The sequence below is a fragment of the Roseateles sp. P1_C6 genome (genome assembly GCF_056406315.1).
Genome location: NZ_JBFUAK010000015.1, coordinates 109,203 through 155,220, shown reverse-complemented (window position 1 = coordinate 155,220; position 46,018 = coordinate 109,203). Strand labels below are relative to the sequence as shown.

51 protein-coding genes (1 of these 51 running past the window's edge) are annotated in these 46,018 nt (G+C 68.1%); 23 read left to right on the top strand and 28 right to left on the bottom strand.

Annotation, left to right across the window (positions count from 1 at the left end):
* The 3 genes from AC1D29_RS28225 to AC1D29_RS28215 all read right to left on the bottom strand — a co-directional run.
* Positions 1–486: Hpt domain-containing protein (locus AC1D29_RS28225; RefSeq protein WP_477903847.1), on the bottom strand; the 486-nt coding region annotated here is incomplete at its 3' end.
* Between the two features lie 25 nt (positions 487–511).
* A complete protein-coding gene (locus AC1D29_RS28220) occupies positions 512–874 on the bottom strand; it encodes a response regulator (RefSeq protein ID WP_394410235.1) in 363 nt (120 codons plus the stop codon).
* 43 nt (positions 875–917) lie between these two features.
* Positions 918–1,385, bottom strand: a complete 468-nt coding sequence (locus AC1D29_RS28215) for a hypothetical protein (RefSeq protein ID WP_477903845.1) — start codon at positions 1,383–1,385, stop codon at positions 918–920.
* Between the two features lie 198 nt (positions 1,386–1,583).
* On the opposite strand from AC1D29_RS28215, the gene AC1D29_RS28210 reads away from it, so the two are divergent.
* The 7 genes from AC1D29_RS28210 to AC1D29_RS28180 all read left to right on the top strand — a co-directional run bounded on the left by AC1D29_RS28210 (position 1,584) and on the right by AC1D29_RS28180 (position 9,071).
* The gene (locus AC1D29_RS28210; protein WP_477903843.1) at positions 1,584–2,741 is read left to right on the top strand and encodes a sensor histidine kinase; all 1,158 of its coding nucleotides are present in this window, start codon (positions 1,584–1,586) and stop codon (positions 2,739–2,741) included.
* Positions 2,738–3,385, top strand: a complete 648-nt coding sequence (locus tag AC1D29_RS28205) for a response regulator (protein ID WP_477903841.1) — start codon at positions 2,738–2,740, stop codon at positions 3,383–3,385. Before AC1D29_RS28210 ends, AC1D29_RS28205 begins: the two co-directional genes overlap by 4 nt.
* A gap of 292 nt (positions 3,386–3,677) precedes the next feature.
* On the top strand, positions 3,678–4,895 hold the full coding sequence (locus tag AC1D29_RS28200) for an efflux RND transporter periplasmic adaptor subunit (RefSeq protein ID WP_477903839.1): 1,218 nt from the start codon (positions 3,678–3,680) through the stop codon (positions 4,893–4,895).
* Positions 4,892–5,590, top strand: coding sequence for an ABC transporter ATP-binding protein (locus AC1D29_RS28195; protein ID WP_477903837.1), 699 nt, complete (start codon positions 4,892–4,894; stop codon positions 5,588–5,590). Before AC1D29_RS28200 ends, AC1D29_RS28195 begins: the two co-directional genes overlap by 4 nt.
* A gap of 16 nt (positions 5,591–5,606) precedes the next feature.
* Positions 5,607–6,776, top strand: coding sequence for an ABC transporter permease (locus tag AC1D29_RS28190; RefSeq protein ID WP_477903835.1), 1,170 nt, complete (start codon positions 5,607–5,609; stop codon positions 6,774–6,776).
* Between the two features lie 2 nt (positions 6,777–6,778).
* Positions 6,779–8,095, top strand: coding sequence for an ABC transporter permease (locus AC1D29_RS28185; protein WP_477903833.1), 1,317 nt, complete (start codon positions 6,779–6,781; stop codon positions 8,093–8,095).
* Between the two features lie 103 nt (positions 8,096–8,198).
* Positions 8,199–9,071, top strand: a complete 873-nt coding sequence (locus AC1D29_RS28180; RefSeq protein ID WP_477903830.1) for a DUF4394 domain-containing protein — start codon at positions 8,199–8,201, stop codon at positions 9,069–9,071.
* Here AC1D29_RS28180 and fliR read toward each other — a convergent pair.
* From fliR to fliF, 13 genes are all read right to left on the bottom strand, one after another.
* Positions 9,068–9,832, bottom strand: a complete 765-nt coding sequence (gene fliR, locus AC1D29_RS28175; protein WP_477903828.1) for a flagellar biosynthetic protein FliR — start codon at positions 9,830–9,832, stop codon at positions 9,068–9,070. The genes AC1D29_RS28180 and fliR overlap by 4 nt on opposite strands.
* A gap of 21 nt (positions 9,833–9,853) precedes the next feature.
* Entirely contained in the window at positions 9,854–10,123 is a 270-nt protein-coding gene (gene fliQ, locus AC1D29_RS28170) for a flagellar biosynthesis protein FliQ (protein WP_477903826.1), read from the bottom strand.
* Positions 10,124–10,185: 62 nt separating this feature from the next.
* On the bottom strand, positions 10,186–10,932 hold the full coding sequence (fliP, locus tag AC1D29_RS28165) for a flagellar type III secretion system pore protein FliP (RefSeq protein ID WP_477903824.1): 747 nt from the start codon (positions 10,930–10,932) through the stop codon (positions 10,186–10,188).
* Entirely contained in the window at positions 10,922–11,245 is a 324-nt protein-coding gene (locus AC1D29_RS28160; RefSeq protein WP_477903823.1) for a FliO/MopB family protein, read from the bottom strand. Before AC1D29_RS28160 ends, fliP begins: the two co-directional genes overlap by 11 nt.
* Positions 11,246–11,341: 96 nt before the next feature.
* On the bottom strand, positions 11,342–11,794 hold the full coding sequence (gene fliN / locus AC1D29_RS28155; RefSeq protein ID WP_477903822.1) for a flagellar motor switch protein FliN: 453 nt from the start codon (positions 11,792–11,794) through the stop codon (positions 11,342–11,344).
* Positions 11,784–12,788 carry a flagellar motor switch protein FliM gene (fliM, locus tag AC1D29_RS28150; RefSeq protein ID WP_477903821.1) on the bottom strand — a complete coding sequence of 335 codons (1,005 nt, stop codon included), beginning with the start codon at positions 12,786–12,788 and terminating at the stop codon, positions 11,784–11,786. Before fliM ends, fliN begins: the two co-directional genes overlap by 11 nt.
* A 10-nt stretch (positions 12,789–12,798) precedes the next feature.
* Positions 12,799–13,392, bottom strand: a complete 594-nt coding sequence (locus AC1D29_RS28145) for a flagellar basal body-associated FliL family protein (RefSeq protein ID WP_477903819.1) — start codon at positions 13,390–13,392, stop codon at positions 12,799–12,801.
* Positions 13,393–13,515: 123 nt separating this feature from the next.
* A complete protein-coding gene (locus tag AC1D29_RS28140; RefSeq protein ID WP_477903817.1) occupies positions 13,516–14,766 on the bottom strand; it encodes a flagellar hook-length control protein FliK in 1,251 nt (416 codons plus the stop codon).
* 7 nt (positions 14,767–14,773) lie between these two features.
* Entirely contained in the window at positions 14,774–15,229 is a 456-nt protein-coding gene (gene fliJ / locus AC1D29_RS28135) for a flagellar export protein FliJ (RefSeq protein ID WP_477903815.1), read from the bottom strand.
* A gap of 71 nt (positions 15,230–15,300) precedes the next feature.
* The gene (gene fliI, locus AC1D29_RS28130; RefSeq protein ID WP_477903813.1) at positions 15,301–16,740 is read right to left on the bottom strand and encodes a flagellar protein export ATPase FliI; all 1,440 of its coding nucleotides are present in this window, start codon (positions 16,738–16,740) and stop codon (positions 15,301–15,303) included.
* A complete protein-coding gene (locus AC1D29_RS28125) occupies positions 16,727–17,509 on the bottom strand; it encodes a FliH/SctL family protein (protein WP_477903811.1) in 783 nt (260 codons plus the stop codon). Before AC1D29_RS28125 ends, fliI begins: the two co-directional genes overlap by 14 nt.
* A gap of 2 nt (positions 17,510–17,511) precedes the next feature.
* Positions 17,512–18,507: a flagellar motor switch protein FliG gene (gene fliG, locus AC1D29_RS28120; RefSeq protein ID WP_477903809.1), complete on the bottom strand. Its 996-nt coding sequence runs from the start codon at positions 18,505–18,507 to the stop codon at positions 17,512–17,514.
* 18 nt (positions 18,508–18,525) lie between these two features.
* The gene (gene fliF / locus AC1D29_RS28115) at positions 18,526–20,217 is read right to left on the bottom strand and encodes a flagellar basal-body MS-ring/collar protein FliF (RefSeq protein WP_477903807.1); all 1,692 of its coding nucleotides are present in this window, start codon (positions 20,215–20,217) and stop codon (positions 18,526–18,528) included.
* A gap of 147 nt (positions 20,218–20,364) precedes the next feature.
* On the opposite strand from fliF, the gene fliE reads away from it, so the two are divergent.
* Positions 20,365–20,691: a flagellar hook-basal body complex protein FliE gene (gene fliE / locus AC1D29_RS28110; RefSeq protein WP_477903805.1), complete on the top strand. Its 327-nt coding sequence runs from the start codon at positions 20,365–20,367 to the stop codon at positions 20,689–20,691.
* A 19-nt stretch (positions 20,692–20,710) separates the two neighbouring features.
* Here fliE and AC1D29_RS28105 read toward each other — a convergent pair whose 3' ends face one another.
* From AC1D29_RS28105 to AC1D29_RS28070, 8 genes are all read right to left on the bottom strand, one after another.
* Positions 20,711–21,205, bottom strand: coding sequence for a pilus assembly FimT family protein (locus AC1D29_RS28105; RefSeq protein ID WP_477903803.1), 495 nt, complete (start codon positions 21,203–21,205; stop codon positions 20,711–20,713).
* Positions 21,202–21,954 (bottom strand): flagellar brake protein, encoded by a 753-nt coding sequence (locus AC1D29_RS28100; RefSeq protein ID WP_477903801.1) that lies wholly within the window; start codon positions 21,952–21,954, stop codon positions 21,202–21,204. The genes AC1D29_RS28105 and AC1D29_RS28100 overlap by 4 nt, the downstream gene beginning before the upstream one ends.
* 33 nt (positions 21,955–21,987) lie before the next feature.
* Positions 21,988–22,287 carry a flagellar protein FliT gene (locus AC1D29_RS28095; protein WP_477903799.1) on the bottom strand — a complete coding sequence of 100 codons (300 nt, stop codon included), beginning with the start codon at positions 22,285–22,287 and terminating at the stop codon, positions 21,988–21,990.
* Between the two features lie 35 nt (positions 22,288–22,322).
* Positions 22,323–22,757, bottom strand: coding sequence for a flagellar export chaperone FliS (gene fliS, locus AC1D29_RS28090; RefSeq protein WP_477903797.1), 435 nt, complete (start codon positions 22,755–22,757; stop codon positions 22,323–22,325).
* 181 nt (positions 22,758–22,938) lie between these two features.
* The gene (gene fliD, locus AC1D29_RS28085; RefSeq protein WP_477903795.1) at positions 22,939–24,360 is read right to left on the bottom strand and encodes a flagellar filament capping protein FliD; all 1,422 of its coding nucleotides are present in this window, start codon (positions 24,358–24,360) and stop codon (positions 22,939–22,941) included.
* 106 nt (positions 24,361–24,466) lie between these two features.
* Complete coding sequence (locus tag AC1D29_RS28080) at positions 24,467–25,333, bottom strand: flagellin N-terminal helical domain-containing protein (protein WP_477903793.1); 867 nt, start codon at positions 25,331–25,333, stop codon at positions 24,467–24,469.
* 167 nt (positions 25,334–25,500) lie between these two features.
* Positions 25,501–26,367 carry a flagellin N-terminal helical domain-containing protein gene (locus tag AC1D29_RS28075; RefSeq protein WP_477903791.1) on the bottom strand — a complete coding sequence of 289 codons (867 nt, stop codon included), beginning with the start codon at positions 26,365–26,367 and terminating at the stop codon, positions 25,501–25,503.
* Positions 26,368–26,600: 233 nt separating this feature from the next.
* Positions 26,601–27,464: a flagellin N-terminal helical domain-containing protein gene (locus tag AC1D29_RS28070; RefSeq protein ID WP_477903789.1), complete on the bottom strand. Its 864-nt coding sequence runs from the start codon at positions 27,462–27,464 to the stop codon at positions 26,601–26,603.
* Positions 27,465–27,900: 436 nt separating this feature from the next.
* On the opposite strand from AC1D29_RS28070, the gene AC1D29_RS28065 reads away from it, so the two are divergent.
* From AC1D29_RS28065 to AC1D29_RS28025, 9 genes are all read left to right on the top strand, one after another.
* Complete coding sequence (locus AC1D29_RS28065; RefSeq protein ID WP_477903787.1) at positions 27,901–28,383, top strand: hypothetical protein; 483 nt, start codon at positions 27,901–27,903, stop codon at positions 28,381–28,383.
* A 217-nt stretch (positions 28,384–28,600) separates the two neighbouring features.
* A complete protein-coding gene (flhD, locus tag AC1D29_RS28060; RefSeq protein ID WP_477903785.1) occupies positions 28,601–28,921 on the top strand; it encodes a flagellar transcriptional regulator FlhD in 321 nt (106 codons plus the stop codon).
* Between the two features lie 46 nt (positions 28,922–28,967).
* Positions 28,968–29,504: a flagellar transcriptional regulator FlhC gene (gene flhC / locus AC1D29_RS28055; protein WP_477903783.1), complete on the top strand. Its 537-nt coding sequence runs from the start codon at positions 28,968–28,970 to the stop codon at positions 29,502–29,504.
* Positions 29,505–29,541: 37 nt separating this feature from the next.
* Entirely contained in the window at positions 29,542–30,603 is a 1,062-nt protein-coding gene (locus tag AC1D29_RS28050) for a glycosyltransferase family 2 protein (protein ID WP_477903781.1), read from the top strand.
* The gene (locus AC1D29_RS28045) at positions 30,597–31,352 is read left to right on the top strand and encodes a class I SAM-dependent methyltransferase (RefSeq protein WP_477903778.1); all 756 of its coding nucleotides are present in this window, start codon (positions 30,597–30,599) and stop codon (positions 31,350–31,352) included. Before AC1D29_RS28050 ends, AC1D29_RS28045 begins: the two co-directional genes overlap by 7 nt.
* A gap of 89 nt (positions 31,353–31,441) precedes the next feature.
* Positions 31,442–32,299, top strand: a complete 858-nt coding sequence (gene motA / locus AC1D29_RS28040) for a flagellar motor stator protein MotA (RefSeq protein ID WP_477903776.1) — start codon at positions 31,442–31,444, stop codon at positions 32,297–32,299.
* A gap of 3 nt (positions 32,300–32,302) precedes the next feature.
* Entirely contained in the window at positions 32,303–33,304 is a 1,002-nt protein-coding gene (motB, locus tag AC1D29_RS28035; protein WP_477903774.1) for a flagellar motor protein MotB, read from the top strand.
* Positions 33,305–33,343: 39 nt separating this feature from the next.
* On the top strand, positions 33,344–33,736 hold the full coding sequence (gene cheY, locus AC1D29_RS28030) for a chemotaxis response regulator CheY (RefSeq protein WP_119043331.1): 393 nt from the start codon (positions 33,344–33,346) through the stop codon (positions 33,734–33,736).
* Positions 33,737–33,752: 16 nt separating this feature from the next.
* Positions 33,753–34,391, top strand: a complete 639-nt coding sequence (locus AC1D29_RS28025; protein ID WP_477903772.1) for a protein phosphatase CheZ — start codon at positions 33,753–33,755, stop codon at positions 34,389–34,391.
* Positions 34,392–34,479: 88 nt separating this feature from the next.
* Here the strand turns inward: AC1D29_RS28025 and AC1D29_RS28020 are convergent, their stop codons facing one another.
* Positions 34,480–35,226: a substrate-binding periplasmic protein gene (locus AC1D29_RS28020; RefSeq protein WP_477903770.1), complete on the bottom strand. Its 747-nt coding sequence runs from the start codon at positions 35,224–35,226 to the stop codon at positions 34,480–34,482.
* Between the two features lie 182 nt (positions 35,227–35,408).
* Here AC1D29_RS28020 and flhB point away from each other — a divergent pair, with 182 nt between their 5' ends.
* The 6 genes from flhB to AC1D29_RS27990 all read left to right on the top strand — a co-directional run bounded on the left by flhB (position 35,409) and on the right by AC1D29_RS27990 (position 43,322).
* Complete coding sequence (flhB, locus tag AC1D29_RS28015; RefSeq protein WP_477903768.1) at positions 35,409–36,584, top strand: flagellar biosynthesis protein FlhB; 1,176 nt, start codon at positions 35,409–35,411, stop codon at positions 36,582–36,584.
* Positions 36,581–38,671, top strand: coding sequence for a flagellar biosynthesis protein FlhA (flhA, locus tag AC1D29_RS28010; RefSeq protein WP_477903766.1), 2,091 nt, complete (start codon positions 36,581–36,583; stop codon positions 38,669–38,671). The genes flhB and flhA overlap by 4 nt, the downstream gene beginning before the upstream one ends.
* Positions 38,668–40,341, top strand: a complete 1,674-nt coding sequence (flhF, locus tag AC1D29_RS28005; protein ID WP_477903764.1) for a flagellar biosynthesis protein FlhF — start codon at positions 38,668–38,670, stop codon at positions 40,339–40,341. Before flhA ends, flhF begins: the two co-directional genes overlap by 4 nt.
* A gap of 8 nt (positions 40,342–40,349) precedes the next feature.
* Positions 40,350–41,126: a MinD/ParA family ATP-binding protein gene (locus AC1D29_RS28000; protein ID WP_477903762.1), complete on the top strand. Its 777-nt coding sequence runs from the start codon at positions 40,350–40,352 to the stop codon at positions 41,124–41,126.
* Between the two features lie 94 nt (positions 41,127–41,220).
* A complete protein-coding gene (locus AC1D29_RS27995) occupies positions 41,221–41,934 on the top strand; it encodes an RNA polymerase sigma factor FliA (RefSeq protein ID WP_477903760.1) in 714 nt (237 codons plus the stop codon).
* Positions 41,935–41,975: 41 nt separating this feature from the next.
* On the top strand, positions 41,976–43,322 hold the full coding sequence (locus AC1D29_RS27990; RefSeq protein ID WP_477903758.1) for a methyl-accepting chemotaxis protein: 1,347 nt from the start codon (positions 41,976–41,978) through the stop codon (positions 43,320–43,322).
* Positions 43,323–43,325: 3 nt separating this feature from the next.
* Here AC1D29_RS27990 and AC1D29_RS27985 read toward each other — a convergent pair whose 3' ends face one another.
* The 3 genes in view from AC1D29_RS27985 to AC1D29_RS27975 are tightly spaced (at most 3 nt apart) and all read right to left on the bottom strand, a layout consistent with a single transcriptional unit that may run on beyond the window.
* A complete protein-coding gene (locus AC1D29_RS27985) occupies positions 43,326–43,997 on the bottom strand; it encodes a substrate-binding periplasmic protein (protein WP_477903756.1) in 672 nt (223 codons plus the stop codon).
* On the bottom strand, positions 43,994–45,862 hold the full coding sequence (locus AC1D29_RS27980; RefSeq protein WP_477903754.1) for a GGDEF domain-containing protein: 1,869 nt from the start codon (positions 45,860–45,862) through the stop codon (positions 43,994–43,996). The genes AC1D29_RS27985 and AC1D29_RS27980 overlap by 4 nt, the downstream gene beginning before the upstream one ends.
* Before the next feature lie 3 nt (positions 45,863–45,865).
* A protein-coding gene (locus AC1D29_RS27975; protein ID WP_477903752.1) for a putative bifunctional diguanylate cyclase/phosphodiesterase crosses the window boundary here: on the bottom strand, positions 45,866–46,018 show its final stretch. Its footprint extends 2,067 nt past the window's final position; the window shows 153 of its 2,220 coding nt (coding positions 2,068–2,220); its start codon lies off the right edge, out of view; the stop codon is at positions 45,866–45,868.

Sequence of the window (46,018 nt, the reverse complement as noted above, 5' to 3'; positions counted from 1 at the left end):
GGCCGGAGCTGCGGCGGTTGCGGCCGCAGCGGCGGGCGCGGCGGCGGCCGGCGCGGGTGCACCGCCCCCTTCGACGAAGCTCTTGATGCTGACCAGCAGGTCGCTGGTGTCAAAGGGGTCGGCTCCGGAGCCCTGGTGGCGGCCCAGCTGGGCGCGCAGCGCGTCGCCCGACTGCAGCAGCACGTCAACCATCGCGGCATTGGGCTGCAGCTCGTGGCGGCGCAGCTTGTCCAGCAGCGTCTCCATCTGGTGGGTCAGCTCGGCGACGTCGCTGAAGCCGAAAGTCGCCGCGCCACCCTTGATGGAGTGGGCGCAGCGGAAGATGGCGTTCAGCTCTTCATCGTCCGCAGCATCGACGTTCACATTGAGCAGCAGCTGCTCCATGTTGTCGAGGTTCTCGCCGGCTTCTTCGAAGAAGACCTGGTAGAACTGGCTGAGGTCGATGCCGGCGCTGATGCTGGCGCCTTCGGAGGTCATGTCACCCATGCTGGTGCTCCTGTCGGATCCGACTTCAGCGGATGACCTTGCCGATCACTTCGATCAGCTTGGCCGGGTCGAAAGGCTTGACCAGCCAGCCGGTGGCGCCCGCGGCGCGGCCGGCCTGCTTCATCGTGTCGCTGGACTCGGTGGTCAGGATCAGGATGGGCGTGGTCTTGAACTTCGGGTTCTCGCGCAGCTTCTTGGTCAGGCTGATGCCGTCCATGCGCGGCATGTTCTGGTCGGTCAGCACCAGATCGAAGTCACGCGTGCCGGACTTTTCCCAGGCATCCTGGCCGTCCACTGCTTCCACCACGTTGAAGCCGGCGTTCTTGAGCGTGAAGGCCACCATCTGGCGCATCGAGGCCGAGTCGTCGACAGCGAGGATTGAGTGCATTTGAGTTTTCTCCGAGAAGACGTTTGCCTGGGGGGCTGGGAAATCAGAAAAGTTCGATGGAGCCGGCGTCCATCTCGTCCTGCGTGACCGGGTTGGGTCGCAGCGGCGCGATCTCGACGACGGCCGCGCCGTCCTCGTCGTCCATGCCGAAGGTGTCGCGGGCCAGCTGGTCGGCGCAGTTGCGCAGGCGCTGGCTGGTGTGGGCGATCAACTGCGTCGCCATGTCCTGGAATTGCAGCGCGGTGATGGCGCCGGCGATGTCCTGCATGATCTGCTTCAGCCCTTCGGAGGCGGGGCTGCCGTCGCTGCTGCTGAGCAAGGACATCGCCTCGTTGGAGGCGCTGTAGAAGTGCGTGGAAAGGGCTTCGCCCGCGTCGTCGAGCAGGCGCTGCAGGCGCTCAAGGTCGTTGGTCACCGTCATCAGGTGATCCTGCAGCTCCGCAGCCGCCAGCAGCGGCATGGCTGCCCCGGCTCCATCGAGATCGGCTGCGGTGGATGGTTCTGTCTGCATCGTGGCTCCGCGAGGGGATGCTGCTTCTTGTCCCAATGCCCTGTGGATTCCCTCAGGGCAAATGCATCATGGCATGTTCACCCGTTTTTCGGCAGCTGTCGACGGTGAGATGTCGCGAGAACGAGCCGTATTACCGGTTAGAACTGGGTTGGATGTGGCGCCGTGGGGCAGGGCGTCGGCGCGGCATACTGCGTTCCCATGACGATTTCTGGTGTGGAGCAGGCGTCTCGGACCCTGCATGTGCTGCATGTCGAGGACTCCGAACTCGACCACCAACTCATCTTTGCCCAGCTCATCCGCGCGGGGCTCAAGGTCGAGATGGAAAGACTGGACGCGTTGCCGGCCGTGCTGGCGGCGCTGGACCGTCCGTGGGACGCCATCATCTCGGACTACAACCTGCCTGGCTACTCCGGCCTGCAGGTGCTGGAGGCGTTGAAGGAACGCCACGTGCTGACGCCCTTCATCCTGGTGTCCGGCGAGATTGGCGAGGACACGGCTGTCGCCGCGATGCGCAACGGCGCATCCGACTACCTGCTGAAGAACAACCTGAACCGCCTCGCGCCGGCGCTGCTGCATGCGATAGATGCGGCCGAGAACGAGCGGGCGCGGGTGACCGCGGACCACGAGCTGATCAAGTCCAAGCAGCGCCTGCACCAACTGGCCGGCCATCTGCAGACCAGCGTCGAGCTGGAGCGGGCGGCCATCGCACGTGAGATCCACGACGACGTGGGCGGCTCGCTGACCGCGCTGAAGTTCGACCTGGCCTGGATAGACCGCCACGCCCAGGAGCCCGAGGTGCGCCTGCGTGTCGCGGCGGCGCTGGAGACGGTCAGCTCCGCCATCGACGCGAGCCAGCGCATCATGCACAACCTGCGCCCGGCCATCCTGGAGCAGGGGCTGGTGGCGGCGCTGCAGTGGATGACGGCGCGTTTCGAGCGGCGCACCGGCATCGAGGCCGGCCTGCGCCTCGGCGACGAACGCCTGGCGCTGCCGCCCGGCGTGCCGCTGGTGGCTTACCGCACGGCGCAGGAGGCGCTTACCAATGTTTCCAAGCATGCACAGGCAACGCGGGTCGACATCGAGCTCAGCCTGGACTCCGGCGTGCTGACGCTGGAGATCCATGACAACGGCCGCGGCATCGCGGCCGGCGACCTGGCCAAGGAGCGCTCCTTCGGCATCCGCGGCCTGCACGAGCGCGCCGCCACGGTGGGGGGCTGGGTGGACCTCAGCAGCACGCCGGGCGACGGCACCAGCCTGATCCTGACCGTGCCGCTGGCGGCCGATGCGATCGACGCGCTGGATGACTCGACCGATTTCGGCAAGGACACCGGCGCGTCCATCTGGGGCCGCGTGTGATCAAGGTCATCCTCTGCGACGACCACGGCCTGATCCGCCGCGGCATCCGCGACACGCTGGCCGACAGCGGCGACATCGAGGTCATCGGCGAGGCCGGCGACTACACCGAGCTGCGCGGCCTGCTGCACAAGCTCGGCAAGGACAACCCCTGCGATGTGCTGGTGCTGGACATCAACATGCCCGGCCGCTCGGGCCTGGACGTGCTGCATGTGCTCAAGGACGAGGGCGCCGCGATCCGCACGCTGATCGTGTCCATGTACCCCGAGGACCAGTACGCCATCCGCGCGCTGAAGGCGGGCGCCTATGGCTACGTCAACAAGGGCGGCGATCCGGCCACGCTGGTGCAGGCCGTGCGCACGGTGGCCCAGGGCCGCAAGTACGTGACGCCGGAGATCGCGCAGATGCTGGTCGAGAGCCTGACCGCGCCGGTCACCGAGCAGGCCCACCACAAGCTGTCCGATCGCGAGCTGCAGACCCTCGTGATGATCGCTTCGGGCAAGCGCCTGTCGGACATTGCCGAGGAGCTGATGCTCAGCCCCAAGACGGTCAGCGTCTACCGCGCCCGCGTGCTGGAGAAGCTCGGCCTCACGAACAACTCCGAGTTGACGGTCTATGCCATCCGCAATGGCCTCGTCGCCAGCTGAAGGGCTTGGCTGAGGTCCTCGCCGCCGGCCTTCCCTGTCAACCATGGCGAATCCAGGCGCCAGCCTCGACCTGGCCGCGCCGGCGCTGAAGCTGGCGCCAGAGGTGCGCTAACCCGCCGTTCATCGCCGTTGCCGTCGATTCGGCGGCTCGGGCGGCCGTTCATCAAGCTGATGACAACTTGTGGCAGCAGCCGCTGCACAATGCGCCGGTTTTCAGGTGGACGGCCCATCCCGCCTCGGCTTGGGCGTGCCGCCGGACGCATGTTTCGGGGAGCGAGTCATCGATACCGGATTGCTGAAGGAACTGCGCATCGACGGTGCGCATCGTGACGATCACGACGGCGGGTCGCCGAAGTGGGTCTGGGTGTTGGTCGTGGCCCTCGCGCTGCTGGGCCTGGGCGGCGCTGGCGCCTGGTGGTGGCTGGCGAACCACAAGCCCATTGCCGTGCAGACGGCGACGGCGCGCGCCAATGGGCAGGGCGCCAGCAGCGACGCTGTGCTGCAGGCCACGGGTTATGTCACGGCGCGCCGCATGGCGACCGTGTCCGCCCAGATGACTGGCACGCTGACCGAGGTGCTGATCGACGAGGGCGTTCGTGTCAAGAAGGGCCAGGTGCTGGCCCGACTGGACGACACGGGGCTGAAGGCCGGCATGGCCGCGGCCGAGGCCCAGGTGCGCAGCGCCGAGGCGTCGACCGGCCAGCTGCGCGCGCAGCTGGCGCAGGCCGAAGCCGATGCGCGCCGCCAGGTCGAGCTGGCCAGCAGTGGCATGACCACGCGCCAGAACCAGGAGCAGACGGCCACCGCCGTGAAGGCCTACAAGGCGCAGATCGAGGCGTCGCAGCGCCAGGTCGAGGTGGCCCAGGCCCAGGTGCGCCAGGCGCGCGTCAACTTCGACTACGCCACCGTGCGCGCGCCGTTCGACGGCGTCGTCACGGCGCGCGCGGCCCAGGTGGGCGAGATCATCTCGCCGCTGTCGGCCGGCGGCGGCTTCACCCGCACCGGCGTGGGCACCATCGTCGACATGGAGTCGCTGGAGGTGAATGTCGACGTCAACGAGGCCTACATCGCCCAGGTCAAGCCCGACATGCCTTGCGAGGCCGTGCTGGACGCCTACCCGGACTGGAAGATCCCCGCCCACGTCGTCGCCGTCATCCCGAGCGCCGACCGCGGCAAGGCCACCGTCAAGGTGCGCGTGGCACTGGAGAAGAAGGACGACCGCGTCGTGCCCGACATGGGGGTGCGCGTGAGCTTCCTGGCGGCCAAGCCCAAGGCACAGGCCGCGCCCGTGCCCGGCGTGCTGCTGCCGCCGGACGCGCTGGCCGAGCGCGATGGCGCGCCGGTCGTGTTCGTCGTGCACGACAACCGCGTCGAACAGCGCGCGGTCCAGTCGGGCGCGGACGTGGGCAAGTTCAAGCTGGTCACGGCCGGCGTGAAGGCGGGCGAGACGGTCGTCGTCGCGCCGCCCGCAGAGCTGAAACAGGGTTCAACCATCGTTGCTAAGGAATGAGCATGAGCGCATTGATCGAGGTCCGCGATCTGTCCAAGGTCTACACCCGCGGCAAGCAGAAGGTGGAGGTGCTGCACCACATCGACCTGGATGTGCAGCAGGGTGATTTCCTCGCGCTGATGGGCCCGTCGGGCTCGGGCAAGACCACGCTGCTGAACCTGATGGGCGGGCTGGATGCGCCCAGCGGCGGCGCCATCACGGTGGGCGGCGAGCGCATCGACCAGCTTTCCGGTGCGGCGCTGGCCAAGTGGCGGGCATCCCGGGTCGGCTTCGTGTTCCAGTTCTACAACCTGATGCCCATGCTGTCGGCGCAGAAGAACGTCGAGCTGCCGCTGCTGCTGACCAAGCTGTCGGCGGGTGAGCGCAAGAAGCGCGCGGCCATCGCGCTGCAGCTGGTCGGCCTGGCCGACCGCGCCTCGCACAAGCCCACCGAGCTGTCGGGCGGCCAGCAGCAGCGCGTGTCCATCGCGCGGGCCATCGTGTCGGACCCGACGCTCTTGGTCTGCGACGAGCCGACCGGCGACCTGGACCGCCAGTCCGCCGAGGACGTGCTGACGCTGCTGCAGGCGCTCAACCGCGAGCACGGCAAGACCATCGTCATGGTCACCCATGACCCGCGCGCCGCCGCACGCGCCAGCCACACGCTGCATCTGGACAAGGGCACTCTCGTCACTGCCGCTGAAGCTCTGGCCTGATCAACAGGAGGCCCATATGAAATACCTCCACCTGATCTGGGCGGCGCTGTTCAGGCGCAAGCTGCGCACCTTCCTGACGCTGGTCTCCATCATCACGGCCTTCTTGCTGTTCGGCCTGCTGGACGCGGTGCGCGTCGGCTTCGACCAGGCCGGCCAGAGCGCCAATGGCGCGCAGCGGCTGCAGACGGGCGCCAAGCTCAGCTTCATCCAGCTGCTGCCGATGTCGCTGGGTGCGCGCATCACGCAGATCGACGGCGTCAAGGACACGACCTTCGCCAACTGGTTCGGCGGCGCCTACCAGAAGCCCGAGAACCAGATCTTCAGCTTCGCCGTCGCCACCAACTATCTCGACATCTACCCCGAGATGGAAGTCTCGGCCGAGCACCGCAAGGCCTTTGCCGAGACCAAGGACGGTGCCCTCGTCGGCGAGGCCCTGGCCAAGCGCTTCGGCTGGAAGGTGGGCGACCAGGTGCCCATGCAATCCACCATCTTCCCGGACAAGAACGGCAGCCAGAACTGGCCGTTCAAGATCGTCGGCTTCATCCACGTGTCCGACAAGAAGACCGGCGGCTGGTTCGACCAGATGTTCCTGCTGAACTGGAAGTATTTCGACGACACCACGCCCTGGAACCAGGGCCAGGTCGGCTGGTACGTGACGCGCGTGAAGGACGTGAACCAGGCGGATCGCGTGCTCAAGGCCATCGACGAGATCTCGGCCAACTCCGACCACGAGACCCGCACGCTGACCGAGCAGGCCGCCACGGCCGCCTGGATGAAGCAGCTGGCCGACATCAACCTCATCGTCACGTCCATCATGGGCGCGGTGTTCTTCACGCTGCTGCTGCTGGCCGGCAACACCATGATGCAGGCCGTGCGTGAACGCACCGGCGAGATTGCGGTCCTCAAGACGCTGGGCTTCTCGGGCGAAAGCGTGCTGGGCATGGTGCTGGCCGAGTCGGTGCTGCTGCTGTTCATCGGCGGCTGCGTCGGGCTGGGCCTGGCCAGCGTGGTCGGCCCGGCCGTGGGCGCGGCCAGCAACGGGGCGCTGAACCTGCCCGCGGCGGGCGCGGCGAGCTGGGCCATCGGCGTGGGGCTGATGCTGGTGTTCGGCCTGCTCGTCGGCGCGCTGCCGGCGCTCAATGCGATGCGCCTGAACATCACCGACGCACTGGCGGGGAGGGCTTGAACATGCGGTTCCTGAAGAACTTCGGGCTGATCCTGCTGACCGTCGCCGTGCTGGTCGGCTGGGTGGTGCTGCCCTGGCAGGGGGCATTGGCGCTGGTGGTCTTGCTGGCGCTTTGGCTGGTGCTGGCCCGCAGCGGCGCGCAGGCGCGCTCCGTGGCGGCGGTGGGCATCAGCACGCTGAGCCAGCGCATGGGCTCCTCGGCCGTCATCGTCGTGGGCATTGCCGGCGTCGTCGGCGTGCTGGTCGCGCTGCTGGCAATGGCCGAGGGTTATGCGCAGACGCTGCGCAACTCCGGCAGCCTGGACACGGCCATCGTCATGCGCGGCGCCTCGGCCAACGAGGTCTCGTCCTCGCTGAGCCGCGAGGACATCGTGCAGATCGAGCAGGCGCCGGGCGTGGCCCGCAACGCCAAGGGCGAGCCCATCATCTCGGCCGAAACCGTCGTGGCGGCCAACCTGCCGATCAAGGGCAGCAAGACCGACGAAGCGGGCAGCGCCCAGGTGCGCGGCATCAGCGAGGCCGCCTTCACCGTGCGCCCCAATGTCAAGATCATCGAGGGCAAGAGCTTCCAGCCGGGGCTGCGCGAGATCATCGTCGGCAAGGGCGCGGTGCGGCAGTTCGAGGGCCTCAAGGTGGGTGCCAGCCTGAAGCTGGGCAACCAGCCCTGGACCATCGTCGGCATCTTCGCGTCGGGCGACTCGATGGAGTCCGAGCTCTGGGCCGATGCCAACGTCGTCAACGACACCTACAAGCGCGGCAGCGGCCGCAATTCGGCGACAGTCAAGCTCGACAGCCCGGCGGCCATCAAGGCCTTCGGTGCCGCGCTGGAGGCCAACCCGCAGCTCAAGGTCAAGGCCAGCACGACGCTGGAGTTCTTCGCCAAGCAGTCGGAGCAGATGACCAAGATCCTGCGCATCATCGGCATCACGGTCGGCGCCATCATGGCGGTGGGCGCGGTGTTCGGCGCGCTGAACACGATGTTCGCCGCCGTCGCCGCGCGGGCGCGGGAGATCGCCACGCTGCGCGCCATCGGCTTTCGCGGCCTGCCGGTCGTCGTGGCCGTGATGCTGGAGACGACGCTGCTGGCGCTCATCGGCGGCCTCGTTGGCGGCCTGGCGGCCTGGCTGCTGTTCAACGGCTTCGAGGCGTCGACGATGGCCGCGGGTTCGGTCGGCAAGCTGAGCTTCAGCCTGGCCGTGTCGCCGGCGCTGCTGTGGGAAGGCATCAAGTGGGCGCTGGCCATCGGCTTCGTCGGCGGCCTGTTCCCGGCCGTGCGCGCTGCCAGCCTGCCCGTGACCACCGCGTTGCGAGAGGCTTGAGGGCGTCAAGCTAGGGGGAGGGTGCCGGATGCTGCATCCGGCGCGTGCGCCCTGGACGTAGGGGAATGGGTCTCGTCCCACACCCCAACCCAGGAGCCTCTCCATGACGTCTTCGTCAATACGCACCGCGCTTGCCGCGGCAGCCTTCCTCGTTTGCGCCTCGTCGCAGGCCGTCACGCTGATCGGCCTGAACAGCCAGAACCAGATCAGCCGCATCGACACGGCGAACATCGCCGGCGCGATGAACACGGACATCACCGGCCTGATGGCCGGCGACCGCCTGGTCGGCATCGACACCCGGCCCAAGGACGGCAAGATCTACGGCGTCAGCCTGTCCAACCAGCTCTACACGGTCAACGAGCTGACCGGCGCGGCCAGCTGGGTCGCGGCGCTGAGTGCGCCGGTGATCCAGTCCAACCTGGGCTATGGCATCGACTTCAACCCGGTGGCCGACTTCGGCACCGGCGCGTCGCTGCGCCTGGTCAGCTCGGCCGGCGACAACTTCGCGATCAACGCCGCCACCGGCGTCGTCGGCAATGCCGCCAACAAGATCGCCGCAGGCTTCACCGGCGTGGCCTACACGAACACGACGCTGATGCCGGCCGCCGCGCCGGCCAGCACGGCGCTGTACTACGTCGACGCCAACAACGACACCTTGGCCATGGCGTCCTCGGCGTTCAACACGCCCACCATCACGACGGTGGGCGTGCTGGGCGTGGACGTGCTGAAGGCCAACGGCTTCGAGATCCTCGGCAACGGCCAGGCCTATGCAGCGCTGAACGTGGACGCCGGCACGTCGCTGGCCACGGGCATCTACAGCATCAACCTGGGCACCGGGTCGGCGACGCTGATCGGCACCTACAACGGCACGCTGTCGGGCCTGACGGTCAGCGCGGTGCCTGAGCCGAGCACCTACGCCATGATGGGGCTGGGCCTGCTTGGCCTTGCCGTGCTGCGCCGCCGCCGTAGCCGCTAACTGAACGCCGCCAGCAGACGCTCCAACGCCACGGTGAAGGGCGTCTGCATCAGCGGCAGCGTGGCCACCATGCCGATCAGGCCCACGCTGACGGTCAGCGGGAAGCCGACCGAGAACACGCCGATCTGCGGCGCCACGCGCGAGATCACGCCCAGCACGAGGTTGACGAACATCAGCATCGTGATCAGCGGCAGTGCGATCCACAGACCGATCTGGAAGATCTCCGCGCCCCACTGCTGAGGCGTGGCCACGCGCAGGAAGGCGAAGGGCTCGCCGCCCACCGGGAAGGCGTGAAAGCTCTGCACCAGCGCATTGATCAGCAGCAGGTGGCCGTTGATGGCGATGAACAGGAACGCCACCATGCTGCCGAAGAAGCGCGCGCTGGCCGTGCCCTGGGCGCCGGTGCCGGGGTCGAAGAAGCCGGCGAAGTTCAGGCCCATCTGCAGGCCGATGATTTCGCCGGCGAACTCCAGCGCGGCGAAGACGATGCGCACCGCAAAGCCCATGGACAGGCCGATCAGCAGCTGCTGCGCGACCAGCAGCGTCAGCGCCGGCAGCGAGTCCAGCGGCGCGATGGGCATCTCGGGCAGCGAGGCCTGCGCCGCCAGCGCGATGAACAGCGACAGCCCGATGCGCAGGCGCAGCGGCACGTTGCGCTGGCTGAAGGTGGGCATGCCGGCAAACAGCGCCAGCGTGCGGATGAAGGGCCACAGCAGCGGGTTCAACCACGCCATCAGCTGGGCCTCGGTGACGCTGAACATCGACGCGGTTCCCGCCTGGCGCTAGCCGACGACCGAGGGGATGGTCATCAGCGTGCGCTGGATGTACTCGACCAGCGTGGTCATCATCCAGGGCCCGGCGACAGCCAGCGTCAGCACCGCCGCGATGACCTTGGGCACGAAGGACAGCGTCGCCTCGTTGATCTGCGTCGCCGCCTGGATCACGCTGATGACCACGCCGACCAGCAGCACGACGATCAGGATGGGTGCGGCCACCAGCATCATCATGTACAGGCCTTGCTGGCCGAAGGTGAAGACTTGTTGTGCGTCCAATCCGATTCCTTTGCGGGACAGACCGCCCGAGCGTATTCGCGAGTAGCCCTGTCCCCAACTGACTAAGTGACAAATGAGGCGGCCAAAGAGCCGAGCAGCAGGTTCCAGCCATCCGCGAGCACGAACAGCATCAGCTTGAAGGGCAGCGAGACGAGCACGGGCGACAGCATCATCATCCCTAGGCTCATCAGCACGCTCGCCACGATCATGTCGATGACGAGAAAGGGGATGAAGATCAGGAAGGCGATCTGGAAGGCGCTCTTCAGTTCGCTGGTGACAAACGCCGGCACCAGCACCTTGAAGGGCACGTCCTCGGCCTTGACGCTCGCGTCCAGCTTGGCCAGGCGCGAGAACAGCGCCACGTCGGCCTGGCGCGTCTGCTTGAGCATGAAGCCGCGCATGGGCACCTCGGCGCGCTTCAGCGCCTCGTCGAACTGGATGGTGCCGGCGCTGTAGGGCTGCCAGGCCTCGGCGTAGACCTTGTCCAGCGTCGGGCTCATGACGAAGAAGGTCAGGAACAGCGACAGGCCCACGATGACCTGGTTGGGCGGCGCGGCCTGCGTGCCCAGCGCCTGGCGCATCAGGCTCAGCACGATGGCGATGCGCGTGAACGCCGTCATCATCAGGATGATGGCGGGCAGGAAGCCCAGCGCCGTGAAGAACAGCAGCGTCTGGATGGGCACCGAATAGCTGCCGCCGGCGCCCTGGCCGATCAGCAGCGGCAGCGTGGCCGGCGGTGTCTGGGCCTGCGCGAGCGCGCCGCCGGCTGCCAGCAGCAGGCCGCTGCCCAGCAGGGTCTTAAGCCGCATCGCCGCGCTCCTTGCTGAGCAACTTGGCGAACGAAGCCGGTGGAACCGGTTCGGCCTGCGGCGGCATCACATGCAGCGTCGTGATGCTCTGCGCCGTGGCGCCCAGCACCAGCCAGCGCCGGTCATCGCCCTGGCCCACCTCGACGACCAGCAGGCGCTGGTTGGGGGCGGTGGGCAGCTGGGCGACGACACGCAGCACGCCGGCGGCCGCCGCGCCGCCCAGCGGCGTGCGCTTGAGCAGCCACAGCGCGACAGGGATCAGCGCGACGATGCCGAGGAACCAGAGAAAGGGGAGCAGGCCAGAAGCATTCATGCCTCGGCATTCTGCGGACGGACTGAAGCGGCCGAACCCCCTAAATGGCCCGGCAAACCCTTGGTTGTCCGAAGACCATGGCCGGGTCGGGGCCGATCAGGCTGCCTTGGACAGGCGGCGCATGCGCTCCGACGGCGTGACGATGTCGGTCAAGCGGATGCCGAACTTGTCGTTCACGACCACCACCTCGCCCTGGGCGATCAGGTAGCCGTTGACCAGCACGTCCATGGGCTCGCCGGCCAGCGCGTCCAGCTCCACGACCGAGCCCTGCGCGAGCTGCAGGATGTTCTTGATCGGGATGCGCGTGCGACCCAGCTCCACGGTCAGCTGGACGGGGATGTCCAGGATCATGTTGATGTCGTTGCCCGGCCCCGCGCCCATGGTGGGCGTGAAGTTGGCGAAGCTGGGCGTGGACACCTGCTCGGGTGCGACCTCGGAGACGACCTCGTTGCTGGCAGGCGCGGGGGCGGGCGCGGCCTCGGCAAGCGCCGCGGCCCATTCAGCCGCCATCGCGTCCTGTTCTTCTTGGCTGGGGGAATCAGGGCTCATGTTTGGCTCCCAACCAGCTCTCTTGAGAGCCGGTCAGCATCTTGTCGATCTTGAGGGCGTAGCGGCCGTTGGACGTGCCGTAATGGCAGTCAAAGACCGGCACGCCGTCCACCTTGGTCTGGATCATGGGTTCGAGATCCAGTTCGATGAAATCGCCCGGCTTGAAGGCGAGCAGCTGCTCCACCGTGGCCGGCGCGGTGCCCAGCTCGGCGACGAGTTCGACCTCGGCCGACTGGATCTGCGTCTTCAGCAGGTTGATCCAGCGCCGGTCGGGCTCGGAGGAGTCGCCGACCGTCGTCGAATACAGCACGTCGCGGATGGGCTCCAGCGTCGAGTACGGGATGCAGAAATAGATCGTGCCGCTGGTCTCGCCGATCTCCAGCGTGAACGAGGTCGACACGACAATCTCGCTGGGCGTGGCGATGTTGGCGAACTGGGGCTGCATCTCCGAGCGCTGGTACTCCAGCTCCAGCGGATAGATGCCCTTCCAGGCCTTGTGGTACTCGGCGAGGATGACCTCGACGATGCGCGTGATGACACGCTGCTCGGTGGGCGAGAAGTCGCGGCCCTCGATGCGGGCGTGGAACTTGCCGATGCCGCCGAACAGCGAGTCGATGACCGCGAACACCAGCGTCGGGTCGCAGACGATCAGCCCGCTGCCGCGCAGCGGCTTCACCGACACGATGTTGAAGTTGGTCGGGACGACGATCTCGCGCAGGAAGGCGCTGTACTTCTGCACCTTGATGCCGCCGATGGCGACTTCGGGGCTCTTGCGGATGAAGTTGAACAGGCCCACGCGGATGTTGCGCGCGAACCGCTCGTTGATGATCTCCATCGTGGGCATGCGCCCACGAACGATGCGTTCCTGGCTGGCGAGGTTGTACTCGCGTATGCCGCCAACCTGCTCCTCTTCGGCCTCGAGCTTCTGGCTCTCGCCGGTGATGCCCTGGAGCAGTGCATCGACTTCGTCTTGGGAAAGGATCTGCTGATTCATGGCCGATCCGTCACTGCACGATGAAATTGGAGAAGAGCACCTGCGAGATGGGGTTCTCGACGTGGGCCTTTTTCTTCTTCTTTTTATTGGGCGCGTCGCCGGTCTCGGCCTCGTCCTCGTCGTCGAGCTCGATGCCCATGGGGCGCACCGCTTCGCGCATGATGTCCTTGGCGAGCTTGTCCTTGCCCTCGCGGGTCAGCAGCTCGACCGCCGTCTTGTGCGCCAGCACCATCAGCACATTGCTGCGGATGGCGGGCATGAAGGCCTTGATCTGGTCGGCGAACTTCGGGTCCTCGACTTGCAGCGTGATGCCGATCTGGGCGAAGCGGTCCACGTCCTTGTCGGCCAGGTTGACCGTGAACGGGTCCAGCGGCACGAAGGTGGGCGGGTGGTCGCTCTTGGCGTGCGCCTTGGGCTTGACCGGGGCCTCGGTGGCCTCGGCGCCATCCTCGCCGTCCTCGGCGACCGGCTTCTTCTTCAGCAACATGAAGGCTGCGCCGCCGCCGACCAGCACCAGCACCAGCACGGCGGCCACGATGATGATCAGCTTCTTGCTACCGCCCCCCTTGGGTGCGGCTTCTTCGGCAGCCGGCGCAGTGGCCATGAGAACTCCTTGAGCACGCGCCCACGGCATGAGGTGGGCACTTCTGCGCTCGATTATTGACCTCGACCCGGCCCGGCAAGCTTGGATTAGCTGGCGCCAGGCGTGGCTATTTCCGCTTCAGCCTCAGGCAAACGTGTCGAGCAGGCCCACGCTGCGGCGCACGGGTGCGGCCACCGGGCCCGCAGGGCCGGCGCCACGGGCCGCGCCGCTGCGCGAGCCGCGTTCGCCGCCAGGACCGTCACGCCGGTCGTCGCCGTGATCTGTGTCACGCGCGGCCTGCTGGAAGACGCCGCCGCCGGACAGCGTCAGCCCCTGGCCCTGCAGCGCGGCGGCCAGGTCGGGCAGGCTCTGCTCCAGCGCCTGGCGCGTCTCGGCCTGGGCGGCGTGGAAGGACACCTGGGCCTGTGAACCGTCGACGACGATCTGCACGGACACCGGGCCCATGTCGGCCGGGTTGAGCTGCAGCTCGGCGTGCTGCACGCCGTCCACGGCCAGCAGGCTCACGCGCGCACCCAGTTCGGGCGCGAACGCGGCGCTGTGCAGCGGCGCCTGCAGGCCGGCGTAGGTGGCGGCCGGGGTGTCGGCCACGGTGGGCGGGGTCGGCAGGGCTTGCGCGAGCGCGGCGGCAAAGCTCGGCGCCGCAGGTGTGGTGGGCGCCGCGGCGGGCTGGGCGTCCTGGGTCGTCTGCGTACTGGCCGAGGCAGCCTGCTGCAGTTCGCTGCTGGCAGCGCGCTTGTCCGCCTGGCCGGCCAGGCGGTCGGCGGCCTTGGCCTGTGGTGCGTCAGCCGTGTCGCCACCTCGGGCGCTCGCGTCCAGCGGGCCGGCGCGGCTGGCGTTCCTGGCCGAGGCGCTGTCGTCGGCATCGCCCTTGGCCTGCGCCGTGCGGTGGCCCGCCGGCACGGCGGCGGTGGCCGCCTCCAGCTGGGCGGCGGCCGGTGCGGGCGCCGTCAGGCCGATGAGCTGGGTGAACTCCTTCAGCTCCGGCGTTTCCGTGGCGGCGTCCTCATCCTGGCTGCGGGCGGCTTCGGTTTTGCCGTCGGCCGCCGCCGTGGTGTCGGCCTTGGCGGCTGCCTTGGCATCGACCTTGGCGGCGCCGTCAGACGCACGGCCCTGGCCGGCCGGCTTGGCCGTGGGCGGCGCGGCGCGGCGCGGCGGCGTGGCGGTGGCCGCCTGTGCGGGCGCGGCGTCGCTCGCGGCGTCCTGCTCGTTCGGCGGCGTGTCGTTCTGCGCGGGCGGGGTCGGCGGGCTGGCCTGCTCGGTCAGGAACTGGGCGAAGCTCGGTCCGCCGGCCGTGTTGGCGGGCGTGCCCGGCTGGGTCTGGGCGGCGGGCGGCAAGGCCGCCTTCGGCGCAATGTTCTGGGCGCTGCTGAGCATGGTCACCTCAGGCGTGGGCCATGCGGCGCAGGTGGGCGCGGGCGGCGAATTCGTCGCTGGCGCGTTGCTCGCGGCGCTGGGCGACCTTGGCGGCCTCCGCCTGGCGGCGGGCGATCAGCTGGCGCAGCGCGGCCACGCGCAGTTCGGCCTGGCGCAGCGCGTCGCGCGCGCGCGTCTGGCGCTGGTCGGCGTGCTGGGCGACATGGCCTTGCGTGTCGACGGCCTGGTCCAGCCGGCGGCCAAAGCTCTGGTAGCAGCCGACGATGTCCATCGTCGTGGCCTGCGTGAAGCTGTGCGTCCAGCGCTGCTGGTAGTCCTGGCGGTAGCCGGCCAGCTCGCCGTGCTGCGCGCGCGCGGCTTGCGCCTGGGCGACGGCGGCATGCAAGGCTTGGGCGGCGGCGTCGCGCTCACCTTCGGCGCGGTCCAGCAGCAGGCTCAGCGTGTCTTGGGCAGTGGCACTCATTCAACAACTCCAGCGCGCGCACAAGCCGGTGGCCCGGCGCTCAGTCGATATCGGCGGCCCAACCCGGGGGTTTAGGCGCCTTGGACCACGGCCTGCAATTGGCTGACGCTGGCGTGAAGAAGTGCCGGGCTGTGCATGTCCTGCTGCAGCAGCCGCGTCATGTCGGCATGCAGGCGTACGGCCAAGTCCAGCTCGGGGTCACTGCCCGGGGCATAGGCGCCGAGCTGGATCAGGTCGCGGGCCTTGTTGTATTTCGCCAGAAGTTGGCGGAATCGACGCGCGGAATCGACCTGGTTTTGGGGTGCAACACTGGTCATCACCCGTGAAATGGAGCGCTCGATGTCGATGGCCGGGTAATGCCCGGCCTCGGCCAGCTCGCGGCTCAGCACGATGTGGCCGTCCAGGATGCCGCGCGCCGCGTCGGCGATCGGGTCCTGCGGGTCGTCGCCCTCGGTGAGCACCGTGTAGAAGGCCGTGATCGAGCCCTCGCCCGGCAGGCCGTTGCCGCTGCGCTCCACCAGCTGCGGCAGCTTGGCAAAGCAGCTCGGCGGGTAGCCCTTGGTGGCCGGCGGCTCGCCGATGGCCAGCGCGATCTCGCGCTGCGCCATCGCGTAGCGCGTCAGCGAGTCCATCAGCAGCAGCACGTGGCGGCCCTGGTCGCGGAAATGTTCGGCGATGGCCGTGGCGTAATGCGCGCCCTGCATGCGCATCAGCGGCGGTGCATCAGCCGGCGCGGCGACGACCACGCTGCGTTTGCGGCCCTCGTCGCCGAGGATGTCCTCGATGAATTCCTTCACCTCGCGGCCGCGTTCGCCGATCAGTCCCACGACGATGACGTCGGCCTGCGTGTAGCGGGCCATCATGCCCAGCAGCACCGACTTGCCGACGCCCGTGCCGGCGAACAGGCCCAGACGCTGGCCGCGGCCCACGGTCAGCATGGCGTTGATGGCGCGCACACCGGTGTCCAGCGGCGTGCGCACCGGGTCGCGGTCCATCGCGTTGATGGGGCGCCGCACCATGGGCTCGTTGTGGATGTTGGCCAGCTCGCCGCCGCGGTCCAGCGGATGGCCGTGCGGGTCGACGACGCGACCCAGCAGGCCGTCGCCCATGGGCAGGTGCAGGCCGCGGTCCTCGCCGCGCCGCCAGGGGTGCAGCGGCTGGCCGAGCTGGGGTGCCAGCGGCGGCAGGTGGCGCGGCACGACGGTGGCGCCGCTGGACAAGCCTTGCACCTCGTCGGTGGGCATCAGGTAGGCGCGGTCACCCGAGAAGCCGACGACCTCGGCATTCACTGGCGCCGAGCCGCGGCGCGGGCTGCTGCCGCTGCTGGGCATCTGGATGCGGCAGACCGAACCCATCGGCACCTTGATGCCGGTGGCCTCCAGCACCAGGCCGGCCACGCGCACCAGCTTGCCGTGAGATTCGAGCGGCGCCGGGTTGGCGGCCAGCGTCTCCAGGTCGGCCAGGTAGCGCTGCCAGCGCTCCTGGCGTTCCTCTGGATCAGGCGTCGTCATCCTCGCCTCCGCGGCGATCCTGCCAGATCGACTGCTGGCCGATGGTGGACATGGCCTGCTGCCAGCGCGTCGCGATGGTCGCGTCGACGCTGGCGATGTCGGCATCGACCTTGACGCCGCCGCGCGGCACTTCGGGGTCGGGGATGAGCTGGGCTTCGCGGGCCTGCATCTCGTTGCCGGCCCCCGCCTGCACCAGCGGGTAGTCGTCGGGGTGCACGCGCACACGCACATGGCGGGCGGACAATTGCAACGCCTCGACGGCGTCATGCGCGACGCGTGCGATCAGCTCGGGGCGCTGCTCGATCTCGCTGCGCACGACCTGGCGGGCCAGCTCGACGGCGATGCGTGCGATGGCCTGGGCCATGTCGCCCTCCAGCTCGCGCAGCTCGACGTCGAAGTTATGCACCAGCGTGCCGATCTGCGCGCTCATCTGCTGCGCAAAGCTGTGCTTGAAGGCATCCAGCGCGGCCATGCCGTCGCGGTAGCCGTCCTGGTAGCCGCTCTGGCGGGCAGCGTGCAGCAGGTCTTGCACATTCGGTTCGGGCGGCGGAGGCGGCTCCACCGGGGCGCTGGCGGCCGGCGTGGGCGCGGCGGGGCGCATCGGGCTGAACGGCGTGGCCGCTGCTGCACCACCCAGGTTGTCCAGGTTCCAGGCCTTGGCGCCTTGCAGCTCCTCGCCCGGGATGAAACGAGCGTAGGTGCCACGGCGATCGCTCTCGCGGCGGTCGGGGGGCGGCACCTGCCGCGGCGGCTGACGACTGGTGGCCATGGTCAGACGAACTGGTCGTCACCGCCGCCGGCGAGGACGATCTGCCCTTCGTCGACGAGGCGGCGCACGATCTTGAGCATTTCCTTCTGCTCGGCCTCGACCTCGGACAGCCGCACCGGGCCGCGCGATTCGAGGTCTTCGCGCAGCGTCTCGGCGGCGCGCGTGGACATGTTGCGGAAGATCTTCTCGCGCAGGTCGGCGCTCGCGCCCTTGAGCGCGACGACCAGGCTCTCGCTCTGCACTTCCTTGAGCATGGCCTGGATGCCCTTGTCGTCGATCTTGTTCACGTCGTCGAACGTGAACATGTTGTCCATGATCCGCTGTGCCAGGTCGGAGTCGGCCTCGCGGATGTAGTCCAGCACCGAGGCCTCGACGCTGGAGCCCATCATGTTGATGATTTCGGCCGCCGTCTTGGCGCCGCCCAGCGAGCTCTTCTTCATGCGCTCGCCGCCGGCCAGGATCTGGCTCATGACCTCGTTGAGGTCCTTCAGCGCCGTCGGCTGGATGCCGTCCAGCGTCGCGATGCGGATCAGCACCTCGTTGCGGCCGCGCTCGGTGAACATCTTCAGCACCGAGCTGGTCTGGTCGAAGTCCAGGTGGGCCAGGATGGCCGCGATGATCTGCGGGTGCTCGTTGCGCAGCAGCTCGGCCACGCTGGCGGCGTCCATCCACTTCAGGCTCTCGATGGACGACACATCGCTGCCCTGCAGGATGCGGTCCAGCAGCAGGTTGGCCTTGTCCTCGCCCAGCGCCTTGCGCAGCACGGCGCGCACGTACTCGTCGGTGTCGGTGACCAGCGTGCTCTGCGTCTCGGCGACGGCGTCGAACTTGTCGAGCACGGACTCGACCTGGGCACGCTTGATGACCTTGAGCTTGGCAATGGTCTCGCCAAGCGCCTGCACCTCTTTCGGCGAGAGGTGCTTGAAGACCTCGCTGGCTTCCTCTTCGCCCAGCGACATCAACAGAATGGCGGCATTCTCTATGCCCTTGTCATCCACGATCGGCTCTCACGATTTTCATGCCGTCTCTCCAGCCATCCAGTCGCGCATGATGTTGGCGACGGCCACCGGATTGTCGCGGGCCAGGCCGCGGGCGCGTTCAAGTTTTTCGTTATGCAGCGGCGCCTCCAGCCTGGGCATGCCACTGCCGCCGGGCAGCAGTTCCGTGTCGTCGACGACTTCGTCGACGGTTTCACCCTTGTCCTCGGGCGTCGGGGCCGGTGCAGCCGCCTTGATGGCAGGGCGAATCATGCCGAACACGGCGATCAGCGCGATGGCGACGAAGGCCAGCGGCACGATGGCGCTGCGCAGCAGGTCGGTCAGCCAGGGCTGCTTCCACAGCGGCACGTCAGCCGGCTCGGTCTTGTCGACGACGAAGGGCGCTGTGATGACCTTGACCGAGTCACCGCGCTCGGCGTTGAAGCCCATGGCTTCCTTGACGAGGTCGGTCAGGCGCGTGATCTCTTCGGCCGGCACCGGCTGGTGGGTGGTCTTGCCCTTGGCGTCGGTCACCGTGCGATGGTTGACGACGATGGCCGCGTTCAGGCGCTTGACGTTGCCGACCGCGCCGCGCGTGACGCGCACGGTCTTGTCGAGCTCGTAGTTGGTGACCTGCTCGCGGCGGCTGTTGTTGTTGCCGGCGCCGCCCTGGGCGGCCTGTAGCGGCGCGCTGGCACCGTTGACGGGGGCCGTGGCCGGCACGGGCGGCTGGTTGGTGGCGGCGCCCGGCACGCCGGTGGGCTGGGCGGCGTTGCTGTTGTTGGACTCGTTGCTCTGGCTGGAGCGCACCGCCGCCTGCGTGTTGGCGCCCTGGTTGGGGCGGTATTCCTCGGCGGTGGCCTCGGTCTGCGAGAAGTCCACGTCGGCGGTGACGGTGGAGCGCAGGTTGTCGCGGCCGACGACCGGCTCCAGCAGTTCGAAGATGCGCTTGCTGTAGCCGGCCTCGACCTGCTGCTTGTATTGCAGCTGCTGGCTGTCCAGGCCGGTGGCGGCATCCGCGCCGGTCTGGGAGAGCAGGGCGCCGGTCTGGTCCAGCACGCTGACGGCCTTGGGCGTCAGCTCGGGCACGCTGCTGGAGACCAGGTGCACGATGCCGGCGATCTGGCTGCGGTCCAGCGTGCGGCCGCCGCGCAGTGTCAGCATGACGCTGGCGCTGGGCTTCTGCTGCTCACGAAAGAAACCGTTCTGTTGCGGAATGGCCAGGTGCACGCGGGCGTCGGCCACGTCGGACATGGCCGTGATGGTGCGCGTCAGCTCGCCTTCGAGGGCGCGCTGGAAGTTCAGCCGTTCGTTGAACTGGGTCTGGCCGATGGAGCTCTTGTCCATCAGCTCGAAGCCGACCGCGTTGCCGGTGCCGCCCTTGGGCAGCCCCTGGGCGGCGAGCTTCATGCGCAGCTCGTAGACCTGGTTGGCCGGCACGAGGATGGTGCCGCCTGCCTCATGCTTGTAGGGCACCTGCAGCGCGGCGAGCTGGCCGATGACGGCACCGCCGTCCTTGTCGGCCAGGCCGGAGAACAGCGGGCGGTAGTCGCCCTGGCTGGACCACAGCGTGATGGCCAGCACGGCGCCGGCCAGCGCCAGCAGGCCGGCGCCCATGGTCAGCTTGCTGCGCAGCGGCAGGCCATTGAGGCGCTGCACGAAGTTGGGCGCTTCGACCGGCGTGAGCATCACGGGGGCGGCGGCTGCGGGGGCGCTCAGGGCGTTGTCCATCGAGGGAGAGACTGCAGGGGAGGTCGGGAATCGACCGATGGCGCAAATTATTCGTGGCCGACCCCCTCAAGAAAGCGCCGAAGTAGCCGATCCCACCCGCGTATCTCCATGCTTCGCGGCCGTGACTTGCTGCCAAAGTCCTGCCCCATGGACATGAAGCTGCGCCCCTTCGACTTTGCCCAGGCCGCCGCCCGAGCGGGCCTGGCGGTCAATGGCACGCCGTTGTCGGCTAAACCGGCGGCCACCACCGGTGCCAGTTTTGGCGATGCGATGACGCAGGCGCTCAAGGGCGTCAGCACCCAGCAGAACGAGGCGGCACGGTTGCAGCGCGAGGTGCAGCTGGACAACCCGACCGTCAGCCTGGAAGAGACCATGGTCTCGATGCAGAAGGCGCAGATTGGCTTCCAGGCGACGCTGCAGGTGCGCAACCGCCTGGTTTCCGCCTACTCCGAAATCATGAACATGCAGATCTGACGCGCCGGCGGCACGTCGGTCAGCAACTGCCTTTTCTCGCATCGCTGCCGCAGATCTGCGGGCGGCCCAGCGGATTCAGGTCCAGGTGCAACTGCTGGTTGCGCTCGTTGGAGATGCCGATGCGCGCCCAGCCCACGGCGCGGCCCTTGCCGGCTTCGAAGGTGATGCCCTGGCCAGACTGCAGCAGCGTGCCCTTGTGGTCGCGGTGGTTGATGCCACCCAGCTCGCAGCGTGGCAGGCCGGTGGCGCAGTCACAGGCGGGTTGGCGGCTGGTGCCCCAGCACCATTGCGGCCCGCTGTTGAAACTGACATGGATGTCGCGGCCCTCCTCGACGCTGAGGGTGCGGGCGCGCCGCAGGTCCAGCTCCAGCAGCTCGGCCACGTTGCGCAGGCGCTGGCGGGCCAGGTAGCTGGCGTAAGTGGGCACGGCCACGGACAAGACGATGGCGAGCACCGCCAGCGTGAAAGCCGCCTCGATCAGTGTGAAACCCGGGCTGCGCGTGGCCGACCTCATGTGTCCAGCTTCAGCAGGCGGCGGCGTTTCTGCGTCTGGTCGACATAGACCTGCAAGGCGCGGCCGACCGCGGCATCCAGGTCGACAAAGGAGCAGCCCAGCTGCAGCATGCCGTGAGCGTCCGCGGCGATGGCGCTGGCATGGTGGGGCAGCAGGTTGACGCGCAGCGCGGTGATGCGGTCCAGCTCCAGCACCAGGCCCGGCGTCACCTGGCCCACCGGCAAGGTGTGCAGCGGCGCGATGTCGGCCGGCAAGGCCAGCGCCAGGCCGCCGATGCTGATGTCCAGCACGCGCAGCGCGCGGCCGGGGTGTTCGCCATCGGCCACCGTGCCGGGCAGCGTCACGCGCGGGTAGACGCTGCCGGCCGGCTGCACGCGGAACGACTGGCGGCGCTGGAAGCGGTACAGCCGTGTCGGCAGCGTGCTGCGCAGCACGGCGCCCTGCTCGCCGCTGACGAGGACGGCGTCGTCCAGCTCGAACTGCAGCTTGATCGCGCCCAGGTAGGCGACGGCCGTGATCTCGCCGCCGGCCACCAGCGCCTGGCTGATGCCATCGGGGTCGGTGCCGATCTCCAGCCCGACGACGTCGGCGTCGATGTCGAGGGCGCAGATGCGGCTCGTCAGGCTGCGGCCCGGCGGCCCGCCGAGCTGCACGTCGGCATGCTCACGGTGCAGTTGCTGCAGATAGGCCGCGATTTCGGCGGCGGCGACGACGCGGAGTTCCTCCGGGGCGGCTTCAGGGACGGTCATGCAGGCGATGGTAGTCGCGCGGGCCGGCCTCGTTCAATGGACCATGCGGCTCTTGCCCTTGAGCACGTGGTCCAGGTCCTCCAGCCAGGGCTCGGCGAGGTGGCGGATCTCGGCGTCGTTGACGAGGATGCGCTGCATGATGCGCGTCTTCAGCGCGGACTCACTCGGGGCGAGCTGGCTTTGGTGGGCGGCGGACTTGAGCTGCGAGATCAGCAGCACGCAGGCGCCTTCGAGCTTGACGACTTCGTCCCAGTTGCCGGTGCGGGCCGCCGACAGCATGTCGGCGCTGGCCTGCTCGATGGCTTCGTAGTAGTTCAGCAGATCGGAGTTCATTGCGGGGGTCACCGGGTGATTCTGTGAAAGGTGGCTCAGGCAGCGCGGGGCACGCCCGCACCCATGGCGGCGGGCGACTGGCCGATGGCGGTCCAGGCCTCACGCACGGGGCTGAGCAGGCGCTGGCATTCCTCGATGGCAGCCAGGTCGCCATGCAGGTTGGCCTGCGTCAGGCGCGTGCAGACGTAGCCGTACAGCTCGCGCAGGTCGGCGGCCAGCTGGCCGGCCGACAGGTCCAGGCCGGCGCGCAGGCCCTCGTCGAGGATGCGCACGGCGCGCGACAGCGAGCGGCCCTTGAGTTCGACGTTGCCGGCCTGGATGGCCTGCGTGGCCTGGGCCATCGCGTCGAACACGCCGTCGAACAACATGGCGACCAGGCGGTGCGGGCTGGCGGCCTGCACATCGGTCTCCAGGCCGACCTTGGCGTACATGGAGGCGCGTTGACCGCGGGCTGCGAAGGGAGAGGACATGTTGCCGTACATGGTTGGGGCCGGAAGCGTCGTCGTGTTGACTGTTTTTCGGCCTCCCCGGGGTGGAACTTGAGCCAGCCTTGACCCGAAGATGCCCTGAACTGTGAGGTTTATTCGGCTTGCTGAAAAGACAACGGCGACCCGAGGGTCGCCGTGCTGGCAAAGCCGCTTGTCCGCGGCCTTACTTGTTGAGCTGGGCCAGCTGCTGCGTCACGTAGTTGGACAGGCCGTTGAGCTTGCTCATCTGCGTGTCCAGTGCCGTGTAGCGGGCGCGCAGGCGGGCCTCGGTCAGTGCAGCGCGGTCCTCGAGCTTGTCGATGCTCTTGTTGTTGTTGTCGATCAGCTTCTGCAGCCCGGCCTGCTTGCTGGAGACGCGGCCGTCGGTGCTCAACGCGCCGTCGATGTAGGTGCGGATGCGCTGGGCGAAGCCGTTGTTGTTGGCGTCGGCGCTGTCCAGGCCCATGAAGAGCTTCTTCAGGCTGTCCAGGTCGCCCAGCGCCGTGTTGAGCTTGGTGTCGGACGTGGTGATGTTGCCGTCGCTGCCGGGTTCCAGGCCGATCTGCGCCAGGCGGCCGATGCTGCCGGCCAGCGACGTCGTGCCGCCCATGATGCCGCGCAGCTGGTTTTGCAGGCCCACGGCGGTCGAGTCGCCCTGCAGCGGCCCGGCCGTCTTGGCAGCGGGGTCGTACTTGGTCTGCTCGCGCAGCAATGCGTTGACGGCGTTGTAGGCGGTCGTGAAGTCGGCGATGACCTTCTTGATCGAGTCCTTGTCCTGGCTGACGGCGACGCTGGCGGGCACGGTGGTGGTGCTCAGCAGCGTGATGTTGAGGCCGTCGATGGCCTCCTTCAGCGAATTGGACTCGGAACTGACGTCGATGCCGTTGATCAGTGCGCGGGCGTTCTGGGCCGGCAATGTCTGGATCAGCGAGGTGACGCCGACGCGCGGGTCGTAACCCAGGTCGGCCAGGCCGCCGCCGGCGTCGATGCGAAAGCCGTTGACCTCGCCGGTGGCCGTGGAGCGCAACGTCAGGCGAGCGCCACTGGCGTCGTTGACGATGGAGGCCGTGACGCCGGCATTGGCTGCATTGATCGCGTTGCGGATGCCGGTTAGCGTGTCCTGGCCGTCGGCGATGTTGATCGTGACCGGTGTGGCGCCGGCCTTGTCGGTGAAGCCGGTGACGTTGCCGTCGGCGTCCTTGGCCCAGGCGCCGAGCGTGATCGTCAGGCTGCCCTGGCCGATGGTCGTGGTCGCGCTGGCATACGAGGTGCTGCTGACCAGGGTCTGGGCGCTGGCCAGTTGCTTGACATCGACGGTCACGTTGCCGATGGCGGCACCCGCGCCGGCGCTGACGGCCACGGAGGTGGGGGCGCTGGACGTGGCCAGCGTGCCGCCCCAGGTGGCTGGGGAGGTGAGCTTGGAGGCCGCATCACGCAGCGTCGCCAGCGTGCTTTGCACCTTGCCGTAGGACGACAGCTCGGTCTTGAGCCCGTCGATCTTGGACGACAGCTGGGTGATGGGCGTGCGTTCTGCGGCGACGAGCTTGCTCACCAGCGCCTCGATGTCGAGGCCGCTGCCGATGCCGGCGGAGGTGATGGTTGCCATTGCTGCGAAAAGTAGGAAAGGCCGATATGCCATTGGGATATCGGCCAGGGTGTACCGGAACTTTAGGCTCCGGTGCGACTTTTTTTAGCGAAACCCTTGTGGGGGCTTAGCGTTGCAGCAGTGACAGCACCTGTTGCGGCAGCTGGTTGGCCTGCGCCACCATCGCATTGCCGGCCTGTTGCAGGATTTGTGCCCGACTCATGTTGGACGTTTCCTGGGCAAAGTCGGCATCCATGATGCGGCTGCGGGCGGCGGTCTGGTTCTCGACGGCGACCTGCAGGTTGGAGATCACCGCGTCGAAACGCGACTGGATCGCACCGTAGGTCGCCCGGGTGTTGTTGACGAAGTCCAGCGCGTCGTCGATGTTGTCGATGACGACACCCAGCGCCGTGAAGTCTGCCGTGTTGTCGATCAGCGCAGGGAAGGGTGCCGTGCCGGCGCCCACGAGGGCCGTCACGGTGGGCTCGGTCGTCAGGTCCAGCGCATTGATGCTGATGGAGTCGTTGGTCGATGTGTTGGCACCGATCTGGAACGTCTGCGGCAGCCCGCTGGCGTCGGCCAGGATGGGTTTGCCGTTGAACGTGGTCGCATTGACGATGCGCCAGATTTCGGAGCCGAGCTGCTCGAATTCCTTGTTCAGCGAGTCCTTGTCGGAGTTGCTGTTCGTCGCGTTGCGGGCCTGAACCGTCAGTTCACGCATGCGCTGCAGGTTCTCGCCGAGCTTGCCCAGCGCGCCTTCAGCAGTCTGCGCCAGCGAAATGCCGTCGTTGGCATTCCGGATGGCGACATTCATGCCGCGCACCTGGGTATTCATGCGTTCCGCGATGGCCAGGCCAGCGGCGTCATCCTTCGCCGAGTTCACACGCAGCCCGGACGACAGGCGCTGCATGGACGTCGCCAGCGATGACTGCGAAGCGTTCAGGTTCCGCTGCGCATTCAGAGAGACGATGTTGGTGTTGATGGTCTGGGGCATTACGCACTCCTCGGGATTCAGGCCGGATCGAATGAAACGTCGATCCGATGGGCTGAATTCTGAGAGTGCGCCTGGTTCCCAAAAGCCCGATCAACGGGCCAAACCACGGCTATTCAAAAGCTCGGCGCCACCGCCGGCTGGCGGGGCGCCGAGTGTCCCTGCAGGGCTTAGCTGCGCAGCAGGGCCAGCACTTGCTGGGGGAGTTGGTTGGCCTGGGCCACCATGGTGTTGCCGGCCTGCTGCAGGATCTGCGCGCGGCTCAGGTTGGCGGTTTCCTGGGCGAAGTCGGCATCCATGATGCGGCTGCGCGAGGCGCTCTGGTTCTCCACCGCGACCTGCAGGTTGGAGATGACGGCGTCGAAGCGGTTCTGCGAGGCGCCGAGGGTGGCGCGCTCACCGTTGACCTTGTCCAGCGCCGTGTCGATGGTGCTGATGACGGTGTCGATCGCGGTGCCGATCGCGGTGTTGTCGATGACCGCCCGGCCTGCGCCGGTGTTGTCCGTGCCGGCCACGGCCGTGATTTCCGTCGCGGTCGTCATGTTGGTCGTGACGATGTCGATGCGGTCATTGGCCGTCGTGTTGGCGCCGACCTGGAAGGTCTGCGTGCCGGAATCCGTCGCCAGCACGGCCTTGCCGTTGAAAGTGGTGCCACCCAGCACGCGCTGGATTTCCTTGGCCAGCTCGCCGAACTCCTTGTCGAGGGAATCCTTGTCGGCGTTCGTGTTGGTGGCGTTGCGGGCCTGCACGGCCAGTTCACGCATGCGCTGCAGCGCGTCGCCCACCTTGGACAGCGCGCCTTCAGCGGTCTGCGCCAGGGAGATGCCGTCGTTGGCATTGCGGATGGCGACTTGCGAGCCGCGCACCTGGGCGTTCATGCGCTCGGCGATGGACAGGCCAGCCGCATCGTCCTTGGCAGAGTTCACACGCAGACCGGAAGACAGGCGCTGCATGGAAACGGCCAGGGACGACTGCGACATCGCCGTGTTGCGCTGAGCGTTCAGCGAGGCGAGGTTGGTGTTGATGATCTGGGACATGACTCAATCCTTTCAAGACGATGCGTTGGGTTCGACGTAGTCCTCGAATGAATCGCGAACCCGTTGAGATGCTTATCGTCGGCAGACTGGATTGACTTGAATCCTTTTTTGCACGGGCCCTAAAAACGCCCCCCGCGGCGGCGGGGCGGCGTCAAGGTGCTTGTGCTGGAGGGGTGAGGACTTCCGTCTTCGCTGTGGACGTTTCACTCAGGGCCAGCGGTGCTGGCCCGGCGTCATCGAAGCAACGACAGCACTTGCGACGGGATCTGGTTCGCCTGGGCGATCATCGCGTTGCCGGCCTGTTGCAGGATGCTGGCGCGTGACAGATTTGCAGTTTCCTGCGCGAAGTCCGCGTCAGTGATACGGCTCTTCGCGGCGCTCTGGTTTTCCACCGAGATCTGCAGGTTGGAGATGACCTGGTCCATGCGGTTCTGGGCGGCACCCAGGTTGGCGCGCTCGGAGCTGACCTTGTTGATCGCGGTGTCGATGTTGCCGATGACGGTGTCGATCGTGGCGCCGACGGCGGTGTTGTCGATGACGGCGCGGCCGGCACCCGTGTTGTCAGTACCTGCAACAGTCGTGATTTCCGTCGCGGTCGTCATGTTCGTCGTGGTGACGTCGATGCGGTCGTTGCTGGTCACGTTGGCGCCGACCTGGAAGGTCTGGGTGCCCGAATCGGTGGACAGCACGGCGCGGCCGTTGAAGGTCGTGCCGCCCAGCACGCGCTGGATTTCCTTGGACAGTTCGCCGAATTCCTTGTCCAGCGAGTCCTTGTCGGCGCTGGTGTTGGTGGCGTTGCGGGCCTGGACGGCCAGTTCACGCATGCGTTGCAGCGAGTCGGTGACCTTGGCCAGCGCGCCTTCAGCCGTCTGCGACAGCGAGATGCCGTCGTTGGCGTTGCGGATGGCGACGTTGGAACCGCGCACCTGGGCGTTCAGACGCTCGGAGATGGCGAGACCGGCGGCGTCGTCCTTGGCGGAGTTGACGCGCAGACCCGAAGACAGGCGCTGCAGCGACGTGGCCAGGGAAGCCTGGGAGTTGGAGACATTGCGCTGCGCGTTCAGCGACAGCAGATTGGTATTGATGACCGAGGCCATGATGCTTCCTTTTTGCTAGATATACCGGCAAGCCGCCGGACGAAGACTCGAGTGCTCGGGTGCAGCACCCTTGCTATCCGCGCCGGCACGTCTTGCGACACACCTTTGCGGCGACGCCCGACGCCAGTCAACCGCTGAAGTCATGTCACCTCCCCGGGGGGCGGGTGTCACACCACTTCGGCCTTCTAGCCGGACCACGGAGCTGAAATCAGCGCCGTTGCAATGGCTATCGGTGCGGTGGTGATGTTTCTTTAGTACGTTTTGTCAAGAGTGTGATCTTTTGAATAAAGGCGGTTGCAACTGCCTGTTCATCGGATCGACGCTCCGCGCGAAAAGCGCGCCCGGAAAGACCGGCTTTTCAAGTGATCGGCGCCAGCGGTGCTTCCTAAAGTGCGGCTCATCCCGGCCGAACCCTGTGCCGGACCGGAGTCCCGCGATGCGTGCCCAATCCAACACCGCCAAGAACACCCCGCGCACCCCGCGCGAAGGCCACCGCCCCGTCATCGTGCCCAGCAACGATCCCAAGATGCTGCTGGCCCGTGCCCGCAATGCCGCCTTCGCCGAGGCCGCCAAGGGCAACCTGGGCGGCGGCCTGGGCGTGCTGTACGACGCGCTGCAGGACGAGCCCATGAGCCACGACCTGCTGTCCGACATGGCGGCGCTGCTGCTGGCGGCCGGCAAGCTGGAGCACGCCGGCGCCTACGCCGACCGCGCGCTGCAGGCTCACTCGCTGCACGGCCCCAGCCTCTACACGCTGGCCTTCTCGCTGTCGGGCCGCGGCGAACTGGATCGCGCCATCGGCGTGCTCAACGAATTGCAAAGCGGTCCCGGCCGCGACAGCCTGCAGGCCGAGGCGCCCGAACTCGTGCCTGTCGCGATGATCGAGCTGGAGCGCCTGCGGCGCATCCGCGGCACCTGATTCCGCGACGCATTTCACACCCCGAGGCCCCGGCCAGCGCAAGCTGCCGGGGCCTCGGCTTTTGCGCCTGACGCGCCTGTAGGAATTTGGCTGACAAGCCCTACGCAAAAACGCGACGCCGCGCACCGACAGCGCCTGATATCGAAGAAGAAGAGGGGTCAACACAATCCGTTTCACTGATCCAGAACACCACCCCACCTCTGAAACGGAAGCCGCCATGAACACCGAACAAATGCTCGCCGAGATCCGTGAAGCCAACCTGTCCTACCTGATGCTGGCCCAGAGCCTGATCCGCGCCGACCGCGAGCAGGCCCTGTACCGCCTGGGCATCAGCGAAGACACGGCCACGCTGATCGGCACGCTGAGCCCGGCGCAGATCATGAAGATTGCCTCCGGCAACACGCTGCTGTGCGCCTTCCGCATGAACGACGACCTGGTGTGGGGCCTGCTGACCAACCACAGCAAGCCGGGTGCAAACGAGAGCGTCAGCCGCCTGCACGCCTCCATCCTGATGGCCGGCCGCCACGAGCACGCCTGACCCTCGTCCCGCCTGCCAACCACCTCACAGATTCCGAAAGCCCACCATGCGCGTCAAAAGCATCCTCACCGAAGCCAAGCAGATCGACCGTGCCGTTCAGCTGATCCACCTCGGTGCGCGCCTGCAGGTGCTGGAATCGGAAACCGACCTGTCCTACGAGCGCCTGCTGCGCCTGTATAAAGAAGTGAGCGGCAAGTCGCCGTCCAAGGGCCAGCTGCCCTTCTCGACCGACTGGTTCATGACCTGGCAGCCCAACATCCATGCCAGCCTGTTCCTGAACATCCACGAGTACCTGAACAAGGCCGCGGAGATGGACGAGATCGACACCGTCATCAAGGCCTACCAGCTCTACCAGGAGCAGACCACGGCCCAGGGCCTGGAGGCGATGCTGTCCGTGACCCGCGCCTGGCGCCTGGTCAAGTTCGTCGACAACGGCATGCTGACGCTGACCAAGTGCTCCAAGTGCAACGGCCAGTTCGTGACGCACCCGCATGAAATCTCGCGCCACTTCGTCTGCGGCCTGTGCAACCCGCCCGCTCGCGCCGGCAAGGGCCGCGCGCAAGGCTCCATCCAGATGCACTGAGCGCAAGCCCGGCTGCGTTGCGAACAGAATCGCGGCCATGAACTCCGTCACGAAGCACCGCCTCGCCCTGGTGGTCATCGCGCGCGACGAGGCTGGGCGCATCGGCCGGCTGCTGGACAGCGTGCGGCCGTGGGTTGACGAGATGCTGGTGCTGGACACCGGCTCGCGCGACGACACCGCCGGCGTCGCGGCGGCACATGGCGCCCGCGTCGAGCATTTCCTCTGGTGCGATGACTTCGCACGGGCGCGCAACCGTGCGCTGGAGCTGGCCGGGGCGGATTGGCATGTGGTGCTGGACGCCGACGAGTGGCTGGTGGCCGGTGGCGAGACGTTGCAGGCGCTGCGTTCGACGCCGCCGGACTTCGTCGGAGCGCTGCAGCTGCGCGACCGGTTCGACATGGCCGCGGGTCGGTCGGCCGAGTCAGTCGCGTGGGTCAGCCGCGTGCTGCCCGGCGCCGTGCGCTATGCCGGCCGCGTGCATGAACAACCGGTACACGGCCTGCCGACGCGGCAGCTGGCCCTGGTCGTCGGCCATGATGGCCACATCGACGAGCGCCTTGCGGCCAAGCGCGGGCGCAACCGTCGCTTGCTGGAGCAGGCGCTGGCCGAGACGCCGGACGATGTCTACCTCTGGTATCAGCTGGGCAAGGACTGCGCGGTCTATGACGAGCACGAGGCCGCCGAAGTCGCCTTCGCCCGCGCCTGCGCGTTCCCGGCTGCCGCGGCGGCGCCCTGGTGGCTGGACCTGGTGTCGCGGCGCCTGTTTGCGCTGAAGTGCCTGGGTCGCCACGCCGATGCCGTCGATTTCGCCCAGACACAAATGGATGCAGGCGCGGAATCGCCCGACTTCTTCTTCACCGTGGGCGACGTGCTGCTGGACCTGGCGGCCTCGCGACCCGAGCAGGCCGATGAACTGCTGCCCATGATCGAGGCTGCCTGGCGGCGCTGCCTGGCGCTGGGTGAACGCGCCGAGCGCCCAGGCGCGGTCGCCGGCCGTGGCAGCCACCTCGCCGCGCACAACCTGGCGCTGGTGCTGGAAGGCACAGGCCGCGAGGCCGAGGCGGTGGCGCTGCGCGCCGCCCATCCCTGGCCGTGCTGACGCGCCTGGTCACCGGCTGGCCGCTGTCGGCCCTGCTGGTCTGGCTGGCCGCCTGGCTGGGTCATCTGGCCTTGCTGGGCGTGACGCGCGAGTTGGCACTGATCGGCGGCGTGCTGATCGGACTGGGACTCGCGCTGCTGTACCGCGAGCGCTGGCGACAGGTCATCGCGGCGCTGGGCTTCCCGGTCTCGGCGCTGCTGCTGGGCTGGCGGCCCGAGGGCAGTGGCCTGGGCTGGCTGCTGGCGCTGGCCGTGATGTGGTGGCTGTATCCCCGGCGCAGCTGGAGCGAGGCGCCACTCTTTCCGACCCCGCGCGGCGCCCTCGACCCATTGCCAGCCCTCGCACCGCTGGCGCCAGGCGCTCGCGTGCTGGACGCCGGCTGTGGCGTTGGCGACGGCCTGCGTGAACTGCTGCACTCCTATCCGCAGGCCCGCGTCGAAGGCGTCGAGTGGAGCCGGCCGCTGGCCTGGCTCGCGCGCTGGCGGGTTCGTGGTGCCAGCGTGCGCCAGGGCGACCTGTGGGCCGACGATTGGGCGCCATTTGCACTGATCTATGTGTTCCAGCGGCCCGAGTCCATGCCACGCGTCTGGGCCAAGGCCTGCGCCGAGCTGGCACCGGGCGCGTGGCTGGTCAGCCTGGACTTCGCGGTGCCGGATACACCGCCGGTGGCGAGCTGGCAACTGGACGGCGGCCAGTTCGTGTGGCTTTACCGCCCGGCAGGGAATGCGGCGTCAAAGGCGCCCAAATGATGCGTTCACCCCGGGTTCTGCGCGGCATACTTTCTCAAGCCCCCCGGCATCGGGCCGATATGGCCTGAACACCCCCAACTACATCTCGCATGTTCGTCATCATCGGCTGGGCCATCTCCATGGCCTGCATCTTCGGCGTGTTCATCGCCCACGGCGGGAACATCGGCGTGATCCTGCACGCCTTGCCCTTCGAGATGATCACCATCTTCGGTGCCGCCATCGGCGCCTTCTTGGCCAACAACCAGATGAAGGTCGTCAAGGCAACGGCCGCCGGTCTGGGCCGCTGCTTCAAGGGCAGCAAGTACAGCAAGGCGCGCTACATGGAGCTGCTGGCGCTGATGTACGACATCCTGCAGAAGGCCCGCAAGGAGGGCCTGATGTCCATCGAAAAGGACGTCGAGGACCCGCACAGCTCGCCGCTGTTCCAGAAATACGCGACGGTGGGCAACGACCACCACGTCACCGAATTCATCACCGACTACCTGCGCATGATGGTGTCGGGCAACCTGAACGCGCACGAGATCGAATCGCTGATGGACAGCGAGATCGAGACCCACCACCAGGAAGAGCACGCGGCCGTGGCCGCGCTGCAGCGCCTGGCCGGCGGCCTGCCGGCCTTCGGCATCGTCGCCGCCGTGCTGGGTGTCGTGAACACCATGGGCTCGGTCGGCCAGCCGCCGGCAGTTCTCGGCGGCATGATCGGCTCGGCGCTGGTCGGCACCTTCCTGGGCATCCTGCTGGCCTACGGCTTTGCCGAGCCGCTGGCCGGCCTGCTGGAGCAGAAGGTCGAGGACGGCGGCAAGGAATTCCAGTGCATCAAGACGACGCTGCTGGCCAGCATGCAGGGCTACGCGCCGCAGGTGGCCATCGAGTTCGGCCGCAAGGTGCTGTTCTCCGGTGATCGACCGTCGTTCACTGAGCTCGAAGGCCACGTGAAGAAGAAGTAGGCCATGGCCGGCGACGCGAAAAAGCTCCAACCGATCATCATCAAGAAGGTGAAGAAGGGCGGCCATGCCGCCCACGGTGGGGCGTGGAAGATCGCCTACGCCGACTTCGTCACGGCCATGATGGCCTTCTTCCTGCTGATGTGGCTGCTCGGCTCCACGACCGAAGGCGACAAGAAGGGCATTGCCGAGTTCTTCCAGTCGCCGCTGAAGGTGGCGATGCTGGGCGGCTCGGGCTCGGGGGACTCGTCCAGCGTCGTGCGCGGCGGTGGCAAGGACCTTACGCGCGAGACCGGCCAGGTCAAGGAAGGCGAGAGCGCTGCCAGGCGCGCCAGCTACACGCTGCGCGCGCTGAAGGAAGAACAGCGCAAGGCCGAGAAGTCGCGGCTGGAGCAGCTCAAGACCAAGGTCGAGGAAGTGCTGGCGGAGAACCCCAAGCTTGCCGCGCTGGGCGGCCAGATCCGCCTGGACATGACCAAGGAAGGCCTGCGCATCCAGATCGTCGACGAGGGCAACCGGCCGATGTTCGACAGCGGCAGCGCCGTGGTGAAGCCTTACATGCGCGAGCTGCTGCGCGAGCTCGGCAACGTGCTGACCGAGGTGCCCAATCGCCTCACCGTCGAGGGCCACACCGACGCCCAGGCCTTTCCGGGCGGCGATAAGGGCTACAGCAACTGGGAGCTGTCCGCGGACCGTGCGAACGCCTCGCGGCGCGAGCTTGTGGCCGGCGGCCTGTCGGAGGCGCGCATGCTGCGCGTGCAAGGCCTGGCCGCCAGCAAGCTGCTCGACGCCAAGGACCCCAACAGTCCGTTGAACCGGCGCATCAGCATCATCGTCATGAACCGCGATGCCGAGGACGCCGTGCTGAGGAACCTGCCCGACGAGGCCGACGAGGCCGCGCCGGCGGCTGCGCAGGGCGCGACCACGCCGGCGCCCGCCAGCGGCAGCACGCAAGTGCCCGGTAGCGGCAAAATGCCGCAAACTCAAACGCCACCCGCCGGCCGCTAGAACTAGACTGCCAACTTCCCCGCCTGCAGAGAGGACGCCATGAGCGCTGACATGAAATTCCTGGTCGTTGACGACTTCTCCACCATGCGCCGCATCGTCCGTGGCCTGCTCAAGGAGATCGGCTACAACAACTGCGAAGAGGCCGAAGACGGCGTCGAAGCGCTGAACATGCTCAAGGGCGCCAAGTTTGATTTCGTCGTCAGCGACATCAACATGCCCAACATGACGGGCTTCGAGTTGCTGAAGGCCATCAAGGAAGATCCCAACCTCAAGCACCTGCCGGTGCTGATGGTCACCGCCGAAGCCCGCAAGGAAGACATCGTGCTGGCCGCCCAGTCGGGCGCTGCGGGCTACATCGTCAAGCCTTTCACGAAGGCGACGCTGGAAGAAAAAGTCCTGAAGATCATGCAGAAGCTGGCCGCTGCGGCCTGATAACTAGGGGACTGCCATGTCGATGGAACAGTTGGCCAAGCTGGCCGCAGGCGGCAACGACCCGTTGCTCGTGTCGCCCGAGGTCTTTCAGCAGCTCGGCACCATCACCCGCGTGCTGCATGACACCATGCAGCAGCTCGGTGTGATGCCCAAGCTGCAGCTCGCGACCGATGGCCTGCCCGACGCGCGCAGCCGCCTGAGCTACATCGCCACCAAGACGGCCGCGGCCGCCGAGAAGGTGCTGAACTCGGTCGATGCCGCCAAGGCGGACCACGCCGAGATCTCCGCCGCCACCCGCGCGATGGCCGACGCCATCGTCGCCGACCCGGTCAAGGCCGTGGCCAGCGGCATGGTCATGAACTTTGTCAAGGACGTCGAGACCCGCACCGCGAGCATCGACGGCCATTTGACCGACATCATGCTGGCCCAGGACTTCCACGACCTCACCGGTCAGGTCGTCGCCAAGGTCGTCACGCTGGCCAATGATCTGGAAGACAGCCTCGTCAAGCTGCTCGTCCAGGTCGTGCCGCCCGAGCAGCGCGAGAAGGTCGACCCGAACATCCTGCAGGGTCCGGTGGTCAACCCGACCGGCCGCACCGACGTCGTCGCGGACCAGGGCGAGGTCGACGACCTGCTGGCCAGCCTTGGCTTCTGAGGTTGCCTGCTCCCGATGAGGCCGGCCTTGCGCCGGCCTTTTTCATTGCGCCGCGGCCTGGCACCGCTCCCTCGGTGGGACCGGGGCTTCACTCGAGTTCGGGCAGCAGCTCGCGGATGGCCTGGTTGAGCTTGTCCATCGTCTGCGGCGCGACCTGCTGGGAGCAGGCCAGGTAACGCAGTTCGCCGCGCGGCATGTCGGCGAACTCGACGCGCGTCAGCGGCAGCGGCGTGAATTCGGGGTCCTTGCGCAGCCAGCCCAGGTCTTCCTCGTCGATCAGCATGTAGTCGACACGGCGCGCGCCGACCATGCGCGCCAGCTGCAGCGGCGTCAGCTGGGCGCGCACGGGCGGGCGGGCCGCAGCCGCCAGGTATTGGTCGAGCTGCTGGCCGTAGGACACACCGTCCAGCAGGCCCGGCTGCAACGTCGCGTCGGCAAACAGTTGCGCGACGCGTGGAATGGCGCGGATCTGCGCGGCCACGTTGGCGTGGGCCAGCACCACGTGCGGCCGGTCGCGGTGGATGGGCAGCGAAAAGCGCGCGAAGGCCTCACGCTCGGGGTTCTTGTACAGGCCTGGTGAGCACAGCGCCGCCTGGTTGCCCTGCAGGTTCTGCAGCGTGCGCCGTATCGGCACCTCGGCATAGCGCACGTCGATGCCGGCGCGCCTGAGCAGCCGCGCCGTGCGCTCCATCAGGAAGCCGGCCGGCTTGCCTTCCACCGTGTGGCTGTAGGGCGGTTTGTCGCGGTATTCAAGGGTCAGCGCCTGGGCCGCGACCGCGCCAGCGCAGCACGAGGCCATCAGCGTGAGCAGGTGGAGGGCGAGGCGAGACGGCATGCGCAGAGATTAGCGCCAGCCTGCCGGGGCCTGCCACCCCGCGCAGCGGCAATCCTGCACACCTTGGCGGGGCTGCTGCGCGCCGGCCGGGAATAGCGGGCCATCCACCCCGCTTTTCTCGCTCAAGTTCTGGGGGCCACCTCGAACAATTCGGTCCACGCCCCTGATGGGGCAACCACGCCATGGCCGACCAAGACGCACAAGACCGCAACCTACCCGCCTCACCCAAGAAGATCGAGAGATCCCGGGCTGAGGGCCAGGTGCCGCGCTCGCGCGACCTGCCGCACTTCGCGATGATGGTCGCCGGTGGTGCGGTGTTGAGCATTGGCGGGCCGCAGATCGTCGAGCGGCTGCGCCAGATGCTGATGACGGGCCTGCATTTCGATGCGCGGCTGTTGGCGCAAAAGGGTTTCATGGCCGAGCGCCTGGTCGACATGACGCTGGCCTTTGCCGCCGTCATGGGCCCGATCGCCGCCGTGCTGATCATCGTTGGCATCGCCAGCAACCTCGCCAGCGGCGGCTGGAACTGGACGATGAAGCCGCTGGCGCCCAAGTTCACCCATCTCAATCCGCTCACGGGCATTGGCCGCCTGTTCACGGGCCAGGGCCTGGGCACGGCGCTGAAGGCGGTGCTGCTGGCCCTGGTGCTGGGCATCGTCGGCGCGATGGTGCTGAAGGACAGGCTGGCCGCCTACGTGGGCATCATGTCCGTGCCGCTGCCGTCGGCACTGGCCTATGCAGGCCAGCAGCTGATGGGCGGCCTTGGCCTGCTGGCCATCGCGCTGGCGCTGTTCGCCGCCATCGACGTGCCGCTGCAGCGCCAGCTCTGGCTGCGCCGCATGCGCATGAGCCGCGAGGAAGCCAAGCAGGAACTGAAGGAGGTTGAAGGCAACCTCGAGATCAAGGCCAAGGTGCGCGCGCGCATGCGCGAGATGGCCAAGCGCCGCATGCTGGCCGCCGTGCCGCAGGCCGACCTGGTGGTCATGAACCCGACCCACTACGCCGTTGCGCTGAAGTACGAGGAAGGCAAGATGGCCGCGCCCAAGGTCATCGCCAAGGGCGCCGACCTGCTGGCCATGAAGATCCGCGACCTGGCCAAGGAGAGCAAGGTGCCGGTGCTGCAGCAGCCGGTGCTGGCCCGCGCGCTGTACGCCCACGCCAAGGTCGACCACGAGATCCCCGCGGCGCTGTTTGGCGCCGTGGCCCAGGTGCTCGCCTACGTCTACCAGCTGCGCGCCGCGCTGGCCTCGCGCAACGTCGCGCGGCCGGATGTGCCGCACCCGCACGTGCCGCCCGAACTCGACCCGCACAACAAGCCGGGTTGGGCGCCTGATCCCGAAGAGGACTTTGCCGAATGAATCCGCTGATCCAGAAGCTGCAGGGCTTGCTCGGCCCGCGCGCGGGCGTCATCGCCGCCTTGGGCGCGCCCATCGCCGTGCTGCTGGTGCTGTCCATGATGGTGCTGCCGCTGCCGCCCTTCGTGCTGGACCTGCTGTTCACCTTCAACATCGCGATGGCGGTGATGGTGATGATGGTGGCCGCCCACATGGTGCGGCCGCTGGACTTCGCGGCCTTCCCGACCGTGCTGCTGCTGACCACGCTGATGCGCCTGTCGCTGAACGTGGCGTCCACCCGCGTCGTGCTGCTGGAGGGCCACACCGGCACGGGCGCAGCCGGCAAGGTCATCGAGAGCTTTGGCCACTTCCTGATCGGTGGCAATTTCGCGGTCGGCCTGATCGTGTTCGCCATCCTGGTGGTCATCAACTTCATCGTGGTGACCAAGGGCGCGGAGCGCATCGCCGAAGTCGGTGCGCGCTTCACCTTGGACGCGATGCCCGGCAAGCAGATGGCGGTTGATGCCGACCTGAACGCCGGCCTGATCAACGAAGCGGAGGCCAAGCGCCGCCGCGCCGAGCTGGGCGACGAGGCAGACTTCTTCGGCTCCATGGACGGTGCCAGCAAGTTCGTGCGCGGCGACGCCGTGGCCGGCATGCTGATCCTGGCGATCAACATCGTCGGCGGCTTCATCATCGGCGTGGCCCAGCACGGCCTGTCCGCCGGCCAGGCCGCCGACAGCTACATCCTGCTGGCCGTCGGTGACGCGCTGGTGGCCCAGGTGCCGGCGCTGCTGATCTCGGTCGCCGCCGCCATGGTCGTGTCGCGCGTGGGCACCGACAAGGACATCGGCAGCCAGATCGGCCGCCAGGTGTTCGGCTCGGCCAAGTCGTTGGCCATCACGGCCGGCGTCATCGGTGCGCTGGGCCTGATCCCGGGCATGCCTCACGTCGTGTTCCTGCTGATCGCCGGCGGCATGGGCTACCTGGCCTGGTGGCTGCGCTCCAAGGAGCAGAAGCTAGAAGCCGCCAAGGCCGTCAAACCCATCATGCCCAGCAGCGAAGGCGCCGGCGAGGCGAGCTGGGAAGACCTGGTGCCCGTGGACACGCTGGGCCTGGAGGTCGGCTACCGGCTGATCACGCTGGTGGACAAGAGCCGCGAGGGCGACTTGCTGTCCCGCATCAAGGGTGTGCGCCGCAAGTTCGCGCAGGAGGTGGGCTTCTTGCCGCCGCCGGTGCACATCCGCGACAACCTGGAGCTGCGCCCCAGCCAGTACCGCATCTCGCTGCGCGGCGCCGTCGTCGGCGAGGCCGAGGCCTTCCCGGGCATGTGGCTTGCCATCAACCCGGGCCACGCGACACAGAAGCTCATCGGCACCGCGACCACCGACCCCGCCTTCGGCCTGCCGGCGGTGTGGATCGAGGAGCGGCAAAAGGAGATGGCCCAAATGAGCGGGTTTACGGTGGTTGATTGCTCGACCGTCGTGGCCACCCACCTCTCACACTTGATGCAAGTGCACGCGGCCAAGCTCCTGGGTCGCGTGGAGACGCAATCGCTGGTGGAACACCTCACCAAGCAGGCGCCCCAATTGATCGAAGACGTGATTCCCAAGATGGTCGGTATCGCCACACTGCAACGCGTGCTCCAGCTGCTGCTGGAGGAGGGCGTGCACATCCGCGACATGCGCTCCATCGTCGAGTCCGTCGCCGAGAACGCCGCCACCGTGACCGACCCGGCCGAGCTGGCCCGCCGCATCCGCACCCACATCGCCCCGGCCATCGTGCAGCAGATCTACGGCTCCACGAAGGAACTGGACGTCATCGCGCTGGAGCCCGAGCTGGAGCGCCTGGTGACGCAAGCCCTGAACTCCCCGCACGGCGCGGCCCTGGACCCCGGCGTGGCCGACACGCTGGCCCGCAGCGCCGCCGAGAACGCCCAGAAGCAGGAAGACCGCGGCGTGCCCGCGGCGCTGCTCGTCCCCGACCTGATCCGCGCGCCCATGGCCCGTCTGCTCAAGCGCGCCGCGCCCCGTCTCAAGGTGCTCGGCCACAGCGAGATTCCTGAGACCCACACCATCCGCATCGGCTCCATCATCGGAGGCACAGCATGAATGTCCGTAAGTTCACCGCCCGCACATCGCGCGAGGCGCTCGCCCTGGTCAAGCAGGCTTTCGGCGCAGACGCGGTCGTGCTGTCCAACAAGAACGTGCCCGAAGGCGTGGAAGTGCTCGCCATGGCGCCGGAAGGCATGGGCCAGATCGAGCAGATCGCGGCCAGCGCACCGCGCACCGTGGCCCGCCCCGCCGTGCCGCCGCAGGTTCAAGCGCAGCCGGCCCAGCCCTCGGCACGCGCGCCGTTCTCCGAGCGCGCCCGCCAGGAGCCCAGCTTCGGCGCGCCCGAGGTGCAGGGTGACGTGGAGCAGCTGGCGATGAGCACGCTGAGCTTCCAGGACTATGTGCGCGAGCGTGTGCTGCGCCGCCGCCAGGCCGAGATGACGGGCCAGCCCGACCCGGTCTCGGTGGCCCGCCCCGCGCCCGCGCCGCAACAGCCGCCGGCCGTCTCGCTGGACGCCGTGCGCGCCCAGCGCGAGCAGCGTGCCGCCGAAGCCATGGCGGCGCTGGCGCCCAAGCGCGCCGCACCGGCACCGGCCCAGCCGCAAGCCCGCCAGCCCCGCCCCGCGCCGCCCGTGCTGCGCGACGAGATCCGCATCCCGACCGGCACCGCAGCCGCGCAACAGCGCGCCGTGCCCCAGCTCAGCGATGTCGGTGCCATCGAGCCGATGCCGCTGCCCGGCCAGCCCAACGCCAGCCAGCGCAACCAGATGGACATGGCCTCCGAGCTGCGTCAGATGCGCGGTCTCATCGAGGAGCGCTTCTCCTCGCTGGCCTTCATGGAAAAGCTGCAGCGCCAGCCGGTGCAGGCGCGCCTGACGCAGAAGTTGCTGGAGCTGGGCTTCAGCCCGGCGCTGGTGCGCAAGCTGGCCGAGAGCTGCCCGTCCGACTTCAAGGCCGGCTCGCCCACCGACCCGGCCGACGAGACCGCCTGGGCCGCCCATGTGCTGTCGCGCAACCTGCAGACCGACGAGGCCGGCCCGGCCATCGAAGACCGCGGTGGCGTGTTCGCGCTGATCGGTTCGACCGGCGTCGGCAAGACCACGACGACCGCCAAGCTGGCCGCCCATTTCGCCACCAAGTACGGCGCCGGCCAGCTCGGCCTGATCACGCTGGACGCCTACCGTATCGGCGCCCACGAGCAGTTGCGCGCCTACGGCCGCATCCTCGGCGTGCCGGTCCACACCGCGCACGACCGCGCCTCGCTGGACGACCTGCTGGACCTGCTGTCCAACAAGAAGCTGGTCCTCATCGACACCGCCGGCATGGCCCAGCGTGACAGCCGCACGCAGGAGCTGCTGGAGATGCTGGCCCACCCCAGCATCAAGAAGCTGCTGGTCATCAACGCCGCCCAGCAGGGCGAGACCATCGAAGACGTGGTCAACGCCTGGAAGGCTGCCGCCTGCGAAGGCGTGGTGCTCAGCAAGCTCGACGAGGCCGTCAAGCTGGCCCCGGCGCTGGACACGCTGATCCGCCATCGCCTCAAGGTGCTGGGTGTTGCCAACGGCCAGCGCGTGCCGGAAGACTGGCACCGTCTGCCCAGCATGGGCCTGGTGCAGCGCGCGCTCAAGGGCGCGGCCTCGGGCGCCTGGCGCATGGACAACACCGACGTGAACCTGATCTTCGCCGGTGCCCCGCTGACCGACGCCGGCCTGCGCGCCATTCACTGAGGGTCGCGATGCAAGATCAAGCCCACGGCCTGCGCCGTCTCTTCGCCGCATCAAAGACGCGCTTCGTGCCCGTTGTCAGCAACCCGCGCGTCATGGGCGCCGGCGTGCTGCTCGAAGGCCTGTGCGCCGCCTTTGCCGAACTGAACCTGAAGACCCTCGTGGTCGACGCCGGCGAGCATTCACCGCAGCCGTCCGAACTGGCGCAGGTGGACTTGTCCAACTGCATCGAGCGCCTGTCGCCCCGCGTGTCCTACCTGGCCGCGCGCGGCCTGCCGCTGCGTCACATCAATGCCAACGGCTCGGCAGCCGCCTTCCTGGACGCGGTGGCCGCCGCCGCACCGGATGCCGACGTCATCCTGCTGCACGCCCCCGCGGCCGAACTGGCCCGTGTCGTTGCGCAGCGCGAGGTGCGCCCGCTGCTGCTGGCCGACACCGATCCGCACAGTGTTACCGAGGCCTACGCGGGCATGAAATGGCTCACACAAAGAGCCGGCCTGATGGTCTACAGTCTGCTGATGGCCTGCCACCCCCAGTTGCGCGTGGCCACCCGCATCGCGCAACAGTTGCATTCCTGCGCCGACGGCTTCCTCGGCGCGGTGCTGCGTGACTGGGCCTGCCTGGACCCGCGAGCCTCCCAGCATGCGCCGCTCTCACCCGAGCTGCGCCACCTGGCCCGCGAGCTGCTGCTCGCCGCGCCCCCGGGAGCCGCGTTCGACGCCGCCTCCGACGCGACGCCCCTGCGCCCGGCGCGCAAGGTGTCCTCACCCTTCGCTGCAGCGCACTGATCTCGCCGGAGACAAAGATGCCCCCAAGTTCACTGCGTTCACTGCCCCCCGCGGGGGCGTTTCAGCCCCTTCGGGCGGCCGTGCGGAGCTGACCATGTACACGCCCAAAGGTCGCCTCGACAACAACACGCTGATCAAGCAGTACAGCCCGTTGGTCCGACGCCTGGCGCACCAGATGATTGCCAAGCTGCCGGCCAACGTGGAGGTGGACGACCTGATCCAGGTGGGGCTGATCGGCCTGACCGATGCGCTGTCGCGCTTCGACGCCGAGCAAGGCGTGCAGTTCGAGACCTTCGCCACCCAGCGCATCCGCGGCGCCATGCTCGACGAGCTGCGCGGCGGCGACTGGATGAGCCGAGGCACGCGCCGCCAGCAGCGCGAGATCGAGGTGGCGGTGCACAAGGTCGAGCAGCGCCTGGGCCGCGCACCGAAGGAAGAAGAGATCGCCAAGGAAATGGGCCTGCCGCTGGCCGAGTACCAGGAGTTGCTGGGCAAGGTGCGCGGCACGCAGCTGGTCTACCTGGAAGACATGTCGGGCGATGACGGCGACGAGGACTACCTCGACCGCCACGTGGCCGACGAGACCAGCAACCCCGTCGCGCAGCTGCAGGACCACCGCATGCGCGAGGCGCTGGTGGCCGCCATCAAGAACCTGCCCGAGCGCGAACAGTTCGTCATGAGCATGTACTACGAGCACGACATGAATCTCAAGGAGATCGCGGCCGTGCTCAAGGTCACGGAGTCGCGCGTCTGCCAGTTGCACAGTCAGTCCATTGCAAGGTTGCGCGTTAAGCTGCGTGACTGGTGATTTGCGGGGCTGAGCCCCGCTGTATAAGCGGGGACAAACGCATGTTCGGATGGATCAAGGGCGGCGATTCGTCTGCCGCCGTGTCGCGTGAAGAGCCCAGCCGCCGGGACGACAGCGCGGCCCTGAACGTCGTCAAGCGACTCGCTCGCTCCATTTCCACCGTCGGCAAGGATGCCGCCGAGGTGCGCGGGGTCCTGGAGGACACGCAGCGTGTCGTGCAGGCCCAGAGCCAGGCCATGCAGGCGCTGGCCCAGCAGCTCAACCAGATCGGCCAGGCGCAGGCGGCCATCGCCACTGCCACCGCGCAGAGCGCCGCCGCCGTGCAGCGCGCGCGTGGCGCGCTGGGTGTCGTCGGTGGCGAAGTCGTCGGCATGGCAACCACGCTGGCCCAGGTGTCGGAAGCCGCCGCCGAGATCACCAAGATCTCGCTGCAGACCCGCCTCGTCGCGTTCAATGCGGCCGTCGAGGCCAAGCACGCGGGCGATGCCGGCCGCGGCTTCGCCGTCGTGGCGGAGGCCGTGAAGGCGCTGGCCGGCCAGGTCGAGGGATCGTCCAAGGCCATCATCCGCGCCATCACCAGCCTGCAGGAGCGCATTGACCGCTTCAGCGCCGAGCTGACCGAGAACCCGGCCAAGCCCAGCCAGATCCACGCCGCCTTCCACGAAGTGGAGCAGGACGTGCAGCGCATCTCGGTGTCCGCCGCCGAGAGCGGCCAGCAGATGAGCCTGCTGAACGAGCGCGCCCATGAGCTGGAGCGCGAGGTGTCGGAGGCCAGCCACGGCCTCAAGGTTGCCTTCGACGGCAGCGACCGCTTCCTGCGCATGTCGGAGGAGCTGGTCGAGCAGATCGCCGAGAGCGGTGTCGAGGTTGACGACATGCCGTTCATCCGCGCGGCCCAGCAGGCCGCCGAAGAGATCAGCGCGCTGCTCGAAGACGCGCTGCGCAGCGGGCAGATCAACCAGAGCGACCTGTTCGACGAGCATTACCGCCCCATCGAGGGCACGGCGCCGCAGCAGCACACGACACGCTTCTGCCAGCTGACCGACCGGCTCTTCCCCGCCGTGCAGGAGAAGGCGCTGGGCTTCAGCGACAAGATCGTGTTCTGCATCTCGGCCGACCGCAACGGCTACATCGCGACGCACAACCGCAAGTACTGCCAGCCACAGCGCCCCGGCGACACGGTCTGGAACACGGCCAACAGCCGCTACCGCCGCATCTTCAATGACCGCACGGGCCTGGCGTCGGCGCGCAACACCCGGCCCTTCCTGCTGCAGACCTACCGTCGCGACATGGGCGGTGGCCGTTTCGTGCTGCTGAAGGAGGCCGCGGCGCCCATCGTCGTGGGCGGCCGGCACTGGGGCGGGCTGCGCCTGGCCTTCAACTTCTGACCGTCAGTTCTTGACCGACTGCCGGATCTCCTGATTCAGCAGGTCCAGCCAGGCATCGGCCTGGGGATGGCTCTTGCTGATCGCCATGAAGGTGGGCTTGACCTCCAGCGGCGGCGCCTGCCAGCGGATGGTCTCGGCAAACTTGGCCTGCTTGGCCAGCTGGTACTCGAAGGTGGCGCGTTCCGAGAACACCGCGTCGACACGGCCGCGGTTCAGCATCTCCAGCCCGGGCCGCGGGTCGACGAGTTCATGCAGCTTGTAGCGGCCGCTGGCCAGCTCGGCCGGCAGGTAGGAGCCGCGCTGGTAGGCCACGGTCGCGTCGGGCGGCAAGCTCGTCTTGAGATCTGCGCGCACGAAGAAACCCAGCTGCATGCGTGCCACCGGCAGCGAGTAGCGGAAGAGGGCGTCGCGCTCCTCGTTGCGCCACAGCGTCAGCAGCAGGCAGTCGCCGCTCTTGGCCAGCGCGAAGGCGCGCACCCAGGGCACATGCAAGGTCTGCACGACGAGGCCGGCGGCCGCGAACGCGCGCCGGGCCAGGGCCGTCAGGCTGCCCCCATCGGGCAGCTCGGCGCTGACATAAGGGGGGAAATCGGTCAGGCACAGCGGCACCGTCGCCTGCGCGGCCGCACCGCCCGCGGCGCCCATCAGCCCGGCCAGCACCACCACCGATTTCATTCGGCGATGCAAGCCCGGTTCTTGCCCGTGTGCTTGGCCTCGTACAAGGCCACGTCGGCGCGGTCCAGTGCGGCCTCCAGCGTCTCGCCGGGCCGGTAGAGCGTGACGCCGGCCGAGAAGGTCACGAAGACATCCTTGCCCTCGTGATTGAAGAGAGCCGCCGACAGCGAGCGCTGCAGGCGCACCAGCACGGCCTGGGCCTCGTCCAGCGGCGTGTCGGGCAGCATCAGCACGAACTCCTCGCCGCCGTAGCGCGCCACCATGTCGCCAGGGCGCAGCGACGCCTGCGTGCGCTCGGCCAGCGACTTCAGCGCGATGTCGCCGGCATGGTGGCCCAGGCTGTCGTTGAGCTTCTTGAAGTTGTCGATGTCCAGCAGCGCCAGCGCAATGCGCTTGGCCTCGCGCTCGGCCTTGGCCTGCTCCACGCCGAAGGCCTGGATCAGGCCGCGGCGGTTGGCGACCTGCGTCAGTTGATCGGTGTGGACTTCGTTGGACAGCCGGCGCAGCTCGCCCTCCAGCTCGTCGACGCGCTGTGTCAGTGCGGAGGCGCGGTCATGCTCCAGCGTCAGCCGTGCCTGCGTCTGCGCGACCAGGCCCTGCACGCTGCGGCTCTCCTCGACCATCTCGCGCACGGTGCCGGCCAGGCTTTCCAGCGAGTCGGCCTGCTCGATGGCGTCGGCGTAGCGGCCCACGTTGTTCTGGAAACGGTCGGTGTGCTGGCCCAGCTCACCCAGCTCGGCCAGCATGCGCTGGATCAGGCCTTTCAGCGCGTCTCGCGCCCTGGAGCGCTCGTCGCGCAGCGAGCGCTGGCGTTCGCGCGTGCCGGTCAACAGCTCGGAGACGGTGCGCACGCCGCGGCCGGACAGGCCCTGCGCCAGCGTCTGGTTCATCGCCTCGGCCTGGCCGCGCGCCCAGGAGTCGTCCTCGGCCAGGTCGACCAGGCTGCCGCTGAGCTCGCGGCACAGACCGCCCAGCTCGTCGAAGAGATGGCGGCGGTGGTCCAGCAGGTGGCGCGCGCGCAGGCACAGCGCCGCCATCTGAGACGCGCGCTCTGGGCTGGCGCCATGGGCCTTGAGGTCGCCCTGGGCGGCGTCCAGCTCGCGCATCAGCGCATCGGCCGGCGTCGCCTCGGTCTGCGGCGAGCGCAGTGCGTGGCGCACGGTGCCGTTCAGCTCGTTGCCGATGTCGGCCCAATGCGGCGTTGTGTCGACCACGGGCGGCGGCGTGTCGCGCAGGCCGGTGCGGCTCAGTTCGCCAAAGCCGCTGGGTTCACGAAAACCGGAGACTTCGACAAAACCCGTGTCGGCAAAAGCGCTGTCGGCAAAGAACTGGCTGGGCGTGCCACCGTCCTCTTCCGTCTCCACGCCGCTGCCGTCGCCGTCCTTGTCCCAGCTGACGATGAGCTGCGACAGCCGCTTGACGAGCTTGCCGCTGTCGCTGCGGCCTAGCTCCAGCACGCGCTGGATGCCGTCCTTCTTGCGTGCCAGCGTCCAATGCTTGCCGCCGCGCTCCAGCCCGCGCACGAGGCGCTCGATGGCCTGGGCCAGCGCCTCGGCCTGGGCGGCCGGGCCGGCCACGTCGAGCAGCTTGTCGACCTGGCGCTGCAACTCGTCGATGCGCTGTTCGCGCAGCGCGTTCTGCAGGTCCTGCCGCGTGCTGCCCGAGGGCAGAGCGAGGCTGATGAGCTTGGACATCAGCTGCTGCAGCCGTTCGGACACCGCGGCGCTGGCGGGGGCGGCCGGCTCGCCGCCGGCTTCGATGGCATAGGCCCGCGAGTAGTTCTCCGGCGTGGGCTCCAGCCGCGCCTGCGCCAGGCGTTGCAACGCCGCCTTGGCAAGCTGGGCCGGCGGGAGCGTGGAGCGCATGGACTAACGCTGTCCGCGAGCTACGTCGGTGCTGCCATCGGCCTGCGTGATCCAGGGCGCCTTGCGCGGCAGCACGGTTTGCGCGATCCAGCGCTCCAGCTCGTCCGCCGGCAGCGGCTTGCTGAACAGGAAGCCCTGCATCAGCGAGCAGCCCAG

Bases quoted from the DNA above. Each gene is read 5' to 3' on its own strand.
- AC1D29_RS28220 (WP_394410235.1), bottom strand. From the start codon at position 874: ATGCACTCAATCCTCGCTGTCGACGACTCGGCCTCGATGCGCCAGATG.
- AC1D29_RS28215 (WP_477903845.1), bottom strand. From the start codon at position 1,385: ATGCAGACAGAACCATCCACCGCAGCCGATCTCGATGGAGCCGGGGCA.
- AC1D29_RS28210 (WP_477903843.1), top strand. From the start codon at position 1,584: ATGACGATTTCTGGTGTGGAGCAGGCGTCTCGGACCCTGCATGTGCTG.
- AC1D29_RS28195 (WP_477903837.1), top strand. From the start codon at position 4,892: ATGAGCATGAGCGCATTGATCGAGGTCCGCGATCTGTCCAAGGTCTAC.
- AC1D29_RS28190 (WP_477903835.1), top strand. From the start codon at position 5,607: ATGAAATACCTCCACCTGATCTGGGCGGCGCTGTTCAGGCGCAAGCTG.
- AC1D29_RS28185 (WP_477903833.1), top strand. From the start codon at position 6,779: ATGCGGTTCCTGAAGAACTTCGGGCTGATCCTGCTGACCGTCGCCGTG.
- AC1D29_RS28180 (WP_477903830.1), top strand. From the start codon at position 8,199: ATGACGTCTTCGTCAATACGCACCGCGCTTGCCGCGGCAGCCTTCCTC.
- fliR (WP_477903828.1), bottom strand. From the start codon at position 9,832: ATGTTCAGCGTCACCGAGGCCCAGCTGATGGCGTGGTTGAACCCGCTG.
- fliP (WP_477903824.1), bottom strand. From the start codon at position 10,932: ATGCGGCTTAAGACCCTGCTGGGCAGCGGCCTGCTGCTGGCAGCCGGC.
- AC1D29_RS28160 (WP_477903823.1), bottom strand. From the start codon at position 11,245: ATGAATGCTTCTGGCCTGCTCCCCTTTCTCTGGTTCCTCGGCATCGTC.
- fliN (WP_477903822.1), bottom strand. From the start codon at position 11,794: ATGAGCCCTGATTCCCCCAGCCAAGAAGAACAGGACGCGATGGCGGCT.
- fliM (WP_477903821.1), bottom strand. From the start codon at position 12,788: ATGAATCAGCAGATCCTTTCCCAAGACGAAGTCGATGCACTGCTCCAG.
- AC1D29_RS28145 (WP_477903819.1), bottom strand. From the start codon at position 13,392: ATGGCCACTGCGCCGGCTGCCGAAGAAGCCGCACCCAAGGGGGGCGGT.
- AC1D29_RS28140 (WP_477903817.1), bottom strand. From the start codon at position 14,766: ATGCTCAGCAGCGCCCAGAACATTGCGCCGAAGGCGGCCTTGCCGCCC.
- fliJ (WP_477903815.1), bottom strand. From the start codon at position 15,229: ATGAGTGCCACTGCCCAAGACACGCTGAGCCTGCTGCTGGACCGCGCC.
- fliI (WP_477903813.1), bottom strand. From the start codon at position 16,740: ATGACGACGCCTGATCCAGAGGAACGCCAGGAGCGCTGGCAGCGCTAC.
- AC1D29_RS28125 (WP_477903811.1), bottom strand. From the start codon at position 17,509: ATGGCCACCAGTCGTCAGCCGCCGCGGCAGGTGCCGCCCCCCGACCGC.
- fliF (WP_477903807.1), bottom strand. From the start codon at position 20,217: ATGGACAACGCCCTGAGCGCCCCCGCAGCCGCCGCCCCCGTGATGCTC.
- fliE (WP_477903805.1), top strand. From the start codon at position 20,365: ATGGACATGAAGCTGCGCCCCTTCGACTTTGCCCAGGCCGCCGCCCGA.
- AC1D29_RS28105 (WP_477903803.1), bottom strand. From the start codon at position 21,205: ATGAGGTCGGCCACGCGCAGCCCGGGTTTCACACTGATCGAGGCGGCT.
- AC1D29_RS28100 (WP_477903801.1), bottom strand. From the start codon at position 21,954: ATGACCGTCCCTGAAGCCGCCCCGGAGGAACTCCGCGTCGTCGCCGCC.
- AC1D29_RS28095 (WP_477903799.1), bottom strand. From the start codon at position 22,287: ATGAACTCCGATCTGCTGAACTACTACGAAGCCATCGAGCAGGCCAGC.
- fliS (WP_477903797.1), bottom strand. From the start codon at position 22,757: ATGTCCTCTCCCTTCGCAGCCCGCGGTCAACGCGCCTCCATGTACGCC.
- fliD (WP_477903795.1), bottom strand. From the start codon at position 24,360: ATGGCAACCATCACCTCCGCCGGCATCGGCAGCGGCCTCGACATCGAG.
- AC1D29_RS28080 (WP_477903793.1), bottom strand. From the start codon at position 25,333: ATGCCCCAGACCATCAACACCAACATCGTCTCTCTGAATGCGCAGCGG.
- AC1D29_RS28075 (WP_477903791.1), bottom strand. From the start codon at position 26,367: ATGTCCCAGATCATCAACACCAACCTCGCCTCGCTGAACGCTCAGCGC.
- AC1D29_RS28070 (WP_477903789.1), bottom strand. From the start codon at position 27,464: ATGGCCTCGGTCATCAATACCAATCTGCTGTCGCTGAACGCGCAGCGC.
- AC1D29_RS28065 (WP_477903787.1), top strand. From the start codon at position 27,901: ATGCGTGCCCAATCCAACACCGCCAAGAACACCCCGCGCACCCCGCGC.
- flhD (WP_477903785.1), top strand. From the start codon at position 28,601: ATGAACACCGAACAAATGCTCGCCGAGATCCGTGAAGCCAACCTGTCC.
- flhC (WP_477903783.1), top strand. From the start codon at position 28,968: ATGCGCGTCAAAAGCATCCTCACCGAAGCCAAGCAGATCGACCGTGCC.
- AC1D29_RS28050 (WP_477903781.1), top strand. From the start codon at position 29,542: ATGAACTCCGTCACGAAGCACCGCCTCGCCCTGGTGGTCATCGCGCGC.
- motA (WP_477903776.1), top strand. From the start codon at position 31,442: ATGTTCGTCATCATCGGCTGGGCCATCTCCATGGCCTGCATCTTCGGC.
- motB (WP_477903774.1), top strand. From the start codon at position 32,303: ATGGCCGGCGACGCGAAAAAGCTCCAACCGATCATCATCAAGAAGGTG.
- cheY (WP_119043331.1), top strand. From the start codon at position 33,344: ATGAGCGCTGACATGAAATTCCTGGTCGTTGACGACTTCTCCACCATG.
- AC1D29_RS28025 (WP_477903772.1), top strand. From the start codon at position 33,753: ATGTCGATGGAACAGTTGGCCAAGCTGGCCGCAGGCGGCAACGACCCG.
- AC1D29_RS28020 (WP_477903770.1), bottom strand. From the start codon at position 35,226: ATGCCGTCTCGCCTCGCCCTCCACCTGCTCACGCTGATGGCCTCGTGC.
- flhB (WP_477903768.1), top strand. From the start codon at position 35,409: ATGGCCGACCAAGACGCACAAGACCGCAACCTACCCGCCTCACCCAAG.
- flhA (WP_477903766.1), top strand. From the start codon at position 36,581: ATGAATCCGCTGATCCAGAAGCTGCAGGGCTTGCTCGGCCCGCGCGCG.
- flhF (WP_477903764.1), top strand. From the start codon at position 38,668: ATGAATGTCCGTAAGTTCACCGCCCGCACATCGCGCGAGGCGCTCGCC.
- AC1D29_RS28000 (WP_477903762.1), top strand. From the start codon at position 40,350: ATGCAAGATCAAGCCCACGGCCTGCGCCGTCTCTTCGCCGCATCAAAG.
- AC1D29_RS27995 (WP_477903760.1), top strand. From the start codon at position 41,221: ATGTACACGCCCAAAGGTCGCCTCGACAACAACACGCTGATCAAGCAG.
- AC1D29_RS27990 (WP_477903758.1), top strand. From the start codon at position 41,976: ATGTTCGGATGGATCAAGGGCGGCGATTCGTCTGCCGCCGTGTCGCGT.
- AC1D29_RS27985 (WP_477903756.1), bottom strand. From the start codon at position 43,997: ATGAAATCGGTGGTGGTGCTGGCCGGGCTGATGGGCGCCGCGGGCGGT.
- AC1D29_RS27980 (WP_477903754.1), bottom strand. From the start codon at position 45,862: ATGCGCTCCACGCTCCCGCCGGCCCAGCTTGCCAAGGCGGCGTTGCAA.